The organism is Paenibacillus sp. IHBB 3054 (genome assembly GCF_051594305.1).
Lineage (GTDB): Bacteria > Bacillota > Bacilli > Paenibacillales > Paenibacillaceae > Paenibacillus_AQ.
Window position 1 is genome coordinate 1 of the sequence record NZ_JBOFBG010000044.1, and the last position, 56562, is coordinate 56562.

Consider the following 56562-nt stretch of genomic DNA (forward strand, 5'->3'; position numbering starts at 1 on the left):
TAGGTACTTTTCGTAAATTTCATTGTTTTTAATTTCTTCTACAGTCATTTGTTTTTTTGGAATAGTGACACCAGTGCAAGGATTATCCTTACGAATTTCTTCTTTGATTTGGGGACGTTCTGGATGGAACGAAAACCGGTTGATCCATTCTTCCAGCGGCGGCATTATTTCACCGTTTGGGATAACGGTGGCCGTCTTGCAGGTGGATGGAGATCAGAACGATAGCTTAGGGTCAAGTTCTCAAATAGTAGGGCATACAGGAATTGTAAATTCAAACTTCAAGGTTGTTCATGTGACATTACCTGTTAATGGTGGAACAGTAGATAATATGACGGGTTACATGAATAGGCATGGTGCGGGGGAAACAATAAAAGTCTATCGGCCTACAAATGGAATGGGTGTAAGTGCTGCTAAATGGGCTACTTGGGATTTCCAATATGTTAAAGAATACTCTATAGTTCCTTTTTCAAAACTAGGAACCCTTTCCGCTAATTATTGCTCTAAATTTGTTTGGCAAGCATTTTATAATGGTGAAGGAATAGACTTGATGAACGTTAATAATACCCCCGATCTTAGGGGATTTGTTACTCCATCAATGGTTATAAACTCACCTTTCGTAATTTATATGACTTCATTTACTGCTGTTTAATAGGTTAAGTTTCTTTGAAGAAAATGTTATATTAGGTTTATTGTTGAGATGTATATGGAAAGCTTTTTTATTTGTTTTCTAGCTTTTACTACAGGAGGTGGTTTTAAAATTAGAAAATTTGTGATTATCGCAGCATCAATTATCATTTTGCTCGTAATTGGGATTTATGCAGCACTCCAGTTTAAATATAATTCACTTGAAAAAAGCCTAAAAGCATATTTAATTACTGTAGAGGGATACTCTGAATCTGATATAGTGAGTGTTAAAGCTGAGTTAAGTTCTATGCCGAAATTTCCTGTATATGTAATATTTGCTGATGACCCTAATACAAAATACATTTTCACAGACAGAGATGCATCAGACTGGACACAACTAGATCCTAAAGAACCGCAGCGATTAAAAAAGGATAACTAATTACAGCGGGTTTTATACGGAGTTTTCATTTGATTTTATTATAGTGCGGACTATTCGAGGACTACATACAAAGTCCTGGAGAACGATGCAGACTTCCTAACTGCTACCCTTGCGCAATCCAAGGTATCAGTCTGGTCCGGGAAGATCCGGACCCAATTGGCCACCTAATGGATTATGGCGGGTTGGTGGAGTCGTATTCCCAAGAGACAATCAAGATTGCCGGCAGTTTGTTCATACGTGAACGATTTGAATTTAGAGCATACATAAAATAACCCGCCGGGCTCGTGACGGACGGGTTTGTTTTTGTTTATTTTGTTGCAGTGTACTCACTTACTTCAAAGGTAAGGATCTTATCATGTACCACGTATTCAGTATGTTTGCTGAACGGGCCTTTGTTGTTATCGTGCTTATCAAGATCGAATTCTTTTTCAAGGCCAGTATTCATCGTTACAACCAAGATGGCACGATCGCCGGTTGGTTGCTCTGGAGTTGGTGTTACCGTAGGTGTTGGTGTTTCCGTTGGAGTAGGTATTACAGTATCAGGACTTAAAAGTTCTCCAAATATATCTATCGCATCAATAATAAAGTCAACACTGTATGTCCCTTTTGTCAACTTGCTTATCTCTACTGTGTGGATTTTATCCTCTAATCCTTCTTTTTCATAAACTAGAATTTGATGACTCGTTATCTGAGAGAATATTTCAACCTTTTCCTAAGATGCTGTCAAGTAGGGACTAAGAATTAATGCCATTCGTAGATAATCCAACTAATCATGCGGCTACATGGTTGCGGAGACAACACTACAGTTTGCTTATTTTCTTCATCAGCACATAGCCGCAACCTTTTGCTTACCTGCTTAATCTGTTTTGACTGGCTTGGAAGTCATTATCTGTGAAGGAGCGGTGTCAGGACGTTATCATATGTAGAAAAGCACCTAGCGCATTTGGGCAGGTGCTTTTTATTGATTATGACTTCCGCACTGGCCTGATATACTTCAAAAACCGCTCCGGATCGTGATAAACGTAAATGATTCTCCCAAGGGAAGTATCAAAGCAGTAACCAGTGCCTGCAAAATCAAAAGTTGCCATTGTCCTTTCCATCTTTTCCTCTACACTACGATTTTCCTGCTCATAATTGAATGGCCCATGTTCAAAAACAATATACTCGGCTTCGGGAACATCAATCATAAGCATTTGTGGTGGTACTTCACCTTTATAATCAAAAGGAAGACGTACACCAAAACACTCTGTACGTGGAATACCCCAATCGCAGAGTCTGCCGTCCGGGTCATTAATGTAAGCCATAATCTGACCGCTGCCGCCGTTAGATTCACTCCCACCATCGTCATCCAATTTGCCCTTGATACTATCGAGTAAGCCGCAAATTGTTTCGCAGTCCTGTCCCGGAATAAGACTTTGCTTTTGCCAAAAATCCCAATACCCATTACTCTCATAGTTTTTAATGTGCAAAAATTTGTGTGCGGGAATGGTTACAAAATAAATGTTAACATCATCTGTAGATTTGATCATACCAATCTCTCCAAATCCGAAAAAGTAGCGGTCGAAAGGGTTTATTTTTGTACGAAGGGCAACAGGCATAGGCTTTTTTCGGTATTCACTTGGAGTTACACCATATGTTCCCTTGAAAGCCCTGGTAAAAGCTTCATGTGATGAAAAACCATAATCAAAAGCAATATCCAAAATGCTTCTTTCACTATCCCGAACCTCTTTTAGTGCAAAGGCTAATTTTCTATGCCGCAGATAATCCCTAAATTGCATACCCGATATTTCCTTGAATTTTCTCGTAGTATGAAATTCGGAATAACCTAACTTGCGAGAAAGAAATTGTAGCGTTATTGCTTCACCGTTACGATTTTTAATACACTCGTCGATTTCATCAACGATTATTTGGATTTGCTTGTGCCACTCGTACATTCGACTGTTCACCTCGTTTCAACCACTCTATAGTCATCATAGAGTAATGGAAATTGCATTGCTTGATTTTACTTGCGGAAAAGAGAGGATATATTTTATTCCTTAACTCGCCTAATATAAATTTTCAGCGCTTACACAACATCAAACACTAAGCGCAGATAAGGAAACTACTCTGCCTTGGATAATATCAACGTTATCATTCAATGACAATTCAAACGTTTTGGTCCTAACCAAACACCAGCCCCACCTTATCGTATATTTAATGTATTGGTTGTTAGTATTTCCAAAACCTACAATATAGAGAAATAAAAGAATTTTCTAAACATTTATGTCTATATCTGCAATAAAGTGAGCGGAGATAATTAATTTCTTTTTTATCCCATTGGAAGAATATCTTACTTATTGTATAAAGAACGTATGTTTGGTTATAATACAAACAAATGTTCTTATTTTATCGGAGGCGATCAATCATGAAAATGAGCATCGGCCAAACCATCGAAATCATATACTTGGACAAATTGGGAGAGATCACTCAGAGGCGAATTGAAATATTGGACATACGGAATGGGTGCGTTCGGGCTACTTGCTTATCAGTCCATGCGCCACGAGTCTTTCTGCTCTCTAATATCCTCGCGTGGCATCCGGCACGGGAGCAGCGATATGCCTAAGGACCGAATCATTTTACTTTCAGATTGCCAAGCGTTTTACGCAAGCGTCGAAAAGGCTGCCCACCCTGAATACAAAGATAAGCCTGTCGCAGTCGGAGATCCAACTAGGATGAATGGCATTGTATTGGCAGCATGCCCCATCGCCAAAGCCTATGGTGTAACCACCGCGTCACGCGTTGGTGAAGCAATGACTAAATGCCGGGATCTAGTGGTCATCCGGCCACGGATGAGTACGTATATAAAGGTCTCTCTGCTGATCTCAGAAATATATCATAGTTATACCGACCTTGTTGAAGCCTTCAGTATCGACGAGCAATTTTTGGATGTGACAGGCTCATTGAGCTTTTTTGGAGGAGATTTGCAGGAGGTAATTCACTCCATTCAGCAGCATGTCATGTTATCAACTGGTGTTTGGACCAGAGTGGGGATCGGACCGACAAAAATACTTGCTAAGATGGCAAACAACTTTGCCAAGAAGAAGGACGGAGGAATTTTCAGGCTTGATTACGACAATTTAGATAAAGAGCTCTGGCCGTTGCCAGTGCATGAAATGTTTATGGTGGCTGGTCGAATGAGCAAAAATTTTTACCGCATGGGTATTACCACAATTGGAGATATTGCCCGTATGGAGTTAGGTGAGTTTAAGCGGAGAATGCGTACGACTATGGGCAAGCAAAGCGATATTCAGGCGGAGTATTACTGGCAGACTGCCCGTGGCATAGATCCCAGCCCAGTAGTTACCGGGATACGCCATCAAATCAAATCAGTAGGACACGGTAAGGCTCTACGCTGGAATTTGTATACCCGACTAACTGAAATCGAGGTTGTCTTGCTTGAATTGGTAATTGAGGTTTGCCAACGAGCGCGGAGATACCGGTATATGGGAGCAACGGTGTCTATAGCGGTATCAGAAACCGATGGTGATAAATCAAACTCATACAGCCGACAAATGACACTGCCGGAGCCATCGTCTTTAACTCATGAGGTGGCAGCAGCAGCATATCGCTTATTCGTTGATAATTGGACCGGTATGCCTTTAAGCCGTTTAGCGATATCTATATCGCATTTGACCGATGACAGTGTCATGCAACTTACGTTATTTGATGACCGTATCCGCACATACAACAGAGAACGGGCAATTGATCAAATCAAAACCCGGTACGGTAGCCGAGCGCTCATACGTGCTTCCTCGTTGCTCGAATCTGGAGTTGCCCTGGAACGGGCTGAACAGATTGGAGGACATTATAAATGAGTAAATTAAACGGGAATGAGAGATGGAAAACCAAAATGTTAATGACCGAACACGTGGAGCAGTATGAGCAGAAGCAAGATGATGAGGTAAGAAAAATGATAACCGTTGATGAACGGACAATGGTTCGTGACCTCATATTGCTCCCTTACATAGATACTATGGTTAGCAAGAGCCTGAAGGAGATCGAACATTCAGGCAACATCCTTAAACGCGCCTATTTAATGGCCGGGCAAGCCATACAGCGTAGGATTATTCAGGATACCTATCAGTTACAAAAAGAGCTGAAGCAGCGAAATATTAGGATGCTGGCGGATGAACAGGAGGAATTTTTAGTATATTATAAAATCTTTTGCCGGGGGTACCAGGAACGCTTTGGACTAACTCGTGATGTTATGCGTACAGAGATAAGCTTAAGGTTGACCAAGTATACCGCCGACCTTGGGACAGTATTAAAAGACCTGCAAAAATAAGACGAAACCCCGTCAGTTCATTTGAACTGGCGGGTATTTTTTATTCACATCATAATGGTATAATAGACTACTGGACGTATTTTGGAACAATGAAGGTTAAGGAGCGATACTTTTTGAAGACACTTATTATTGCGGAGAAACCGGATATGGGGCGGAATATCGCCGCCGCAATAGAACCAAAGGCCAAAAATTACCGTTCCTATCTGGAAGGGGAGCAGTACATCATCACATGGGCGATTGGACATCTTATCGGGTTGGCCGAGCCTGAAGCCTATGACGACAAATATAAAAAATGGAATATCAATGATTTGCCGATCATCCCCGAGCAGTTCAAGCTGGTACCCAATGCGCGTACCATTGACCAGCTGAAAGTTATTGGTGAACTGGCCAAACGCAGCGACCTATTGGTCAATTCCTGCGACGCCGGGCGGGAGGGACAGCATATCTTTTCGCTGATACAGCGGCATCTGAAGCTGAATCAGCCAGTGAAACGGCTGTGGATTTCCGATTTGACTCCGGAGACGATCCGTAAAGGGTTCCAGGAGCTGCGGGACGGATCAGAGTACGAAAACCTGACCAAAGCCGCCAGAGCACGCAGTGAAGCGGATTGGCTGATTGGCATGAACGGCTCACGGGCGTTTACGACCAAACATAATGTGCTGCTGTCCGTTGGGCGGGTGCAGACTCCAGTACTTGCGCTGATCTATGACCGCCAGAAGACGATAGAAGCTTTTTCATCGCTTAAGTTTTTTGAAGTGGAGGGACATTTCGCTCAGAACGAGATGACCTACAAAGGGATGTGGCAAGGGGAACGTCTGACGGATGGAGCCAAAGCTGAAGCGTTGGCCGCTAAGGTCAAGGGCAAGCCGGGGAGGATAGCTTCTTATGAGGTCAAAGAGACGAAAGAGTACCCGAATAAGTTATATGATTTGACGCTGCTGCAGCGCGAGGCGAACGGTAAGCATGCTTTTTCCGCCAAAAAAACGCTCGATATTGCTCAGGCATTATATGAAAAGCATAAGGTGATCTCCTATCCCCGGACCAATTCCAACTATGTGACCGAACAGAACATCCCGGAGATGCACAAGACGCTTTCCGCCCTGCAAGGTACATCGTATGACGAATGGGTTAAAGGCGCCAACCGGAATCTGGTCCATAAAGGCAATAAGTTTATCTGCAATCCCTCGAAGGTTGAAGATCACCATGCCATTCTGCCGACTAACCGCAAAGCATCGGGACTTAGCGCGGATGAGGCCAAGCTGTACGACTTGATTGTGCGCCGCTTCCTCTCGCAATTTTATCCGGCTGCTGAATATAAGGTTCATACCGTACTTACCGAGGTGGAGAACGAAAATTTCAAAACTACGGTCAAGGAGCTGCTGTCCCTGGGCTGGAAAGTGATTTACGGCGATCAGAAGAAGGACAAGGCCAAGCCGTCCAAGGGCAAAGGCAAGGAAGATGAAGAGGAAGAAGAAATTGAAGTGAATGAACCGTTCTCAGTGGTTCCTGCCGATGAGGTGCTGTGCAGTGATGCGATCGTCAAAGAGAAGGACACCCAGCCGCCCAAGCACTACACGGAGGGTACGCTGCTGAAAGCGATGGAAAGTGCGGGCAAGCAGATTGAGGATGAGGAGCTGCGCGACGCGATGAAGGACTCCGGCCTTGGCACACCAGCTACCCGCGCGGCGACGATTGAACGGCTTAAGAACGTGGGTTATGTGGAAATGCAGGGCAAAAAAATCGCCATCACGCAAAAGGGCAGGACTGCCATTGAGCTTATTCGTGGTGCAGGCGTCGAACTGCTGACGTCACCGGAAATGACCGGCCAGTGGGAGCGGCGGTTGAATGAAATCGCCAGAGGCACGGCGGCGGACGGGCAGTTTATGGAGAACGTCAAGCGATTCGCCTCGATGATTGTGGACAAAGTCCGGGTACAGTCCCGGGCAGCCAAAACCTCCTTTGAAGGGGAGACGCCATCCTTGAAAGGCGGAGCCAAAGGACGAAGCGGAGCCGGCGCGGCACGCAAGCCGGCAGGTAAACCGGCTGAGGCGAAGCCCCGCAAAGCGGCTGGCGAGTCAGGAGCGGAAGCTGCCGGAAAAGCGGCTGCGGCTAAAGGGGATGACGGACCAAAAATCATCGGGAAGTGTCCGCGGCCCGGCTGCGGTGGAACGATTTTTATGGGGCGCAAAGGGTATGGCTGTTCCCATTACAAGGAAGGCTGTAAATTTGTCATCTGGAAGGAAAATCACGGCCGCACCCTTAGTGATGCCCAGGTCAAGGCGCTGATTGAGAAAGGCAAAACAGGCAAGCTGAAGCTTGCCGGCGAGGACGGCTCACCGCAGGAGGGCAAGCTGGTACTCTCGGATGTAAGTACAGGTCAACTGACTGTAGAATAAAGGCAAAGTTTAAATCTTACGAGCAATCAAAGAGGATGCACCCTGGCCTAATGATTTCCGGCCGGAGCACATCCTCTTTTTAAATGCATTACATTCTTATTTGACCAGTTCGGCTTCGATTGCAGCGGCCAGTGTTTCATATGAGGAGTTCGGCAGGAGAACGCCGTTCACCATGAATTTAGGTGTGCCATTCACTCCATAAGAGCCGGCAATCTTAAAGTCTTCCTTCACATCATACATGTAGGTGTGATTCTGGACATCCTGCTCAAATTGAGCGTAGTCCAGGCCATCAATATTGTTCTTCACGAAGTCTAGGATGAACTTTTGGGTAATCCAGATCTTGCTTTCGTCACCCTGATTCTCATATAGCTTGTGAAGATACTCCCAGAATTTCTCGTTACTCTGCTTATAGATGGCTTCGCCGGCACTTGCGCCAAGATAAGAATCCCGGTCAATAAATGCAAAGTTCATGAAATAAAATTGCACTTTGCCACTGTCTACATAATCTTTAATGAACGTATCCAGATAAGTTGCCGTCCATTTCTTGCAGGCAGGGCATTTGAAATCGGCGAATTCAATGACCTTTACCTTGGCATCTTTGCTTCCGAGATGCGGCTGCTTCTCATACTTCAGCCCGTCAACCACGATGGTGCCTTTTACATCCGTATAGTTGGGCAGATTGTCGAATACTATGGCCTCATCGTCTTTGTTGCTCGTCGTGATGTAGACAAGCACACCAAGGAGGATAACCACAACTACAGCCAGCAGCATGGGGAGTAAGCGTCTGCTGTCCGGAGCGTTCTTAGGGTTCGTCTTCTTGTTCATTCCTACCTCCTGCAATGAGATGAAAATCTTCTCAAACAGTATAATCACACTGCCAGGAGGTTGCCTATGTCATTTGTAACAAGGACTTGTCTTTTCGTCACCCGTGATTTTGTCGCAGAGACGCTGTCCGGATAACCGGGGTTACTTCGTGAATAGAAGAAATGGTTACTACAGATTGCTGTATTTCACGTTGAAGCTCGATCAGGTTATAGAGCCATTCGTTCTGCTGCTTCAGGTAAATGCTGTTGATGCCTGCGGTGACGGCAGGGAGTACATCGGTGCGCAGAGAGTTGCCGATCATCCAGGTGCGCTGGCGCTCGAACGGGTAAGTGCTCAGAATATTTTCCAGTGATTCTACATTTTTGTGCTGGCGGATAAAGATCCGGTCGTTGAAATATACATCCAGCTTCATCTGTTCAATCTTGCGCTGTTGAATCGTATCGTCGCCGCCAGTGTACAGATATAAATCATGACCGTCCTGTTTCAATGAATCAAGCGTCTCGACCATGCCCGGATAAGCTTCGATTTCCTGATCGTAGACACTGAGTCCAAGCTTCATCAGCTGCTGCTCCTGATAGGGATCGGTTGACCGGTTGAATTTGGCGCAAAAATAGTGGTAGGTTGCAATGAGGGACTTGGGGAAATTTTCACTGGCCAGTCCGCTGGTGCTTACCGTCTCTACATCAATCTCGGCCTGTTTGGTGCGGACTTCACTCGTAGTAGGACCAATGCCGCTGAACCAGTCGGACATGAGTTCGAAATACTGCCCCAGAATGAGGTCAAAATATTTGTTGCAGTGCACCAGGGTGTCGTCCAAATCGAAAATTACTTGCTGTGTTGAATATTTCATAACGCTCACTCCTAAAAGTTTTGTTAGCAGATACTTATCGGCAGGGCTTCGTACAAAACTCGCTTCGTAAGCATTCGCTTAACTCTGTCTCTGTTTGGTACTGTTATTATAAACGAATATAGGATTCCAGGAACATCTGAAGATCCGAGGCGCCGTCCGCGCGGATGCTGAAACGTTCATTGCCTTCTCCTTCACTGCCCAGATGGACGCGCAGGAGACCGGCGACCCGTAGGATAAGCAAATGATGCATAAGCATTTCACTGGACTGGCTCAAATCGGACTGCATGTCCCATATGGTCTTGGGCTCATTAGCCACATAGCGCAGCAGTCTTAGACGCGTCGGGTCCGACAGCGCCTTGGTCAGGCGTAGCAGTACGGTAGGCGGCTCGTCTTCGTCTTCAGAAGGCACATCTACAGGGTACTGAATGATCATTAAGGTATTATAGAAGCAATACGTATTAATCGGCCGGTTGTGCACCGTAGGCAGCAGCACAATAGTCTGCAAATCCGGGATGTCACCGACTACCACTCCGCCTGAGGCGTATTCAATCAGCGCTCCAGGGTCCATTTTGCTCTCCAGCAGCTTCTTCTCCGAGGCGTCCTCAATCAGCAGCGGCAGAATCTTCTGCTCCACATGGCGGAAGTACTGATCATACCAAAGGCGAAGAAGCGGAGCATAGCTGTCTTTGATCCGTTTACATTCTTCAATCGTAAAATCGGGAAACAGGGGAGACAAGCGCTCGAATCGCTCCTCCAGTGAGGAAGACTCCAGTTCGTCCAGGAACTGCAGCACTTTGGAGCCTGGCCCGCGGTTGTAAGCCCAGGCATACAGCACATCATAGTCAGTAAAGGGCCATTCGGCAGCCTGCTTCAGAGCGGATACCTGCTGCGGCGGTATGCGGCCGTCGAGATCACGGACCCAGTCGGGACCTATATCCAGATTGGAGATCCATTTACCGGTAACATATATCATGAAACTGTCCAGCAGTTCATATACAGGCGAGACATCAATTTTCAGTTCATAGCTCATGAAGCATACACCCCCAGGGAAATCCGTCACTTCTATATATTATCTCTTGTTTTGAAGAGGGTTGTCCACTATAATGTTCGGTGTTTGCCGTTTCACGTCCGTTTGCTTAACTATTGTATTACATAGCCCTGAGCTTTCGAAGCCAGTTTTGTTCGAAGCGACTCAGGAAGCAAATGCTCACAAAACGTTTAGGAGGATTCATCCGTGTCAGACCGTCTCACCGCAACAAGCAAACTGAACAACAAATGGAATTATATGATTCTGATTACCGTTATTATCGCTGCCGGGCTCAGCCAAGGGCTGCTGCTTCCGGTGCTCTCCATTCTGCTGGAGCAAAAAGGGGTCTCTTCCTCGCTCAACGGCCTTAATGCCGCTGCTTTATATGTAGGCTCTTTTGCGATGACGCTGGTAGCCGAGCGGGTTCTTGGCGCCATCGGCTTCAAGAAGCTGATCGCTGCCGGGCTCAGCCTTGTGCTGGTGGCGCTGCTCCTGTTCCCGCTGCTGCCGGGCATTAAGGTCTGGTTTGTCTTGCGCCTGTTTGTAGGCATAGGAGACTCAGCCATTAACTATGCTGCGCAGCTATGGGTGCTGCTAATGACACCTGCGGAGCACCGGGGGCGCAATCTCTCGCTGTATGGGATGTCCTACGGACTCGGATTTAGTCTCGGCCCGATTGGGATCAGCCTGCTGCGATATGGCCAGGCTGCACCGTTTTTGATTATTGCTGCGCTTTTTGTGCTGGTGCTGCTGCTGGTACTCATCAAGCTGCCGGATTCCCTTCCGGATAAAGTTGAGCATGGGGAGGGACAAGCGCGGCGTTTCGGGCGAAGCTACAGCCTCGCTTGGTATGCCCTGATACCTGCACTTCTTTACGGCTATATGGAAGCTAGTCTGAACAGTAATTTCCCTGTGTACGGACTGCGCATTGGCTACAGCACGGATCAGATTGCTGCGCTGCTGCCATTCGCCGGTATTGGCGGTCTGCTGCTTCAACTGCCGCTGGGGATATGGAGCGACCGCTACGGCCGAAAGAAGATTCTGATCTTTTCCGGTGTGAGTGGCGGTCTGGCCTTTACCTTGCTGCCGCTGACCGGTAATCATTTCCTGCTGACGCTGGTTGTGCTGATGGTGGCAGGCGGTCTGGTAGGTTCTTTCTTCTCGCTGGGTCTAAGTTACGCTGCAGATATTCTTCCGCGTAATTTGCTGCCTGCGGCAAATGTGGTTTCCTCCTTTCATTTTAGTATAGGCAGCATTGTGGGACCGGGCATCGGCGGACTTCTGCTAGAATTTGGCTGGGGAGGCGGTGTTTTTGTCCTGCTGGGCGCTTTTTATATATTGTTCGGTTTGGCAGGGTTATTATTCTCGCCACGCCAGCTGAATTGAGGTAAGATAAGAACGGATGCTCGCATGGAAATCGATCACGCTTTCAGAGTACACTATAGAGTAGAGTCAAAGACAGGGAGAGGCTGAACTATGATCACAGTTGAACATTTAGCCAAAGCAGTCGGGGAAGAAAAAATGCCTGTTCTGCAGGACATTGGCTTTCAATTAGAACCAGGTGAGCTTGTTGTACTGCTGGGAGCCAGCGGGAGCGGTAAGTCAACGCTGCTGCGCTGCCTTGCGCTGAAAGAGAAATGGGACAGAGGGAACTTCAGGGTGGATGGAGTCAATATTCTCGGAAATGTCTTTACCGGCAAACGGAAGATCCGCCGGGAGTGGGCTTATCTGGAACAAAATGCAGAGCTCAATCCGAACCGGACTGCGCTGAAGAACGTGCTGATAGGCCAGTCCTCGCAAACACCGCTCTGGCGGATGGTGACAGGAATGGTCCGTTCAGACGACTACATGGGCGCGATGGACGAGCTGGATTTATTGGGTCTGCTGGATAAGGCCAAGATGAAGACAAACCAGCTAAGCGGCGGAGAACGTCAGCGGGTGGCGATTGCCCGGGCACTGGTTCACGGAGCCAAGGTGATTCTGGCGGATGAACCGGTTACCGGTCTTGATCCGCGTACAGCGGAGGGAGTGCTGGAAACCCTGCGCAAGCTCTGCAAAGAGACAGGGCTGACGGTAGTGACGGTGTTGCCCCTAGAACTGGCGGAACGTTATGCTACACGGCTGTGGGTGCTTGAAGACGGCCGGATCAAACATGATGTAAAGGGCCGCCGTCTGACATCACAAGAACGCCTGCATCTGTAATCATTACACCACGAAACAAGGAAAGAGTGATGAAGTTGAATAATCGAGTTCTGAGACGTCTGGCGGCGGTATCTCTTTCTCTGTCCATACTGTCGGGCTGCACCTTCATCAGCGATCCTGTTTTGCGGATGAAGGCGCCGGAGCTGTCTGCCGACAAGGCTTCGCTGATGACGGCGATCACGTCCCACATGCCAGCCGGAGCTTCGCTGATCCGTCCGGTAAGTGACGATGACAGCTCTATTTTCACTGAGGATCTGGACAAGGACGGAACGATGGAGACGCTCGTCTTCTATTCGACGAAGAATGAGGCCGTACTGATTCACGGCATGATCCTGGAGAAGCGGGACGATGTCTGGGAGAAGAAGCTGGTATTTGACGGTGGCGGAACGGAATTGGATTCCGTTGATTTAAGGGATGTGACCGGTGAGGGGAAGCTGAATATCATTGCCGGTTATTCACGAGGTGTAGAGAAAGGGATGGTGGTCTACTCCTATTCCGGCGGAGAACTGGAGGAAGTGCTCTCCCAGCCCTACACGAAATATATGGTCGATGATCTCAATGAGGATGGGATTGAAGACATCACGGTTGTGTATTTTAAACGCAATGAGTTTGCGACAATTACTACCTATCAGTACAACGACGGCTTTAAGGTTTTGGATGAGCTTGACGATCTGGATCCTTATTTCAGTAATTATTACAATATTGTCTCAGGAAAAGTGGCAGAGAATAAAGAAGGTATAGTTCTGGATTCGGCAGTGGATTCACGCTCAGCATACACGACGGTGGTAGTGATGGAGAATAATAAGCTGCGTGTGGTGATCCCCGGAGATGCCCGGACCTTTAAGGACAGAAAGATTGTCAGCGAGGATATCGACGGCGACGGCGTTATCGAAATCGGATTGCTGGAGCCGCCGAAGGGCTGGGAATATTTTGATCCTGAGACGATCCCCTATTTCAATTCTTATTACAAATGGGACGGCAAAAACGGCTTAACCTTTTCCGCGCTGCAATACCGTGATCCGTCGGACCGCTTCAGGATTGATCTTTTACCGGAATGGCATGAGAATGTTACAGTGGATACCAAGTCGGTCCAGGACAAATCACTTAAGTTTATTTTATCGAATACCGGTGAGACGGTAGCAGAAATCTCATTCTTTTCTCCGGCAGAATGGGAGCGCGTAAAGAGTAGCGGATGGAAAATATTAGGATTTGATCTTGATAAGTTTATCGGCTATCGGGGAGAAGTTGAGCAGAACACAAGCGGGGGCGACAACAATAAAATTACCTCGCCTATAGAAAGGAAGGGAATCGATGAGTAAGGTATTAATTCTGGAGGATGAAGAATCCATCCGCAGTTTTATAGTTATTAATCTCAAGCGCAACGGATTTGAGGTGCTGGAAGCCGCTGACGGCAATGAAGCACTGCACAAGCTGACTACGGTTCCTGATATTGATATTGCACTCCTGGACGTAATGGTTCCCGGCATCGACGGATTTGAGGTATGCAGACGCATCCGGGAAACGAATGAACGGCTCGGGATTATCTTTCTTACGGCAAAAGTCCAGGAGCAGGATAAGGTATATGCCCTTTCAGTCGGTGCGGATGACCATGTCAGCAAACCATTCAGTCCTACGGAGCTGATCGCCCGTATACAATCGCTGCTGCGCCGTGTCAATGTTCACCGGGAGCAGTCTGCAAAGGTCTCATTTCATTCGGGGCCGTTTACGCTCGATCTGATTTCCAAACAGTTTAAGCGCAGTGGGGAAGGCATCGAACTGACGCCAACCGAGTTTTCATTGGTACAATTTTTCCTGGAAAAAGAAAACACACCGCTCAGCCGCGACTCGCTCTTGGATCATGTCTGGGGCAAAGAGTACATGGGCGACCCGAAAATTGTTGATGTGAATATCCGCCGGCTGCGCCAAAAGATTGAGAATAATCCCTCAGAACCCGAATACCTACAGACCGTATGGGGACACGGCTATAAATGGAAGGGTCAAGGACAATGATCAAGAAGGGGATGCGCAGACAGATTGTACTGCACTATATTCTTGTAGTCTTCGTGGCGCTCCTCCTCGTTGAGGTTATTTTTCTGCTGGCCATCCGGACGTATTATTACGATAGTGTTTATAATAAAATTACGACCCAGATCGGAATATCGGAAAACTTCTATAAATTTACATTTTCCAACGAGGGTTCGCCCGTTCATTTTCAGAAGCTGCTTGAATACTTCGATATGGATAATACAGAATTGGAAATACTGACCCTTAACGGTGATATCCTTACCGGATCTACGCCATTTCAGCCTGACCGTACGATTACTACCAGCGATGTTTCAGAAGCGGTTGGCGGAAGTATCGGACGCTGGGTAGGCAGACAAGCAGGGACGAATGAGAGCGTTATGGCCGTATCCAAAATGCTGCACATTAACGGCCGCGATTCTTTTATTGTAAGATACCTTACGTCCATGGAGAGAATCAACTCAGATTTGCTGAACCTTACCTTGGTATCCATCGGTATCGGTGCAGCAGTAATGGCTATTGTTATGCTCTTCAGCTTCGGTCTCGCCAATTCCATTGTAAAGCCGCTCAATAATATTACGGCAGTGTCCGCGCAGATGGCCAAAGGCAGATTTACGACCCGGATCAAAGGTGACTACAAATATGAGATTGGTGATTTGGCAACCACACTCAACTATATGGCAGATGAAATTATCCGCAGCAATCAGATTAAGGATGATTTCATTTCCTCGATTTCCCATGAGTTGCGGACGCCGCTGACCAGCATCAAGGGCTGGAGCGAAACACTGATTTCAGGTGGCTACGATCCGGAGGAAACCAAGCTGGGTATGGGGATTATATCCAAGGAAAGCGACCGGCTGATCGGGTTGGTGGAGGAAATCCTCGACTTCTCCAAGCTGCAGCAGAATGAGATGAAGCTATCCATTGCTCTTATCGATATCAAAGTGGTGCTTCAGGAGACGATACTGAATGTATGGGCCAAAGCGGAGAAGAAACGTATACATCTGCTGCTGGAATGTGAAGGGACGATCTATATCAAGGGAGACGCCAACCGGCTGAAACAGGTATTCCTGAATTTGGTGGACAACGCCGTGAAGTTCTCCCCTGAAGATTCCAGCATTGTCTTGTCCACCCACCGTCTCTCCAAGGAGGAGATGGCTGTCATTGTCAGGGACAGCGGAATTGGCATCAGCGAAGCCCACCTCTCCAGAGTCCGCGATCGTTTCTTCCAGGTCGACGCGCTGAACGGAGGAACCGGACTGGGGCTTGCCATTTCCCAGCAAATTGTGGAGCTTCATCACGGAAAGCTGGAATTGGATAGTGAGCTGGGCAAAGGAACGCAGGTTACTGTTATTTTGCCGCTGACCGAGGAACAGCCTCCAGTTGCAGCGGAGGGTGGAAACGGACCTGAATTACTGTAACAGGCTCTTTATGAGTGTAAAGCGACAGAAAGTAAATATACAAGAAAAAAGCAGCAGCTCCGGTTATCAGAGACTGCTGCTTTTTTTTGTATAGATTGGAGACTGACGGGAAGCTGATATCTTAAGAAGGAAGTCCTTCGGCCCGCAGACGTCCGGTTTTTTCGTACACTTCCTGCAGTAGGCGGGAAGGCTGAGTACGAATGACAGGTTTGGCGGCCACAATTTCATTAGGACCGACAACGACAATGTTGTCCACACTGCCCTTAATTACAGCACCGTCTTTGATAACAGCTCCTTCACCGATAATTGCATTTTCAATTACTACGCCCCGGCCGATACGTGCACCCGGCATAATAACGCTTTGCTTAATCATGGTCATTTTGCCGATTTCCACGCCACCGAACACTACAGAGCGCTGCAGGCTGCCTTCGAGCAGGCAAGTTTCATTTACGAGGCAATCTGCTGTTTTGATCTGCAACTGCATACGTGGTTTAACTGCAGCGGGTTTGGTCCGGCGGGCCCGGCTATACATTGGCCACTTCGAGTTGTCGAGCTTGAAGCCGTTATCGGCTTGCAGAAGATCCATATGCGCTTCCCAGAGGCTGCCTACTGTACCTACATCTCTCCAGTAGCCTTCAAAACGGAAGGCAAACAATTCATCATTAGCCTCCAGCATCGTCGGGATCACATCTTTGCCGAAGTCATGGCTGGAAGCCTGATTTGCGGCATCACGGAGAAGATGTTCTTTCAGGTATTTCCACTCGAATAGATAAATCCCCATCGAAGCGAGGTTGCTTTTAGGTACTTTTGGTTTTTCGGCAAATTCAGAAATTTGGAGTTCCTCATTTACGTTCATCACACCGAAGCGGCTTGCTTCATCCCAAGGCACTTCCATTACCGAGATGGTGGCTTTGGCGGATTTGCCGATATGGTAATCCAGCATTTTTCGATAGTCCATATGGTAAATATGATCTGCCGAGAGGATCAGTACATGCTCAGGATTTTGACTGTCAATAAACTCAATGTTCTTATAAATGGCATCGGCTGTTCCAGAATAACTCTCACGGCCTTCAACTCCCGAAGGAAGCAGTCTGACACCCTGATCAGTTGTGCTGTGAAGCCCCCAGGGTTCCCCTTCACCAATATGTTGATGCAAGGAATTAGCTTCGTACTGCGTCAGTACGCCTACAGTGTCGATATTGGAATTCACACAGTTGCTGAGGGGAAAGTCAATGATTCTATACTGTCCTCCGAAAGGGACTGCAGGCTTTGCCATTGTGCTGGTCAGGGGGGCCAATCTGCGGCCTTCACCACCCGCCAGGAGCATGGCGATACATTCTTTTTTACTCATTTGTTATCCCTCCCATTTTTTTGTCAATGCTTGTAATATAAACTCCCCACAAGCGCTTGAAACGACATAGGTGAAATATATTGCGTTACCGCAAGAAAAATTACATGAATATTTTCTTTATTCTGTGAAAGCTTATTTTGCTTGTAAAACCATTTTCAAACGCCCAACATTCGGGTAATGTTATAGGTGCATCCTATATAATAAGGTGGTGATGATTTGCCTGACATACAAGAAGCAGAAAACCTCCCGTCATTTGAAGATATTTACCTGTTCCATGAGGGCACGAATTATCGCAGCTATACGATGCTGGGCGCGCACATTGCCGCTGAAGAAGGAATGACCGGCGTACGCTTTACCGTGTGGGCTCCTCATGCGACATATGTAGGACTGGCTGGTAATCATAACGGCTGGGATGGAACGCAGGACGTGGACTCGTTATATAAGATACCCGATTCAGGATTTTGGAGTCGTTTTTTTCCGGGCATAGAGCCGGGAACTTTTTACAAATACAGGATTGTCGCAGCGAATGGCGACAGCTTCCTTAAAGCTGATCCCTATGCTTTCAAGGCTGAAGTGCGTCCGGCGACGGCATCAGTGGTGGCGGATCTTAGCGGCTACAGCTGGGGAGACGCTGCCTGGAGGCGGCGAAATAAAGCGCCTTACAACGCGCCGATGAACATTTATGAAATGCATTTCGGCACCTGGCGTCAGAAGGAAGACGGAGAATTCTACACGTACCGGGAAATAAGCGATCTGCTGATCCCTTATCTGCTGGAGATGAGTTATACCCATATCGAGTTTATGCCGCTGGCTGAACATCCTTATGATTTATCCTGGGGTTATCAGGGAACCGGATATTTTGCAGCAACGAGCCGTTACGGAGAGCCGCATGAGCTGATGTATTTAATTGATCAGCTGCATCAGGCAGGCATTGGGGTCATTCTTGACTGGGTTCCGGCCCATTTTGCCAAAGATGCGCATGGTCTGAGAATGTTTGACGGTTCACCGCTCTATGAGTATGCGGATCCCATGCTGGCCGAGAAGCCGGGCTGGGGCACGCTTTCCTTTGATTTCAGCAAGCCGGAAATTTCCTCCTTTCTGATTTCAAATGCCTTGTTCTGGTTCGAGCAGTATCATATAGATGGCATGAGAGTTGATGCGGTTACAAGCATGCTGCGGCTCGATTTTGAGAAGCAAGGCCATCAGTTCAGACGCAATCAGAACGGCGGTCTTGAGAATCTTGAAGCCATCCGTTTCATACAGCAGCTGAATAAAGCAATCTTTCAGTATTATCCGAAAGCACTGATGATGGCGGAGGAATCCAGCGCCTGGCCTGGCGTTACGTCACCAGCTCATCAAGGGGGACTCGGTTTCAACTACAAATGGAATATGGGCTGGATGAATGACACACTGGGCTACATAGAACATGATTTCGGGGCACGGCCCTATCATCATAATTTGTTGACCTTCCCAATTTGTTATGCCTATGCCGAGAACTACACGCTGCCGCTCTCTCATGATGAAGTGGTGCACGGCAAGAAATCACTGCTGGACAAGATGCCAGGCTCTTATGAACAGAAATTTGCCGGTCTCCGATTGCTGCTGGGCTACCAGATTACCCATCCCGGCAAAAAGCTGCTGTTCATGGGTGGAGAATTCGGACAATTTATCGAGTGGAAGGATCAGGGGCAGCTCGATTGGCTGCTGCTGGATTATGAAAGCCACCGCGGAATGCTGGCCTATACCGCTGCGCTGAACAAGCTGTATTTGGCGGAAAAAGCATTGTGGGAGCTTGATCATGATATGGAAGGCTATCAGTGGATTGATGCCGACGATAATGACCAAAGTATTGTGTCCTATATCCGCAGAGGCAAGAGGCCCGTAGATACCTTGCTTGTAATTATCAATTTTCAGCCGGTGGAACGGCGTCAGTATCGGATTGGCGTACCCCGCCCGGGAACTTATGAAGAGATATTCAGCTCTGAGGACATTCGGTTTGGCGGCTCGGGTGCCAGCAATGAGCCTATGAAGAGCAGCAAGAAAGAATGGCATAACCAGCTGAACAGCATAGAGCTGACCATTCCGGCACTTGGATTTCTGGTGCTCAAGAAATCCGGCCGCAAGGTGGTCAAACAAGCTTGAAATAGTGGAATTCGTACATTTAAGGGGGAATCTGAATGAAAGTTTTATTTGCTGCAGCCGAAGCCCATCCTTTTGTTAAGACAGGTGGTTTGGCTGATGTCATTGGAGCTCTGCCCAAGGCGCTAAAGGGCGCAGGAGTGGATGTACGGGTGATTTTGCCCAAATACCGGGGAATTCCGGAGAAGTTCACTTCGCAAATGGAGCATGTAGCCGTAGTGGATGTTCCTGTCGGCTGGCGCAATCAGTATTGCGGCATCGAACAGATTATTTACGATGGTATTCCGGTCTATTTTATCGACAATGAATATTATTTTGGCCGTGACGGCATTTATGGATATCTGGATGATGGTGAACGGTTTGCGTTCTATAACCGGGCGGTTCTGGAATGCCTGCCGGCCATTAATTTTCAGCCGGATGTGCTGCATTGCCATGATTGGCATGCTGCGGTCATTCCGATGCTGCTTCAGGGCCATTACCGGCATGATCCGTTCTACAGCGAGATGCGCACTGTCTTTACCATTCACAATCTGCTATATCAAGGCGTGTTTCCTTATTCCGTGCTGGGTGAGTTGCTTGGCCTGGATGACAGCTACTTCAGCGGTGTAGAGTATTACGGCAACGTGAACTATATGAAGGGCGGGATCGTCCATAGTGATCATGTGACTACGGTCAGTCCGACTTATGCGGAAGAAATTCGTACGGCCTATTATGGAAATGGTCTGGATGGCTTGCTCTCTTCCCGCGCAGACAGTCTCAGCGGGATTGTTAACGGCATTGATACCAAGAGCTACAATCCCAACAGCGATCCGCAAATCTTTACACGTTACCGTTCTAATCTGGCGAAGAAGGCTGAGAATAAGCTGGGCCTGCAGCAGGAGTTAGGGTTGCCCGTAGCCCCGTATATTCCGATGGTCGCAATGGTTACGCGACTGGTTGATTCCAAGGGTCTTGATCTCCTGACACGCGTGCTGGATGAGCTGCTGTATTACGATGATATTCAATTTGTACTGCTTGGCACAGGGGACGAATCCTATGAACGCTGGTTCCGTGAAGCGGCATGGCGGTACCCGACCAAGCTGTCTTCGCAGATTCTGTTCAATGACGCTTTGTCGCGCAAAATTTATGCGGCCAGCGATCTGTTCCTGATGCCATCAAAGTTCGAGCCTTGCGGAATCAGCCAACTGCTGGCGCTGCGTTATGGAAGTATTCCTGTAGTCCGTGAGACAGGCGGGCTTAATGATACCGTTCATGCCTATAACGAGGAAACTGGTGAGGGCAACGGCTTCACATTTAAGGATTACAACGCGCATGACATGATGCATACACTGCGCCGGGCTTTATCGTTCTACCGCAAGCCGGAACACTGGAAAAAAGTTACGAAAAACGCTTTTGCCGGTGACTACAGCTGGAACGTTTCCGCACAGCAGTATATCGACATCTACAATAAAATTACACAATAAATAAAGCACAAAGAGGCATTCCTACAGGTCATTAAGACTTTAGGAGTGCCTTTTTTTGATATAAAGATATTCGAGAGGATAAATCTGAGGACAACAGCGATTGGAACAACGGTCCGTTCGCGGAGCGTCCACTCATGTGCTCACGTTGATCCTGCTCAAAAAACGAGGGGTGGCCCAAGCAGCCATTTCATGGCTTATGGGACACCTCCTTTAAATAGGTACATTAACTTGTTGCTTCAGCTTAAATTACGGCATAGAATCCGGTAACCATACGGATCAAGCGAAATATGCATGATCCCCTCTTTCGGGGCAACCGGTTCGCCGGTAAGCGCATCCTGCCAGTCATCGGTTTCCATCGGATGTCTAAGCGTGCGAGGCTCCGGGGAATTGTTCATCCAGACCGTGAAATGAATGATTTCATCCGCACGTTCGTACACGATGCAGGGGTCATTTTCACAGGCCACCAGAATGCGGAATCTGCCTTCTCGAAGGGCTTTGTGCTCTTTGCGGAGGAAGATCATCATCCGGTAAAAATCATACAGCTCGCGGTCCTGCTTCTTTTCATCCCACTCCATGCATTTACGGCAGTCGGGATCCTCTGAGCCTGTCAGGCCGATCTCATCCCCGTAATAAATACAGGGTGTCCCCATAAAAGTGAAGAGGAAAACAACCGCCAGCTTGAGGCGCCGTTTATCTTCGCCGACCACCGTCAGCAAACGGGGAGTGTCATGGCTGCCGAGCAAATTGAAGACCACCTCGTTTGTCTGCTGCGGATATCTCATTAACAGAGCGCCAATCCGCTGTCCGAAGGTGATGCCATCCATACCGCCATTAAAGAATTCCAGCACCGTACCTGAGAACGGGTAGTTCATCACCGAGTCGAACTGATCGCCCAGCAGCCATGTAAGGGAGTCACTCCACACCTCACCAACGATATAGGCCTCCGGATTGGCGGATTTCACCACTTTGCGGAAGTCGCGCCAGAAATGATGATCCACCTCATTGGCAACGTCCAGCCGCCACCCGTCTACTTTGATCTCCTTGATCCAATATTCGGCGACTTCCAGCAGGTAGGCTCTGACCTCGTAGTTTGCTGTGTTGAATTTGGGCATATTGCCAAAAAAGCCGAAAGTGTCATACGTAGGAATACCGTCGGTCACCTCAGCCGGGAAGGAGTTGATATGGAACCAATCTTTATAAACCGAATATTCACCCTTCTCCAGCACGTCCTGAAAAGGCGGGAACTTGTCGCTGCAATGATTGAAGACGGCGTCCAGCATCACCCGTATTCCTCTTCGGTGGCATTCCTCGACTACATGTTTCAGCAGCTCATTATCTCCAAAATGGGGGTCGACTTTTTTATAGTCCACGATGTCATATTTATGGTTGGAAGGGGAGAGGAACAGCGGAGTGAAATATACAGCATTGATACCCAGTTCATGCAGATCATCAAGATGATCCAGCACTCCCTGCAAGTCTCCGCCAAAAAAATTATCCAGCTTCGGAGTTCCGCCCCAGGCTTCGGTTCCTTCCGGATCATTGGTGGGGTCGCCATTGGCGAAACGTTCGGTCATAATTTGATAAAACACCGCATCCTTGGCCCAGTTGGGAACCTTGAACAGATCGATTTGGTGTATATAGGGAAACTCGTAGAAGTGGTTAGGCGGCTGAGGGCATTCCGAACGGATGCCGTTATCAAGCAAATATACATTTTCCTGTCCTTTGCTGACGCGAAAAGTATAGCTGAGCCGTTTATATTTAGGCCGGACCGCAGCCTCCCAATAATCGAATCTGTCGTCGGAGGCGGCTTTTTCCATCATGATTTCATAAAAGGTATGATCCCAATCATATTTATCACCTGTAAGGGCTGCAACACAGTCCACATCGTCACGTTTGGTGCGAACACGCAGATGTATAGTTTTTGTATCGTAGGCATAAGCCCACTTGTCACGGGGAACATGGTACATCGCTTCCAACAGCATGGCCTGCACCTCCTAAAATGTTTGTGAGCACTCTCATCATTGAAAATTACTTCGAACAAACTGACATCGAAAGCATAGCCTATGTTTGTGAGCATTCTCATCATTGAAATCACTTCGAACAAACTGACATCGAGAGCATCCTTTTCACACAGTTTGCATGTTATTACCACTCCAGAGGTCGTTGTGAACCAATTCCGTTTATTCCAGGAAGCAGCTGGAGATAGTAAATAGTATATACTTCATGTCAGGGCGTGTGCAAAATGAGGGAACGTAATGCAAGCTTACACCATATTTTTCTAACGTTGATTTAACGGGCTTTGTCACAAATTTGTCTTTGCATATTCATGCGGAGTGATTTATAATAAATCGGTCAAAGGCACAACTTAGAGTACTAAAACAGGATAGGGGAGATATACAGATGAAAAAATGGGGTAAACTTTCTTTAGGCATGCTGATAGCGGTAGGACTTATGACCGGCTGTGGTACCAATAACAATGATGATAATAAAAATGCAGCATCGAATGGCAACGCGGGCAGCGAAACTGCAGCCAAAACACTGACGCTGGGAACCAGCGCAGAATTTCCGCCCTACGAATTCCATAAAATGATAGATGGCAAGGATACGATCGTAGGTTTTGACATCGAGATTGCGAAGGATATTGCGGCTGATATGGGTGCAGAGCTGGTCATCAGGGATCTTCCTTTTGATTCGCTGCTGAATGAACTGTCGAGCGGAAGAGTGGATATCGTTATCTCCGGACTGAGCTACACACCGAAACGTGCAGAAGCAGTCGGCCTCTCCGATGTTTACTTTAAAGCAGAGCAAGCGGTTGTCGTTCGTGAAGCTGATAAAGATAAATTTGCTACTATGGATGCCCTGAAGAATACCAAGATCGGCATTCAGACAGGTTCGATTCAGGAAGAAATCGCCAAAGAAATTGAAGGGGCGAAACTGACCTCGCTGACCAAAATGACTGAGATTGTTATGCAGCTGCAATCTAACCGTGTAGATGCTTCTATTATGGAAGGGCCTGTTGCCGAATCGTTCGTGAAGAATGTGAAGGGCCTCGTCATTACTGACGCCAAACCTGTGGTAGAGGATGACGGATATGTTATCGGAGTGAAGAAAGGCAATACAGAATTGCTGGATCAAGTGAATGCAACCTTGAAACGTTTGACGGCAGACGGCAAAATTGAAGAGTACGTATCGGCTGCAAGCGACCTTTCCATAAGCAAATAAAGGAAGCTCAGATTCCGGAACTTTCAGAAATAAGGACAGTTATGCAGAGTACAGTTACACTATTCAGAAAATGGCGGTGATCCGCTGTTTTCTATTTTTTTGAAATCCTACAAGAAGACAGGAGGTTAGGCCTGCAATGAATCTATTCGATATGGCATATGAATACCGCAATCTTTTTTTCTCCGGCTTAAAATACACCTTGCTGCTGGCATTGATTGGGGTACTCTGCGGCTTTGTCCTGGGAATTATAGTTTCTCTGCTGCGCATGTCCAAGTGGAGCGTACTGCGGTTTATCGCTACCGCGTGGGTTGAATTTCTGCGCGGTACGCCAATGCTGGTACAGCTCTTTCTCATCCATTACGGCTTAGTAGAATTAGGTCTGGAATTTTCGGCGATTCAGTCTGGTGCGATTACACTCACGATTAACAGTTCGGCTTATCTGGCCGAGATCTTCCGTGCCGGTATTCAAGGCGTGGACCGCGGCCAAATGGAAGCAGCCCGTTCTCTCGGGATGAAACAAGGGATGACCATGCGCTACATCGTGCTTCCCCAGGCGCTGAAGAATGTGCTTCCGGCCATCGGCAATGAGTTCATTACGATCATTAAGGAGTCGTCCATTGTGTCGATGATCGGGGTGGCGGATCTTCTTTTCCAGGCCAGAAATATTACAGCCATTACTTATGAGGGGCTTACACCGCTGATCATCATTTCCATTATGTATTTCATCCTTACATTCACTTTATCTAAGCTGCTTGGCATTCTCGAAAGGAGGCTGAATACGGATGATCGCCGTTAACAACCTGCAAAAACATTTTGGCAAGCTGGAAATCCTGAAGGGCATTGACCTCGAAATTCAAAAAGGCGAAGTTGTGGTGGTCATCGGACCCAGCGGCTCCGGCAAAAGCACCTTTTTGCGCTGTCTGAATCTGCTGGAGCAGCCTACTGGGGGAGAAATCACCTTTGAAGGCGAGTCCATCACAGCGAAGAAACATGATATTAATGTGACCCGTGAAAAAATGGGCATGGTGTTCCAGCAGTTTAACCTGTTCCCGCACAAATCGGTGCTGCAGAATATCATGCTGGCTCCGCTCAAAGTAAAAAAGCAACAGCCGGCGGAAACTGAAAAAATTGCTATGGAGCTGCTGCGGACGGTAGGGCTAGAAGATAAACGCGATGTTTACCCGGCTCAACTTTCGGGCGGGCAGAAACAACGGATCGCCATCGCCCGTGCACTGGCCATGCAGCCGCATGTGATGCTCTTCGATGAGCCGACATCTGCGCTTGACCCTGAGATGGTCGGCGAGGTGCTGGAGGTGATGAAGAAGCTGGCCGAAGATGGGATGACGATGGTTATTGTCACTCATGAAATGGGCTTTGCCCGTGAAGTGGGCGACCGGATTCTTTTTATGGACGGCGGTTATATCGTAGAACAGGGGACACCCGCGGAAGTCTTCGGCCATCCGAAACATGACCGGACCCGCGATTTCCTCAGCAAAGTCTTATAGAAACGCACTAAACGGCCCTTGGAAATAACTCCGGCGGCCGTTTTGCTTTTGGTTAAGACCTAAATGGGTGATATAGTATATAAATATGCTCGATCAACTTGAAGGGGGTACATACAGATGAGCGATGATCTCTGCCGGATAGGCATCATTGATATTGGTTCCAACTCCATTCGTCTTGTGATTTATGATACAACGCGGCAAGGAGGTTACAAAATCATCAAGGAGTGCAAATACTCTGCCCGGCTAAGTGAGAAGATTACAAAAGAGGGCAGGCTCGAGCGGAAAGATATGGACACCATTATTCCTGTCTTGAGCCAGTTCAAGGAGATTTGCAGCGCCTTTGAGGTGGAGAGGATCCGTGCAGGAGCGACAGCAGCCATCCGCAACGCCGCAAATTCTTCCGAGATCATTACATATCTTTCGGAGGCTTCCTCGATTCCACTTGAGGTGATCAGCGGCTATCAGGAAGCTTACTTTGGTTTTCTTGGCGTCATTAATGCCTTTGATGTGCAGGACGGATTCGTGATTGACATCGGCGGCGGCAGTACGGAGGTTACCCTGTTCCTCGGACGGCGCTATCAGCACAGCATCTCCTTTCCATTCGGTGCGGTCAACACCAACCTCATGTTCAGCCACCACGGCAACTGGAACGGCGAACAAGTGAAGAAGCTCCAGGCTTATGTGACCGGCAGGCTGGTCGAGCATGAGTGGCTGGGCACTGGTGCTGGTCTGCCGTTATACGGCCTCGGGGGAACGCTCCGTTCATTAGGCAAGCTGGACCAGAAGATGCGAGAGTATTCCTTGCCGAATTCTCATGGTTATGTACTCTCCAGTGAAACGATAGACCGGTTTATGGAGATACTGCCTGATACGCCTTATGAGAAACGGAAAGATATGGAAGGGTTGTCCAAGAGCCGGGCGGACATCATTGTGTCGGGGCTGGTCATTTTCCATACAGTTTACAACTATATCCGAGCCAGTCAGGCACTCATCAGCGGGGAAGGTCTGCGGGAAGGCATGCTGCATGACCTCTTAAATCCTGAGCAGCCTGTGTGTGACAGCGCGCTGGAGTTCAGTCTGGATACGATTATCCGTTTCGATATCCGCACTTCCAAAAGGCATCTGGAACATATCTGCAAGCTTGCGATGAGTCTGTTTGGTGCATTGGGTCATGAAGGTGACCGCGAAGAGCAGAAGATGCTGATCTATGTCTCCATCATGCTGCACCGTACAGGGTCGAATATTAACTACTACCAGTCGAAACGGCATACACGCTACTGGCTGATGAATTCACCGATCCGCGGTCTTACTCACCGGCAATTGATTCTCAGTGCGCTTATTGCTTCCTACAGCACAAAAAGCCGGAAGCAGAAATTGTCCCAAACACATAAGGACATTTTACTGGCTTCCGACGAGGAGTGGATTCATAAGCTGGGTACGCTCGTACAGCTGAGCATTGCTCTGGACAGCACCGAGATCGGTGTAATCCGCGGATTGAATGCTGAGCTGCACGGCAATACTCTTCATCTGGAGCTTGAGGGTGTAGGTGAGGTGCATATCGGACAGGAAGACATTGAGAACGCCCTAAAAGCATTTAAGAATGCTTGGTCGGTGAAGGTAAAGCTCGGCTCCCTTTCCAATGACTGACCTCCAAAGCGGCTAATTGGCTCCGGAATGGAGCCTTTTTGTCGTCCGGCTGTTCGTAATATCCATTCGGCTGAAGGAAGCTGGCTTTCACGTTATCCTTCAGCGACAGATCAAGGATCTTGACGATCTGCTTGCGGATGCCGCTGTCCAACACCGGACACATCAGTTCTATCCGCCGGGTCAGATTGCGTGTCATCCAGTCGGCGCTGGATAAATACACTTCCGGTTTACCGCCATTCTCGAAATAATAGATGCGTGAGTGCTCAAGAAAACGGTCAACGATGCTGCGGACCGTGATCCGCTCACTCAGGCCTTCAATGCCCGGGCGCAGGCAGCAGACGCCGCGTACAATCAAATCGATGGATACACCGGCCTGTGCTGCACTGTACAGGCTGTCGATGACTTCCTGATTGGATAAAGAGTTCATCTTGGCTATAATCCGTGCCGGTCTTCCGGCTGCTGCGTGCTCGGCTTCGCGGAGAATCAGCTTTTGCAGTGACAGGCTCATGTTGGTCGGAGCGACGATGAAGGCATTCCAGTCATAATTGGCGGAATAACCGGTCATTTGGTTAAATAATTCTGAGGCATCCAGCCCAATTTCATTATTGGCAGTGAACAGGCTGAGGTCGGTGTAGGCCTTAGCTGTGCTGTCATTGTAGTTCCCGGTACCGACATGTACATAGCGGTGCAGCTCGTTCCCTTCCTGGCGGACAATCAGCGTCACTTTGGCATGCGTTTTGAGCCCGATCAGGCCATAGACGACATGGCAGCCGGATTGTTCCAGCTTGCGTGCCCAGGCAATGTTCCGCTCTTCGTCAAACCGGGCTTTCAGCTCTACCACCACGGTAACCTGTTTGCCCGATTCTGCGGCATTGGCCAGGGCGGTGATCAGCGGCGAGTTGCCGCTGACCCGGTACAGGGTCATCTTGATGGCCATGACATGCTCATCCTCGGAAGCCTGAATAATAAAGTCGCCCATCGCATCAAAAGATTCGTATGGATGGTACACAAGCACATCGCGCTCGCGCAGTACTTCGAAGAAATCCTCATTCTCCTCAAATTCCACCGGATATTGCGGTACTATCGGAGCATCAAACAGGTAACTGAAGCCCTTCAGGCTGCCTGCGAATCCCCGCAGGAACCCTAGGTCAAGGGGCCCGTCAATTTCAAAGACAAAATCCTCAAGCTCGAATTCGGCCTGCAGCTGTTCAAGGGCATAAGGATGAATCCCTTTTTGCACCTCAAGCCTGGCGGGAACACCCCGGCGGCGTTTGCGCAGCTCTTTTTCAATCTCCTCTAGCAAATCCTCTGCGCCTTCCTCATCAATCGTCAGATCAGAGTTGCGGGTTAGGCGGAACTCGCTGACTGCTACGGGTTCATAGCCGCTGAATAACGTTTGAATATGATGGCGGATAACATCCTCAATAAAGACGAACTGCCGTTTTTTGCTGTTGGAACGGTGAGGGAGCGGAATGCACCGCGGCAGGTTGGAAGGGATCTGCAGGATGGCGAAATATGGATCCTCTTCCTGGCTGTTCTTACGGGTCAGCACCACGGCCAGATAGATGAACTGGCTATGCACAAGCGGAAACGGACGGCTCTGGTCAACGGCCATCGGAGTCAGAACAGGGAAAATAATGTCGCGGTAATACTGCTCAATCGACAACTCCTGAGCCTGGGTCAGATCCTCATAGTTAACGAAGACAATGCCTTCTTTATGCAAATGCCGGGAGATATCGCGGAAGGTGCGGTATTGGTCGGCAACAATTTTGGTGACCCGCTTGATCAGACGTTTGTACAATCCGGAGGGGGTATAGCCGGTGAAATCCTTTTTCGTATAGCCGGCTCTAATCTGATCCTGAATTCCGGCTACACGCACACTGATGAACTCATCCAGATTGCTGGATACGATCGCAAGGAATTTGGCCCGTTCCATCAGCGGATTGTCCAGATCCTGCGCTTCAAGCAGTACGCGGCGGTTAAATTCGATCCAGCTTAAGTCCCGGTTGAGGTAAGCAGTAGCTGGACTGCTATGGTTGTTTTTTTTCTCTTCTGCGTTCATAGACCCTCCAAGTGTGCTTCAATGTCTTAATAACTTTATCGTATTCTATCATTCTACTATTTGCCGAAGGGAGAATTGTTAAATCTGTGTAAAATTTTCGCGGACAATATCCGAATATCTTAAAAAATCTCTTAATATATTGGAAATATATAATTACTATGTAATAGTATCCCTGTTGTGGAGTGGAGAAGAAGTGAATTCTATCAGAATGGTAACAATTTCTTAGGCATTGGTTACAAAATTGTGATATATTCAATACTGTTAGTTTACAAACTACTGCACTGGATATACCGGCAAAGAAGAAGGTACATACGTCCAGAATTATCTTGGCGCGAGATATTCCCTCACGGGAATCCTCTTGCACCCACTAATGAAGGAGGCAAATATGAAGATCAGATTCAGAGCCATTACAGCCCTTGCTGCTGCCGTTGGCATCAGTACACTGCTGCATGCAATCCCCGCCAAGGCGGACAGCGTACATATTGCAGGAGAAACTACAACCTATTATACACTATCGAACTACTACGGTATTGGTGTAGACGAACTCATGAATGCCAACAAGTCGGTTGCGAGCGTGAATATTTATCCGGGACTTAAGCTCACCATTCCACGTGAGAATCAACTTATTGCCACTGCAGACACCTCGTCCCCAGTTTCCGTCATTTCTACCAGCCTGAACGTGGAGAAGGAATCCAATACAATTCAAGCCTGGGGTAAAGAATTCAACTATGCCAAAATTATTCAGGCCAAAGCTACAGCCTACTCCTCGGCTGCCAGTGAGAACGGCAAATGGGGGGCGGTCGATTATTTCGGCGATGCGCTTAAGCTGGGTACGATTGCTGTAGATCCGAATGTGATTCCGCTCGGCACGAAGGTGCTGGTGACCGGACATTCGCATCCCGGGCTGCCGAAGCAGGCATTTCTGGCCACGGCCACGGATATGGGAAGCGCGATCAAAGGCAACCGTATAGATATCTTTATTCCCGGAAGCCAAAGCTTCGTATCGGATTTTGGATTTCAGAACGTAAATTTATACATTATTGAATAGATTGCTTTAACGGCTCCATGCCGCTATTAAGCCACACTCAAAAGGAAACGAAGAATGCTACAGCTCGTGGCAACTCGTTTCCTTTTTAAATTTTAATTTCAAACGGACACCGTTCCTAAATGGACGGCGAAGCTTTTGCTGGTTATTTATTTTTATCAACCTGAAGCATTTGGGGGACAGTTACAAAAGTGTAGCCCCGCTTGCGCAAGATATTGATAACTTCCGGGAGCGCCTGGATCGTCCCCCGAAGATCGCTTCCCTGGCCGCCGCCGCCGTGCTGCAGCACAATCGCCCCCTTGCCCGCATGGGACAGAATGTTGTTTCTCACCTGTGATTTGGACAATCCCCGCCAGTCTAAAGAATCAACATTCCAATTGATCAGCTTGTAGCCGTGACTTTTTGCCCATTTGATCTGTTGCTCACTTACATCCCCATACGGCGGGCGAATTAATCGTGGCTTGTACCCGGCAAGGGCAGCGATAATATTTTCTGTGCGCACTATTTGTGTCCGGAATTCATTTACACTAAGCTTCCCGAATTCCGGATGATTATAGGAGTGGTTGCCGACAACATGGCCTTCCCTGATCATCCGCTGCACCAGCGCAGGATGTTTCTCCGCCCGGCTTCCGACGACAAAAAAGGTCGCTTTCACATGGTATTTGCGGAGAACATCCAGCAGCTGCGGTGTGAAACGCGGATCAGGAACATCATCAAACGTCAGGGCGATCATCCTGTTCCGGGGCCCCTGGGTCATGATCGTCTCCGGATATTTGCGCATCAGCTGGCTTAGAGACAAAGTTCTGCTGCGTTTTTGCCGCCGGGCAGCCGCTGCGGAAGATGGTGAACCGGGTGCGATAGCCTCAACTTCGTCTTCGGCAGCATTCTGTGGCTGATGTGTTCCGTTCTCTTCCGGCTGCTGCAGAAGGGGAGGAGAGGCTGAAACAAGCTCTGCAGAGGTCACGGGGCTAAACAGAACCATTGTAATTGCTAAGAGAATGAGCAGTTTCCGCCCTTTTAGCAGCTTATCCATTCATCCACACCTCCTATATAACTTCGCTCACTGCGGTTTCTCCCTTGTTATCCCCAAGCGAAGGCTGATTTATGCTGAACTTCCATCCTACAGGTTGAGATTTATTGCCGTGAAAATTACGTGTATACTAATGAAATGGGAGATTCGCTTCCACTATAAATCGGATAACCGGAAAGGTTGGAATCGGAAATGACTGATTTATTCAAACCTTATGAATTGAAGGCCTTAGTTTTAAAGAATCGGATTGTTATGCCCCCGATGTGCCAGTATGCGGTGAACAAGCAGGACGGAATACCAAATGATTGGCATTTCGTGCATTATGTCAGCCGCGCCGTTGGCGGAACCGGCTTTATTATTGTAGAGATGAGCGGTGTGCATCCGGACGGGCGCATCACTAACCACGACACCGGGATCTGGAGCGATGACCAGATAGCGGCCTATCGCAAAATTACGGATGGGGTCCATGCGTACGGCGCCAAAATTGCTATTCAGTTAGGTCATGCAGGCCGCAAGGCGCTGGATGCGGAGCCGCCGGTTGCACCGTCGGCAATTCCGTTCGATGAGAAGTCCAAAATACCTCAGGCACTCTCCAAAGAAGAGATCGCAGAGCTTGTCTTGGCTTACCGTGAGGGCGCGCGCAGAGCAGTGGAAGCCGGTTTTGACACGGTAGAGATTCACGGTGCCCATGGATACCTGATCCATCAGTTCCATTCGCCGCTCACCAACGTCAGAGAGGATGAGTACGGAGCTGATTTGGCACTGTTCGGTGAACAAGTAGTCCAAGCGGTCAGAGAAGTATTGCCCGCAGAGATGCCGCTGCTGATGAGAGTATCGGCCAAAGAATATGTCGAAGGCGGCTATGATGAAGCCTATGCTCTGGACATTTGCCGCCGGTATAAAGACGCTGGCGTAGATATGTTCCATGTATCTTCTGGCGGAGAAGGACCGATCGGCTCTAATGGCGGACCTAACGCAGGTCCGGCGTATCAGGTGGATCTCGCTGAATATATCAGAAGCGGCCTGCAGGTTCCGGTTATAGCGGTAGGACGTCTCGAGAACTACGCAGAAGCCCAGTCCGTAGTTGCCGAAGAGAAGGCGGAACTCGTGGCTATTGGCCGGGCAATGCTCAGTGACCCTTACTGGGCGCTGCATGCTGAGGAAGCACTTGGCGGGGTAGACAAAGCGAATGTGCCGAAACCCTATGAGCGCGGGGTATGGAACAGAAAATAGCATTCTACAAATGTGAAATATGTCACAGATTTTAAACTCCTTCTAGGGCATGGTTAATAAGATTAAATTTGAAGGAGCTTGATAACGTGGCGACAGTTATAACTAACGAGCGGCTGGCTGATGGAGTGTACCACCTTCGGGTTGAAGGGAATTACGGCGGTGAAATGGGTCAATTCTACATGTTGCGGGCATGGGGAGCCTATCCGCTGTTGTCCAGACCGCTTAGCATACATCAAGTAAACGATGACGGTGTCGAATTTCTCTATCATGTGGTCGGGGAAGGAACTGAAATCTTTGCCGGTCTGACACCCGGAGATAACATTGATCTTGAAGGGCCGTTTGGCAATGGCTTTCCCGAAGTTAAGGGGAAGGTTGCTCTGGTAGGCGGGGGGATTGGCATTGCTCCGCTTTATTACTGTGCCCAGAAGCTTCCGGGCAGTGACATTTATTTGGGATTCAGCCGGGAAGCCTTCCGTACGGAAGCATTTCGTCCATTGGCGGCGGAGCTGACGGTCAATGTCGGCGGCCTGATTCTCGACAGTGTTGATTTTACCAGCTATGATCATATTTTTGTCTGTGGACCGCATCCCATGCTGAAAGCAGCGCAATTAAAAGGCTTCGCAGCCGACACAGCCGGCAAAAAAACGGGCGTGTATCTTTCACTGGAGAACCGGATGGCCTGCGGGATAGGCGCATGTCTCGTATGCAGTGTGTCCTGCCGTGACGGGCAGCGCAAGGCATGTGCGGACGGGCCGGTCTTTTTGGCGGAGGAGGTGCTCTTCCATGATTAATTTAACTGAAAATATAGCAGGCGTACATTTCAAGAATCCAATCGTCATGGCCTCCGGCACCTTTGGCTTCGGCCGTGAGTATGGCAAGCTTTATGATGTGTCCATGCTGGGAGGAATCTCCGGTAAAGGTCTTACTCTTAACGCCAAGGCCGGAAACCCCGGTGTTCGCGTCTATGAGACGGCTTCCGGCATGCTGAACAGTGTCGGTCTGGAGAACCCTGGAGTGGAAGGGTTTCTGGCCAAGGAACTTCCATATTGGGAGACACTGGACACTGCACGGATCGTGAATCTTGGCGGCAATACATTGCATGATTATGTGCTCGGCGCCGAGCTGATCCAGCGGGATGCCGAAGCCCGGAGTCTAGCCGGCACAACTGCGGTGGACATGATAGAGCTTAATATTTCCTGCCCCAATGTAAAAGAAGGAGGCATCGCTTTCGGTGTCAAGACTCCTGCTGCACAGGAGGTCGTGCGTGCGGTCAGAGCAGCAACGAAACTTCCGCTCGCCGTGAAGCTGTCACCGAACGCCGAGGATATCGCCGAAATGGCTGAGATGTGCCAGGAAGAGGGAGCAGATGCGGTTTCGCTGATTAACACGATCTCAGGGATGAAGATCGATGTCCGCCGCCGCCGCAGCGTGTTCAATAATCTGTATGCCGGACTATCCGGTCCGGCGATCAAGCCGGTGGCGCTGCGTATGGTGCATCAGGTAGCCAAACGGGTGTCTATTCCGGTAATCGGTATGGGCGGGATTACCTCGGCAACGGATATTATAGAATTTATTATGGCCGGAGCAACGGTTATCCAGGTTGGAACCTATAATTTCATGAACCTGCGGGCAGGCAGTACGCTTGTGGAGGAACTGCAGCAGTTCATGCTAGCAGAGAACATCTCTTCCTTGGACGAGATCCGCGGTATTGTGTGAGCTCTCCCAAGTTTTGCACGTACTGTTTTTCGCTGACCTGAGATATCTTCATGCTTCAAGGTTAATATAATGGGAAGGGGAGATCGGGTTGGTTGCTTATGAGTTCCATCCAGAGGATATTGAACTGTCTGCAATAGCTGTAGGCCGTGATTTACTGCTGCTCATTACCGGAGGGGTCCGCCATATCGGTGCGGCAAGCACCGCATATGTTGATGGTGATAACATCAGCGTATCCACCTCTGCCGTCCCCCATCACAAAGAGCATACAATCAGTGAAGCCATCGCGCTCAAGGTATCAGCTGCACTGGGCAAGACGGTCACGGTGGTTATGGGCATTCATTATGATGATTTGAGCAAAGAGGGCATCACTAAAGTTGTAGAAATCGTAAACAGCAAGGTGGATCAATATTTAACGCAATAAATTTGAAACGATTCTCGACACTCTGCGTAAAAGATACCAAATGAGCAATTAACTTTTATTTTGGAGGAATGAACCGATGTCTATATTTAAAAGATTGCGTGATTTGACCATGTCCAATGTGAATGCGATTATTGACAAGGCGGAAGACCCGGTCAAAATGACGGACCAATATATCCGTGACATGACCGAGGATTTGGAGGATGCCGAGAAAGCGGTAGCTGCCCAGATCGCCATCGAGAAGAAATTCAAACAGCTGTATGAAGAGCAGGAAGCACTTGTAGCCAAGCGCAACCAGCAGGCGCATACGGCAGCCCAAGCCGGCAATGCCGATCTGGCCCGCCGCGCGCTGGAAGAGAAGAAATCTGCTGAAGTCAAGCTGGTGGAGTACAAAACAAGCTTCGATCAGAATAAAGCTTCGGCCGACAACCTGCGTGCCAAACTGGAGGAAATGCGCAAACAGCTCACCGAGATGAAGAACAAACGTGAGACTTTGGTAGCCCGCTTCAATGCCGCCAAGGCGCAAACTGAAATTAATAAGGCAATGAGCGGTTTCAGCTCTGACTCGGCTTCCGCCGGACTGAAGCGCATGGAAGAAAAGATGCTGCAAGCTGAAGCTCAGGCAGAAGCCAGCAATGAGATGAGCTCGGGCAATAAATCGCTTGACGATGAATTCGAGAAGCTGGGCAAGGACCAAGCTGTAGAAGATGAGCTGGCTGCGCTGATGAAGCAATACGACAAACAATAGGATATGGACTAACCGGTCCTAAAGCCGGTGTTCACAGGCGAAGGGGAGACGGAACTAGCAGTTTCTCCTTCGCCTTCTCTATGTGGTCGGATAGAGCAGGCAATCTGAATAAGCGGGGGCTAAAGCAATGGATTTCCAAACTCTGGTGTCCATGGTTGTATGGACGGTGAGCGGCGCAGTGCTTCTATGTGTACTGATGTTCGTGGATTCGCTGTTTACCCGTTATAATGATTTGGAGGAACTGAAGGCAGGCAATATGGCGGTCACAACGCGTTTCGTACTGAAACTGCTGGCACAAGCCTACATATTATCGGCTTCCATTTCCACTTCAAAGGGTCTGGGAGATGCACTTATTGTCTCCGTAGTTTCCTTTGTTCTTTTGTTTTTCCTTGAAAAGACAGTCCGCCTGCTGTTGAGCCGCTGGGGTAAGCTTAATCTTGATTATGGCACCCAACTGGGCAAAATCGGTTATGGATTATTGGCTGGCTCGCTGCATGTAACAGGGGCATTAATTATTGCGGCTTATATACAAGGTTAAATATAACAGGAGGAATGATGGAGTTTGAGTATATGGAAACGTATTGGTAATCTTTTTTCCAAAACAGAAGCACCGGCTGCCCCAAAAAGTATGCTGAATCTCTCCCCGGGGGATATTTGCGAAGTGTCACTGGTTACTTATGAAGTAACGGGACGGACGAAAACCAGCGGCCGCAATGCGGTTGTCTTGACACTCCGCGACGGAAGCAAGATCTCCTATCTGTATATCGAGGAGCGTGAACAGCTGCAGTACAGTCTGTATCAACCGATTGACGGGCGGCTGGATGATCCTGCCGAGGTACCTTCTACGCTGGAGCTGGATGGTTACACGTTCCACCTGGAGGAAGAATACGAAGGGTTCGCAGCGGTAACAGGACAGACGCCGTATACCAATGGCGGAGAGCAGCATGTCTGGCAGTACCAGTCCGATGATTACCGGCTGCTGCGGGTGGAATGGCAGAACGGGCGGTTTATGCTCTATGAGGGCGAAAAAGTCATTCCGGGAGATGTCAAAGTGATCCGGGCTTCGTAATTCAACACCTGTTTTCTGCATCCCAAATGGGGATTAGAGGATACCTTCGCTTCTATAGCGGGTATCCTTTTTGCTTTGTCTCACAAAGCTATGCGGAACGTACCGTGAGCAGACACTCATATCCAAATATCACTTTCCCGGGTCTCATGTTAAAATAGTTCTGTGCCGGAGCAGCAAACAGTAGGCACATGATGCCACACGAGACAATGGACGGAGGGTTCTTATGAATAGCAGACAGGATACGCCGGATCATAAATTTCATCGAAAAGCACTCCAGGTTAAAGAAGCGCAAGCCCGGGTGATTGAATATGCAAAATTGCTGGATGGTGAGGAAGTACTGCTGAATCAGAGCTGCGGGCGTTTTTTGGCCGAGCCGGTGATTGCGCCGCATCCTTTTCCGGCATTTAACCGGTCAGGGATGGACGGGTATGCGCTGATCGCCGGGGATACCAAGGATTGCGGGCAGGACCGCGTGGTCTGGCTGGAAGTCGTGGATGATATTCCTTGCGGAGCTGTACCTGCTGTAAGTATAACGTCCGGAACCGCCGCACGAATTATGACAGGGGCGCAGGTGCCTGAAGGTGCGGATACAGTTGTGATGCTGGAGATCACGGAAACCAGGGAAGCCGATGGCAAAAGTTTTGTCGGACTCCGCAAGCCGCAGCAGGCTGGCCGCAATATCACCCCGCAGGGTTTTGAACTGAAGGAAGGAGAGCTTGTACTTTCTGCAGGAGGGAAGATTGCTGCGGGTGAGATCGCTGCGCTGGCAGCGCTTGGAGTTCATACCGTCAAAGTACTTAGACGGCCTAAGATCGGGATTTTCGCTACGGGTACTGAGCTTTTGGAGGTGGATGAGCCACTTCAACCCGGCAAAATCCGCAATAGCAACTCACCGATGCTGGAAGCGCTGGTGCGGGAGACCGGGGGTGAGCCTGTCATGCTGGGTGCGATCATAGATGACTTGGAGCTGGCCCGGAGCAAAGTGCAAATGGCTCTGGATAGCTATGACATGGTGATCACTACGGGCGGGGTATCGGTGGGGGATTACGATATTATGGGTGATCTGGTCCGGGAGAACAGCGGCGACATGCTATTTAATAAAGTTACGATGCGCCCGGGCAGCGTCACAACAGCCGCTGTTCGCGGAGGCAAGCTGCTGCTGGCACTATCCGGCAATCCCGGAGCCTGCTTCGTAGGTTTTCATCTGTTTGCGCGGCCGGTCATTTCTCTGATGCAGGGGGCTACGCTGCCTTTTTTGCCGGAATGGACGGCTGTGCTTGGCGCAGATTATTCGAAGGTGAACAATTATACACGTTATGTGCGCGCAAGGCTGGAATTCCGTGACGGCTGCTTGTATGCCTATCCGGCAGCAATCGACGAATCTTCGGTCATGGTAACGATCAAGGACAGCGACTGTCTGATTGTCGTTCCGCCGGAAGAGCGCGGCTTAAGCACCGGCGCCAAGGTAAGAGTGCTAAAGCTGCCGGGAGAACTTCAGGGCTGAATGGACTCTGACAGCAATGCGGGAGCGTGCGGGAATTAGAGATCAGGGGTGAAGCAGAAACGTGATGAAGCGGGGCAAGAAAAGAAGTCAAACGGATCATGACTTTGCACGGCTGAATATTGGCAACTCATGGCTAGAACGAGGCAGGAATGGAAAGGGCAAGAACAGCCATACCTGCAGCAGAAATTCAGGCAGGACAAGCCGTTATCGCGCGGGAAGTCCTCGAACAGAAGAGGAATCGACTGGTGGAGGCAGCAAGAGTCCACCTGCCGTATGCCAGATTGTCGGCTATAAAAACAGCGGCAAAACTACGCTGATCTGTGACTTGATTCCGCTGCTGCAGCGGCACGGCTGCACTGTGGCGGTGATTAAACATGATGCCCATGACTATGATATGGATCATCCGGGGACAGATACCTGGCAGCAACGGCAGGCCGGAGCATCCGCAATTGCCATCACCAGCGGCAGAAAGACATCGGTGATCGAGGAACGCAGCAGCAGTTTGGCTGAGCTGATTTCAGCTTTTTCCAGCTATGATTATGTGCTCGTTGAGGGCTTCAAACATGAAGCTTATCCTAAAATAGTACTGGTTCATAACGAAGAAGACCTGAGCCTGCTGAAAAATGCGCAGAATAAGGTCGCTGCCGCATTTTGGGAGGAAATGAAGGACAACGTGCGGATTGAGCCGGGAATCCGGCAATTCAGCATCAACGACAGTGCGGCAATTGCTGATTTTTTGTGGCAGCAACGAATTTATTTTCAAAATTTCAACATATGAAAAATTCACAATAGAAAATCCAAAAAATTCTGTCCACGTTTCATTGAACCGTCTCTTCAAAATCAGGTCGCAAGGAGCAGCAGCCCCAGTCCTCCATGGTAACGGAATACTGGGGCTGCTATTGTTGAAGGTCCTACGTCCAGTGACCAGGACGGGCAAGCGCTGGAGGCAGCTTGGTTAAGGTATTGCCCTTGGCTGCATTAAGCTGTGCCTGTGTAAGAAACAGGCTGCCGGTCAGATCCGCTCCGCTTAGGTTAGTATCCCGGAAATCTGCGCCAATGAGGTCAGCAGCCTGCAGATTTGCTCCGCTGAGATCAGCAGCAATGAGATAGGCCCCCCGCAGGCTTACGCACCGCAGATCCGCACCCTTCAGTTTGGCTCCTATCAGATCCGCGCCGCGGCCATATTTTGCTTGTCGTTTGGGAACCGACTTCAGCTCCCGGCGGGCCGCATCACGCACAATTTCACTGGTACGCAGGAGCAGCTCGTTGACTTCCCCACGGTGTGCAGCAACATCCAGCTCCAGCAGCGCCTCGGCCTTCAGGTTCGTGAGCTGTTCGGTCTTCTCCAGAGCGGTTGACAGTGCACTATGAAGCGGGGCGGCCGACTGGAAATGGAGTGCTTCGGTGAGATACCACAGCAGTTCATGTAGCTGACGCATTACCGGGAATACCTCGAATATCTGTGATGATGTTTTGGGTGCCTGCCGCCAGTCCTTGCCGCCGTAGGTGATTTGGGATACCTTTTGGCCTGCCCCGAAGCAATCATACACCGTGCAGCCCCGAAAGCCCTTGTCTCTGAGAGCGGTATGAATACCGCAACGGAAGTCCGCTCGCAGATTGGGACAGGGCTGACCGGCATCCTTGTTCATCGCGAAGTCTACCGAAGCCGCGAAGGGCAGCGCCGCACAGCATAAGCCAAAACAGTTCTCGCAGTCTGATTGCAAATAGAGGGAAGCTCCGGCCGGGCCGGATGGTGAATAACTGTAATTGTGATTCTCTGACATGGGTATGCTCCTTACAATAATAAAAATTAAATACTCTTCAGCGTTAGAACAAAACTCCGCTCGAATGCAGCTTCACATGTTTCCTTCAGAGCAGCAGCGATGCCATCAGCTTTCCACACGCCGCTCAATCGCTTCGGACATCGTTTTGTCCGTAAGATGAGCATAGACTTCGGTAGTTTCGGTCGAAGCGTGTCCGAGCTGCTCCTTAGTTTTGTAGATATCATTTTGCAGATAATAGTCAGTGGCGAAAGAGTGCCTCAGCTTGTGCACAGTCAAATACGGCTTCCCGAAACGCTTGGCGTATTTGATAATCATCTCTTGGATCGCCCGTTTTGTCATCCGTTTCCCTTCCTGGCTGCCATTGGGCAATGCGATGAACAACGCCTTTTCCCTCTTTGGCGTCTTGTAGCGGGCCTGGCGGAGACTTAGATACAGCGAGAGATCATCCTTGGCCTGTTCGCGGAAATACACAGGTGTCTTGAAGGTCTCGTCATTGTTGCCCTTACGGTATACATAAAGCAGCTTGTTGTTCACATCCAGATCATCCACGTTGAGATTAACCACCTCGGATACACGCAAGCCGGAATTCAAGATCAGACTGGCGATGCAGGCATCCCGTTCCCGGTTCAACTGAAAGGAGTAATATGCCTGCTTATTAGCCTCAACGTCCCGGCCATAACCTTCATAGATGTAGCCCACAAATTCCAGTAGTTCCTCGTCTTCGAGAATTTTCCCCTTTAGCTTGGCTGCGGTATCCTTCGGTTTATGAATGCGTTTGATTTCCACCTTGGCCATAATATTGCGCTTCAGCAGCGGGTAGAAATTCTCATCTTCGGCAATCTGGCTCAGGTAATGGAAGAGGGAGCGCAGAGCGGACAGCTTGCGGGATACCGTCACCCTGGTGTTCGTTCCTTCGGCGCGGGTAGTTAAATGCAGCCGGTAGCCGACAATACTATCCATATGGAGTGTTTCCAGATCAAGCAGTGTAATTTCAGCATTGCTGGAAGCTGCCGACAGACCTTCACCGCGCAGCCAGCCGAAAAAGGACTCGTAATCACGGATATACTCCAGTAGCGTAGAAGGGGACAGGTCCGGACGCTTATAGTCAATGAATTGCTGTACAAACCATGGCATAAGATGCAGCCTCTGGTCGAGATTTTTCCGGTCGCTGTTCTTTTGGATGCTGATAACAATCACCTTTTTTCATAGTTTGCTTAGGTTTGGAGTGTTGCAGTCTAATCTATCTTATCATGTTTTGTGCTGTACCGGGAATGAGAGGCAGGCGGCTTGCTCCAGAAGTGACAAAGTTATATGATGTGAAGTAAACGTGAATGGCAGAGGTGAACCTAATGGAGCTTGGAATCGAACTGGTTCCCAAGGAGCAAAAGCAGACGATCAGCAGACTCATGCAATTCTATCTGTATGACTTTACCCGTTACCTGGATCTTGAGGTAGACCGTGATGGCGACTTTCCGGCGTATCCCGGGCTTGAAGCCTACTGGAACAGCGGCAACAATAAATTCGCTTATTTGTTTACGGTGGATGGGCATATTGCCGGATTCGCACTGGTGGACCGTCTGCTTCGCAACCCGGAAGGGCAGTACTACATGACTGAATTTTTGTGATGCAGAAATACCGCCACAGCGGTGTAGGCACATGGGCAGCCCACCGGTTGTTTGATATGTCCCGGGCGATTGGAAGGTCTCGCAGATCCGTGCGAATACACCTGCGCGTAACTTCTGGCACCGGGTGATCGGGTCCTATACAGGAGGCGAGTTCCAGAGCTGATGATTAGACGTTTCGAATGAGCAAAATGTTTCCAAATTTTATTCAATAATTATGTTAACTTAATTCGGCAACTGAATGATAAATCTAAAGCTTGGGATGCCCGCCGGGGCTATCTCAGGCTTTATTTCTGTTAGGAAATTATACAGTTTGGAAATGAGATTCCTTAAGAATGTCAAAATAATCACATCCCGCAGCAGTATAGTGCCATATAATGTATATTGAACACTGTTTAAAAACATTGCAGTGTTAAATTCACTGATCTAAACGCAAATGGAGGAATTTTGAAATCATGAGCAAAGAACAAAGGCAAGAGCAGGAACGCGAAGCGATGCGTCATTTGATTCTGACAACAGCCGGTGAGCTGGTGGCCGAGAAGGGGATCAAGCAGTTATCTATCCGCAAGATTGCTAAACGGATGGACTATTCCGCCGGAATCATTTATCACTATTTTCAGGGAAAGGAGGCTATTGTGGAGCAGCTTCTACAGCAGGGGTACAGGGAGTTGATTGATGGACTAACAGCCCGATTACACACTTCGCAGAATGAAGAATCGGCTGAGGAGAAGCTAAGCCAGTCGCTGTCGCAGTTCATTCGGGTGACAACAGCGGAGGAATCCCAGTACCGGAATGTGATGCTGAATGATTCACCAGCTGTGCTTAACCACACGGCAGTGCTGCATAAAGGGGCTGCACTGGAGCGCAATGCGATCAGCATGCTCTGCAGTATTCTTCGCCAATTCAAAGGGATCGATGCCCGTAAAGAGGAGGAAATGGAGCTTACCGCCCAGGTGATCTGGAGCGCGGCATTTGGACTGATCATGAGGCTGACCGTGCCGGAGGAGCAGAAGGAGGCCCTGATCGCGCGGCATGTTGAGGCCATGCTTCTAATGCGGGGGGGGCTGGAACGGTTCCGTCCTTTAAAAGGACGGCAAAGCCGTTTCTGCTTGACTATTCGACCAGGGGGAGACGCCGATGGAATATAGACGATCAGTTGGCATTTTAACGGGTTTAATTATTCTCCTTGCGATAATTGCGTCGGGGTACGGATTGCTGTCAGGTCACGGCCCGGAGGCGGCAAGAAGGTCTGAATCTTTTACCTCTATCTGGGGTGACAAGGTCGAATTATATGGTAGTGGGATATATAAACACGATTCAGTTTCCGCTGCTGCGCAGGCTATAGCCCAGGATGGAGTTACGCTGGTATTGGGGGTTCCTTTGCTGGTTGTGTCACTGGTTATGAGCTTCAAAGGGAGGGTCAGAGGACGTTTGCTGTTAGCTGGAGCTTTGGGATATTTTACATATACTTATGCGTCTTACAGCTTCCTGTCTATGTACAATCACCTGTTTCTAATCTATGTCATGTTGTTCTCAGCCAGCTTATTTGCTTTTATTCTGACACTGTTGTCCCTAGAGCGGGAGAAGGTAGAACGTTATTTTAAACACAGTTTACCGGCCACAAGCATCGGCGTTTTCCTGCTGTTTACCGCGTTTATGATTATGATGTTATGGCTGGGCAGGCTTGCTAGTTCTTTACGGCAAGGGACAGCCCCTGTAGGGTTGGAGCATTACAGCACATTAGTGATTCAGGCACTCGATTTAGCTATTGTTGTTCCGCTCACGGCAATTACCGGGGTACTGCTCATTCGCAGGCGGCCTTATGGTTATCTGCTTGCTTCTGTAGTCATAGTGAAAGCCGCTGCTCTCCTAACCTCCATCACAGCCATGATCATTGGGATGCTGAGGGCGGGAGTAAGTGTATCTACAGTAGAGTTGGTAGCGTTCCCTGCGTTTCATTTGGGTGTTATTGTTTGTTTGTACCTTGTATTGAGCAATGTACAGGAACCGGGATAGTCTTCAAACTCATTACCCATAGAATAGGGGCGGATATTATGAGGAATAGAACATTGATTATGTATGCCAGTAAATATGGATGTACAGAGAAGGCCGCAATGCTTTTGAAATCCAGGCTTGGAGAGGCTGAGGTTATGAATCTAAAATATGCCGAAGTGCCGGCTCTGGCTTCATATGACACGGTAATTCTGGGCAGCTCCATCTACTTTGGCAAAATCCGCAAGGAAATGGCGTTGTTTACGTCCAAATATCAGCAGGAGCTGTTAAACAAGCGGCTGGGGTTGTTCGTCTGTGCAGGAATGACAGGGGAGAAGGCGGAGGAGGAACTGAAGCAAGCTTATTCTGAGGTTTTGTACAACAAGGCACTCGCCAAGGAGATCCTGGGTGATGAGATTGATCCGGAGAAAATATCAAAATTGGACAGATGGATTCTGCGCATGGTCAAGGGGAAGGGGCACGAAGCTGGAACTGGATTATCGGTGGATAAGCTAGACAAATTCGTGCTTACAATGTCCCGGAGTTGAGGGGAAGCAAGCCAATGGCAAGGAGTATCATACGGATGCGATGAAAGAGCAAAAGAGCGGCAGCAAGAACAGATGATTCTGTTCAAATATAAGGATGTATAGGTTTCTGCTTGAAGTGCTGACGCTGTATTGATTTTGGGAAGGTAACGAATTCCATTCCTCTAAATAGCCCTCATAAGTCAACATAATAATAATTATGGTAACAACCTTCCGGTTTTGTCTAAAAGAAATAAATCACGAGCCGTCGGCATCAACGAATAAGTCCTCTTTCTCCACCTAACTATAAAAATTCATTATATGAAAAATTCACAATAGAAAAATCAAAACCTAATGCTCCATCTAGCCCATTCGCCCACCTACAACACATATCTTTACCTAATCACAATCACCAGGAAAAAGGATGAAATCACATAACGGGCGGCAAAAGTCAACGGATTCAATCGCGATGTACTTCCATTCAAGTATGCATGAGAGCTGTAAGCTGATCCGTCAGCATGGACGCCATCTCCAAGGATTTCAGCGCATGTTGTAAGGAAAGAGTTGAATCTGTTCCATTCTGCAGACACTGGAGAGCATGACGCAAGCTTTTTTCATAGGGATTGTTCGGGATTAGCGGAATATCCACTTGGCCCTCGGAAGTATAGCTGGTTAGGCTGGCCTCGATATTACCATCCGCAGTACTGCTCTCGTGGAATACCAGCTTCGCCTGCTCGAAATAAGCTTCGTAACCGACTGTAAAAGGATAAGCCCTAGGCATCTGCGAAGAAACAATCAGCTGTGTGCTCACCTCAGGTTGAAGGAAGGAGCATGCACCAGTGCCTGACCCTCATTACCTCCTGTGGTACCCCAGACCGCAGAGGGTGCAGGCGAATCCAGCAGCCAGGCTATGAAATCCAGATCATGAATCATCAGATTAGCTGCGATCATAGAGAGGCCCAAATCCCCCCATAGCGGAGCGGTTTCCCGACGCAAGGTGACATGTAGCAGCTTGCCGTAGCTAGCCTCCTGAACCGCTTTATACAAGTACTCATAGGCGTAATCTAATTTGATGAATTGATTGACGAGAATTCTGCGGCCGTATTGCTGCTCAGCATGGAGCATAGCCTGTACATCTTCCGACTCAAGGGCAACCGGCGTTTCGCAAAATACATGTTTGCCGCATCTCATCGCCTCCACAGCGTAAGTCTTATGCAGCGCATAGGGCAGGCAGATATCTATTACATCCATTCCGGGATCAGACATAATGTCTTCTATCGACATCGTAATCTCAACCCCCAGCTCTTCCCTCAGCTTCAGCAGCTTGGCTTCATTGCGTCCAAAGACCACCACTCGGTCTACGAACTCCAGCAGCTCCTCATCCTCCAGAATCTTGCCTTTCAGCTTGGCAGCCGTATCCTTCGGTTTATGAATCCGTTTGATCTCCACCTTGGCCATAATATTACGCTTAAGCAGCGGATAAAAGTCCTCATCCTCCGCAATCTGGCTCAGATAATGGAAGAGGGAGCGCAGAGCAGACAGCTTGCGGGATACTGTGACCCGGGTGTTCGTTCCTTCAGCGCGGGTAGTTAAATGCAGCCGGTAGCCGACAATACTGTCCATATGGAGTGTTTCCAGATCAAGCAGAGTGATTTCAGCATTGCTGCCTGCCGTTGACAGTCCTTCCACACGCAGCCACCCAAAAAAAGATTCATAATCGCGGATATACTCCAGTAAGGTGGAAGGCGACAGATCCGGCCGTTTATAGTCAATGAATTGCTGTACAAACCATGGCATAAGATGCAGCCGCTGGTCGAGATTTTTCCGGTCGCTATTTTTTTGGATGCTGATAACAATCACCTTTTTCATAGTTTGCTTAGGTTTGGAGTGTTGCGGTCTAATCTATCTTATCATGTTGTGTGCAGCACCGGGAATGACAGGCAGGCGGCTTGCTCCAGAAGTGACAAAGTTATATGATGTGAAGTAAACGTGAATGGCAGAGGTGAACCTAATGGAGCTTGGAATCGAACTGGTTCCCAAGGAGCAAAAGCAGACGATCAGCAGACTCATGCAATTCTATCTGTATGACTTTACCCGTTACCTGGATCTTGAGGTAGACCGTGATGGCGGCTTTCCGGAGTATCCCGGACTTGAAGCCTACTGGAACAGCGGCAACAATAAGTTCGCTTATTTGTTTACGGTGGATGGCCATATTGCCGGATTCGCACTGGTGGACCGTTTGCTTCGCAACCCGGAAGGGCAGTACTACATGACTGAATTTTTTGTGATGCAGAAATACCGCCGCAGCGGTGTAGGCACATGGGCAGCCCACCGGTTGTTTGATATGTTTCCGGGTGACTGGAAGGTGTCGCAGATCCGCGCCAATACGCCTGCCCGCAACTTTTGGCACCGTGTGATCGGCAGTTATACGCATGGAGAATTTAAAGAGCGCTTTAATCCAAAGCAAGGTAACCCAAGTCAGTACTTCAGTACATTAAGTATTAATAGGATTAAAAAATAAATTGCGCTTCACTCTAAGTGTTTTCATCCACAACGGTATATCTCATACTGTTTGAAACCGCAACTTTCGCTGTTTTCCAGCGTCTGGTAATCGAGGTGGTGTTAGATGGCCATGACGAAACAAAAATTGTGGATCGCCTGTATTGAGCTATCGTCCGCGTTATTTACGGGTTGTACCAATGATGATGACAAGCTTGCGAATGTGCCTCCTGATGCAGCGCAAGGTGCGGTTCAGCCCGGAGTATCCTCACCTTCTCAACCCTTGCCAACGGCAACTGCAAAGGGCAAGAGGGCTATTGTACAAGCCACAGATCAGCCTGCTGACAGGTCCATCGCACTAATGCAGGCTGACGTTCCGGAATATAGTGGCGGTGGGGGTCTTACATCATTGAAGGGGAAGAAGTTTCTGCTGATTTTTCCGCCCATCGGACCTTGCCGCTTGGAGTGTTGATGCCGGAAACGATGAAACGTTTTGAAGCCGGTGGGGTAACGGCCTGGGGGACTTCGGATGAGCAGAACTTTATTTCTCTCTTTGCCGAAGAAGCCGAGCTGAGTCTAACAAACAGTGATGCGGGGTTGCTTAGGTACAAGGAATATATGGGCAATTACAGGACTGGGAATGCGACGGTTGATGACTTTGATGGGGATTCCCTTTAAAGACGAGAAATGGGCCGGCTTTCAAGTGGATTATTACCTGATGGATGATGAAGGAAATATTGCCGACCGGGGATTCACGATTGTTTTGCTGCCTAACAAGCAGGGAGAATGGAAGATCGAAGACATCGACTAGCACAGGAAGCAAAAGGGGCAAACCTATCTGACTCATGCCAGCATAAGATGACGGCTCCATGATAGAGTATATGTAGACGTGCCGTCAGAATCCGGTGCGTCTTTTTTCTCGGAATATAATGTGGATTTGATAGAATCCAGCTACATGGAATGGACTATTTCCGAACTTCCTATACTTTAGTCTTCAACTGTTAGTTGACATATATAATATTATGTTAACCTAACATCCATTCAAGGAGGTTCCAAAATGGGGAACGTGAAATTTATTGATACCGACAAGGGGAGAACGATTGGTGAACTTCAAAGTGTATTTGAGCACAAAACACTCGTCTTATGGGCTGTTGATTGCGCTGAGCGGGTACTCCCGTTTTTTGAAGAGAGGCACCCGGATGATAAACGTCTTCGGGAAGCTATTGAGGCCGGGCGTGCCTGGGTGCGCGGTGAGTTAACGATGAGTGAAGCACGTAAAGCCGCTTTTGCCGCCCATGCAGCGGCCCGTGAGGCCGAAGGGGATGCTGCATGCGCCGCAGCCCGTTCTGCAGGCCAGGCCGCAGCCTCCGCTCATGTAGCCGGACATGCCGTTCACGCAGCTACCTATGCTGCCAAAGCTATAACCTACGGCTCTTACCCCGCAGATAGAAATAGCAACACGGCCATAGAACGTGAGTGGCAACTCCAGCACCTGCTTGATCTGAAGAGTGGAGGGGAGAAATGAGAACACGCAGATATTTTGGCATATGGATCGGCTTTATGCTTCTGATTCTTATGGGCTGCAGTAAAGAACTTGCAAGGGATGAACAAACTGCACATGACTATGTTAAGGCGCAAGGCTATAAGATCATCTCTACAGAAGATGAGGCTTTTGAATACACGTTGACCAAAAAGCTGCTGTATGGAAGCCCGGAATCGACCCCTTACCAGCAGATGTGGGGGGTTCAAGCCGTTTCCCCCGATGATTATATAGGCAAAAAAATAACCATTTATAAGTTCACCGTATCTAATCATCCGCTCGAAAAAATATATCTGACGGATACCACCAATGTTAACATCCTGATGGCCGATGGAGAAGTGATTGGCGGGACTTCGTTCCCGCTTAAAGAAGGCGAGTTGCTGATGGGCAGCGCCTATTCGTTGGACGGAAGGACGCTTGAAGAAGTGACAGGTCTAGCCTTTAAGGAATGGTCTGAGGATTGGAAAAAGAGATACGGTAATTAAACATCTATTTCATAAGGAGATTAGTCTGAAGCATCATTATCCACTATAGCTTGAGCAAGAGGTGTGATCTATACTTTATAGATCATGCCAGTGCTTGTGTAATCGTAATCGGCGTAAATTTGCTGATAACGGGGTTGATGCAGTGTATTGGAGCGGATTAACTCATAGAGCAGTACTTGGGCTAGCTTTGCATCGGTTGTTTTGTAGACGGTGTAAAGATAGCTATTTTATTATATGCACCGCTGCTGATCCATTCAAACGCTTCATGTATGTTGACAACACGAGTTGTACAGATATATATTTGAGTTGCGTATTAAACGTTGTTCAATAACATTACCTTGTTTAACAAATCGAATTATTGTAGTAGTTTGAAGGGAGTCACCATGAGCAAAGAAGGCCGGCAAGAGCGTGAACGGGAAGCCATGCGGACACTGATTCTGGAAACGGCAGGCCAACTAGTGGCCGAGAATGGAATACAGAAGCTGTCGATCCGCAAAATAGCCGAACGTATGGAGTATTCACCGGGGATCATTTATCACTATTTTGAGGGGAAAGAGGATATCATCGGGCAATTGCTGGAGCAAGGGTACCGCAATCTGCTTCAGAACCTGAACGCTGCCACGGCACATAACAGTGAAGAATTATTACCGGAGGAGGCGTTGAGCCGCTCGTTGTCGCAATTTATTCGCATGGCTATAAAGGAGGAGACACAATACCGCAATGTAATGCTTAATGATTCTGCGGCAGTCCTCAGGCATACTGCGGTGCTGCACATGGGGGCTTCACAGGAACGGAAAGCAATCGGCATGCTGTGTGCAACACTCCGCAGGTTCAAAGGCTTGGAGTCACAAAGTGAGCGCGAACTGGAGCTGACTGCCCAAGTCATTTGGAGTGCAGCCTTCGGGTTGATTATCAGACTGACTGTAGAGAATCCCCCGGAGGAACAGAAGGCAGCCCTCATTTCACGTCATTTGCAGGCGATGCTAGCGATAGCATCAGGATAATTCCCATTCTGAAAGCTGACAAGGAGCGGGTATAATGAAGACATTGATTTTGTATGCCACTAAATACGGGTGTACGGAGAAGGCAGCCTATCTCTTGAAATCCCAGCTGCGGGGCGAAGTGGAAGCGATCAATCTTAAGTACGTCAAAGTTCCACCGCTTACTGCGTATGACAATATTATTTTAGGCGGCTCCGTCTATTACGGGAAAATCCGCAAGGAAATGGCGCAATTCTCCCAAGATAATAAGGAGATGTTAAAGAGCAAACGTCTCGGGCTGTTCATTTGCGCAGGTTTGAAGGGAGAGCAGGCGGAGCAAGAGCTCAGAGTTGCTTTTCCTGAAGAATTGTACAGCAAGGCCCTTGTGAAGGAAGTATTCGGAGATGAGATTTATACCGATAAAATGTCTGCAACGGACAAATTAATCCTCCGGATCGCCAAAGGAAAAGAAAAAGGCAATACAGGGTTAGCATTGGACAGGATAACGAGCTTTGCTCATGCGATGAATTAACTCTTAAAAGAAGAAGAAGACGACTAGTTAACATAATTATTACTATGTTAACTAGTCGTCTTTGTTTAATGATCACTTATTCAATAGAGAATATGAATTAGATAAAGATAATTGGGCAGAAGGTAAAGGCAGCCACCTAATAGGTTGATTCCATTTATTGGTTAAAGAGGTTGCTTAAGACTAAAATAATGAGCAATGTGACAATTGTGTCATACTAAATTGAATATTGTTATGTTAAGCGATGGGAATTTGGATATGCCCCCCCTTATACTGGAAATTGTTATATGAGCTTATTTTCGAAAGGGGGCTATCCACTGATGAGTGATGTAATTAAAGCAATTATACTCGGCATAATTGAGGGCTTAACTGAATTTTTACCGGTATCGTCTACTGGACATCTTATTTTAGCAGGCAATTTGCTTAGCTTTGACGGAGACGCGGCAATCACATTTAAAATTGTTATACAGTTGGGTGCAGTGATGGCAGTTCTAATTCTTTATTGGAGAAGGTATTTGAAGATTGGGGCTAATATGATTAGAATGGATTTTTCCAAAAGTAAAGGATTAAATGTAATTCATATGATTTTGGCTATGTTACCAGCATTAATCCTATATCTTCTCTTCAAGGACACAATAAAAAGCAAATTATTCGGCCCAACCCCTGTCTTGATCGGTCTAGTTGTGGGTGGTGTGTTAATGATTATTGCAGCGAGGAGTAGGAGAACTGAAACCGCTGATACGATTGATGGGATTAATTATAAACAGGCTTTCGGGATTGGCCTGTTCCAGTGTTTGGCTTTGTGGCCGGGATTTTCGAGATCGGGTTCGACGATTTCGGGTGGTCTTTTGCTTGGCACTAGCCAAAAAGCCGCTGCAGATTTCACATTCCTTATTTCCGTGCCTGTAATGTTTGGTGCAAGCTTGTTGGATTTGTACGATAGCCGCGATTTGCTGAATTCTGACGATTTCTTACTAATGTTAATTGGCTTTACGACATCCTTTATTGTGGCAATGATTGCAGTAGTGACGTTCATCAAACTGATTAAACGACTTCGCTTGGAATGGTTTGCGCTATACCGTTTTGTCTTAGCTGCACTATTCTATTTAATCGTCATACTGTAACCAGTGTTGATTGGATTAACGGGCAGGATAACATAACCAAATACAACTGTATAACTCCATTATATTTGGTATAATCTTCGGTTGTTGAGGACCCGCCTTTCTTCATATCTGGAAGTTGTGTTGACACAAAAGTAATTAGGGACCATACTACATATATGAACAACAATAATAAAATAATAAATGACATTGACGCTATTCCCTCGCTTGTACAATCCAAGCGTCAGATTGATCGCTATAACCTAGACATAGACGCACAGGCTATACTCGTCGCGTCTAGGCTAATGGCAGCGGGAGCCAAGCTTGGGCATGCCTCGGAGATTCATTTCTCTAGATTCGGTTTATCAACAGGGCGATATCGTTTATTGGCAGATCTTGAAGACAACGAAGGAGAAGAGTTGCCTTCGCAATTAGCGGAGCATCTAGGCGTTACACGTGCTACAGTGACTGGTCTTATCGACATTCTTGAACGGGATGGCCTAGTATCTCGGCGATTAAGCTCAGACGATGGCCGTCAGAGATCGGTCATTTTGACGGAAGAAGGAGCGAAGAAGCTCCGTGAAATGGCTCCTGAGCATTTCGCTTGGCTGGAAGCAATGGTGGGCTTACTCAATATCGATGAGCGCAGCGTATTTCTCGACTTGCTAGGCCGAGTTACACAAGGGATCTCAGCACTTACGGGCGAACTAGGCTCGAAACCAAAAGGAAACATCAGTAATGAGTAGAATGGGCTAGTGATGCTAGCCTTTTTTTACTCTTATATAGTTAGGCGCCTAATTATATCTCACTGAAAGCAAACGTTGAACTATTTCAAAGAAGAAAGGAGCAACTAAATGAACCAGATGAAATACCCGAATCAGACAGATGATGTTTACGGCATCAAGGCTGTTGGTTCCAAGAAAAAGACTTTTGTACTATGGCGTGAAGTTGTAATGGCCTATGCTGCTCCTGCCATCATGGCAGGTATCGGGGGATTGGCTACTGCCGATAGGGGACTTCAAATTGGGGCATTGACCACAATCGGCGGTGCATCGGCCTTGATGGCCTTGATGATTGGCCTTTTGTTGAGCAGCCGGGTGGGCCAAATGCGATGGGTTATCGCTGCACCTCACTTGGTTGTGGTAGGAGTGTTCGCATTGGTCGGGTCCTCGTTTGGCTTATACGCCGCATGGGTGACATCTGTTTCACTAGAAATTATGATTCCGAGCAATCACTTGGCCTGGGCCGATCGTGTCTGGATCGATTTCCCGTTGTCTGGATTCATAGCAAGCACGATAGTGACATGGCGGTGGCGTCTTGCTGTCACAACTAATTTTTCATCCAAAAGGAGAAGAAAACAATGATAGTTATTATGGGAGCAACAGGTACAATTGGCAGTGCGCTTTTGGAACGTTTGGTTGATCTTGGCGTACCTGTCAGGGCGCTGAGCAGAGAGCCAGAGAAGTTGCGTGATCAGATCGGAGAAAAAGGCCGATCGACTATCGAGGTCGCATTGGTGGATGCTTCTGACCCCGAATCGCTGCGCCGCGCGTTTACAGGTGCTAGCCAGCTCTTCCTTGCCATGTCCAACAGTCCAAAACAAATCGAATTGGAAACTTCAATCATTCAGATTGCCGCTGAATCTGGAATCAAACACATCGTAAAAATATCCAGCCCTGCCTTTGAGCAGAGCTCTCCAGTGGCAGTGGCGGGCTGGCATCAAGAAATCGAGAAAACGCTGAGGGAATCGGGTCTTACACACACCGTGTTGCGCCCTTATGCGTTCATGCAAAACTTATTGCGCCTTGCACCAACGATCACAACCCAAAATGTATTTTTCGGCTCCATGGGCGATTCACCGTGTAACTTCATTGACTGTCGCGATATCGCAGATGTTGCCGCAGAAGTTCTAACCAACCGCGAGGTAACAGGCCGAATATATACGCTTACTGGTTCGGAGGTTTTCAGTTATTCCCAGATCGCGAGTCAACTATCCGCCTTGCTTAATCGGCCGATAAGTTACATCAACATGGAACCCCAAGTATTACTCCGTAATCTTATCGAGCACGGGCATATGCCTCCTTGGCTCGCGAACCACGTTGTGGAAATTCAAACTATGTCTACGGTGGTGCCAGAAAGTCCAAATGACACTGTGAAGTGCTTGCTCGGCAGAGAACCACGCACGCTTGACGCCTTTCTGCATGAGCGTGTAGAAAATTTCCGGTAGAGGCGGAGTCCACCTATTTTGAAATTTGTGTCGTTGGCAGCATTTTATTCCGATCTCAGACAGGTCATTAAGCTAAAGGAATCCGTTAGCGCAAAAAAATAGCGGCAGACTAGGACTTTATTTCGTCCATGGCTGCCGCCGTTTCTTTTATTTAGCCCAGTCTGATACTTGATTTATAGATAATATTTCAACATATGAATAATTCACAATAGAAAATCCTTTACTACACCGTTCCCTTGATACTCTAGAGCATACCCTACACACACCGAACTTGCATACTAAACCCAGGAAAAAGACCGGGGCACAACCCCGATCATTAAACATTAATTCACTGATTTCGTGCTTAGTCTGTAGAGCCGGTTAACCGCTGCTTCAAATCAAGCGCTATTTCCATGGACTGGAGTGCTAGATTCAGCGAAAGGACGGATTCCGAGCCGTCTTGTAAACAGTGAATCGCATGCTGGAGACTTTGCTTGTATGGATCTTGTTTCTCCAGAACGATCTCTTGCTTGCCGGCCTTGCTGTATTCATACAACGCAGTATCGATGTTTCCCTGCATGTCATCACTTTCATGAAAGACCAGCTTCGCCTGTTCAAAGTAAGCCTCATATCCAACTGTAAAGGGGTAAGAATCAGGCATAAGCGAAGAAACGGTAACTTCCGCCGAGACCCCGGATTCCTCAAAGGATACACGAACCAGCGCTTGTTCCTCCTTGCCGCCATTTGTTCCCCATACGGAGGAGGGAGCAGTTGAACCCAGCAGCCAGGTGATGAAATCCAGCTCATGGATCATCAGATTTGTAGGGAGGGTGTCAAGCCCCAGATTCCCCCAAAGTGGTGGGGTTTCTCTTTTGACAGACACATGCAGCAGCTTGCCATACTTCTCCTGTCGTGCGGATTCATACAGATATTGATAGGCCGGATCAAATTTGATGAACTGATTGACGAGAATTCGTTTCCCATATTGAAGCTCAGCCTCTCCCATTGCCGTCGCATCTTCTAAGCTTAGCACAACCGGAGTTTCACAAAATACATGTTTGCCGGCTTTCATTGCCTCTAGAGTGTATTTCTTATGTAGTGGGGAAGGTAGACAGTTATCAATAATATCCAGTCTGGAATCTTGCATAATGTCCTCTATAGACGATGTGATCTCAACCCCAAGCTCTTCCTTCAGCTTTTGCAGCTTGTCTTCGTTCCTCCCGAAGATGACAACCCGGTCAACGCTATCCAGTTTCTTTAATATGGCGGCATGATATGCTCCGAAACCTGTTCCTAATATGCCAATATTCATTTACAGCAGCTCCTTCTCTCTGATATATTTCATAGTACACTGCTATTGTTGACAACAGAGTGGCAAGAATTCGAGAAGCTTTATAACCCTTGAAATTTCGTGGGTAGGATAGGAGGGAATATATGCGCTTGCATCGCTTGATTGGGATATTGTTACTGGTAGAATCCAGGGGGAAAATGAAAGCAAGTGACTTGGCGGCCGCACTAGAAACCTCGGTACGATCCATTTATAGAGACATAGACGTTCTGGCGGAGGCTGGAATTCCCATGATATCTGCACCTGGACCGAATGGCGGGATTTCGCTAATGGAGGGCTACACGGTCAACCTGCGGCAGCTGCACGGGGACGAGATGATTCAGCTCTATTTAACGGGAATGGGCTTTCAATCAGGAAGGAACAGCGAGTCGGGCCTCAAGTTGAGGAACGCGTTATTAAAGCTGGAAAAGTCCTTGCCAGCCGCTTATCAGGAGGATATCCGCAAAGCCCAAAATGTCTTTTATTTCGATGATACCCCTTGGTGGACGGAACAGAATGCGGTGCCGTGTCTGGAGACTCTGCGTGCTGCACTGTGGAAATCACAAAAGATTAGCGTTCAATACCGAAAGGTCAATAACGAAATTTCTTCCCGGTTACTGCTGCCCTACGGCCTCGTAGTCAAACAAGGGGCTTGGTATCTGGTCGCTTATTGCGAGGAGGCAGAGGGGATGCGCACCTTTAAATGCGAGCGGTTCGAAGCGGTACAATTACTGGAAGAAGTATATGGAATCCCGGCGGAGTTTTCTTTGGAGAAGTATTGGAGCAGCGGGGAGGAGAGCTTTAAACAAAGCCGGAGGGCTGAAGAACACTATCCGGTAGTCCTTCGCATAGAAAAGAGTAAGCAGGAAATTGTGAACAGGCTTGAGGTTATGCATAAGGGTGAAGAGGATGGATTTCTTGTGCTGACCGTAAATATGTACAGCTATGAAAATGCCTGTCTGAAGGCGCTGGCGCTGCTCACCGATATCGAGATTCTTGAGCCGCCCTTACTTAGAGAGTACATTAAGGAGAAAATAACTGCTTTGCAGCATAAGTATCTATGATGAAGCTTAGCAAATAGTTACTGGAATATAAATGATTTGCAACTATAATTATACATTATACTCAAAAGCTTATGCGATAATTTAAGCATTGACATTTTATCAATCCTATTGGGGTCAATGCGAGGAGGAGTGATGTGAACAAAATTGCTATCGCTATAGCAGCAGGAGGTATTTTACTTAGCGGATGTACAACGGACAAGTCCCAGAATGCGGAGCAGAATAATAGTACGGTTGATCATAAGATTCTTTTGACAGAAGTTAAAGCTCAGAAAATCGCTGTGTACGGGGTCAGCAAGCCAGAGAGCGGTTACTCCCCGTTGACAGTTCAACTCGATAATGGATTATCCTTTTAAGTTCAATGAAAGTGATGCAGGTATATGGTTTGATCAACTGGTTGTCGGGAACATTGTCAGATACTTCATTCAGGATCATGTACTTATGGCTGAACTGTCTATCCAGATTGCCCCCGGGATGTTCATTGGAAATGTGTTGATGAGATATGCTTACGTGAACGGAACTCTTGAACCGGCTGACATTGGATACCAGAAAAAAGTTTATAAGATTAAGGTTACATAAATAATATTATGTTGACAACAACTAAATGGGGTGGGATTTTGTTTAGAGATAT

Annotated in this window: 60 protein-coding genes (1 of these 60 only partly in view); 46 read left to right on the top strand and 14 right to left on the bottom strand. The window is 48.1% G+C overall.

Annotated features, from left to right (window positions below):
* The first annotated feature begins 202 nt into the window (after positions 1-202).
* A complete protein-coding gene (locus tag ACQ76X_RS30365; protein WP_438497476.1) occupies positions 203-649 on the top strand; it encodes a hypothetical protein in 447 nt (148 codons plus the stop codon).
* Between the two features lie 48 nt (positions 650-697).
* Positions 698-1063, top strand: coding sequence for a DUF3139 domain-containing protein (locus ACQ76X_RS30370; protein WP_438497477.1), 366 nt, complete (start codon positions 698-700; stop codon positions 1061-1063).
* Between the two features lie 307 nt (positions 1064-1370).
* Here ACQ76X_RS30370 and ACQ76X_RS30375 read toward each other — a convergent pair whose 3' ends face one another.
* The gene (locus tag ACQ76X_RS30375) at positions 1371-1676 is read right to left on the bottom strand and encodes a hypothetical protein (protein WP_438497479.1); all 306 of its coding nucleotides are present in this window, start codon (positions 1674-1676) and stop codon (positions 1371-1373) included.
* Between the two features lie 352 nt (positions 1677-2028).
* Complete coding sequence (locus ACQ76X_RS30380) at positions 2029-2997, bottom strand: helix-turn-helix transcriptional regulator (protein WP_438497480.1); 969 nt, start codon at positions 2995-2997, stop codon at positions 2029-2031.
* Positions 2998-3657: 660 nt separating this feature from the next.
* Between ACQ76X_RS30380 and ACQ76X_RS30385 the strand changes: the two genes are divergently transcribed.
* The 3 genes from ACQ76X_RS30385 to ACQ76X_RS30395 all read left to right on the top strand — a co-directional run bounded on the left by ACQ76X_RS30385 (position 3658) and on the right by ACQ76X_RS30395 (position 7783).
* Complete coding sequence (locus ACQ76X_RS30385) at positions 3658-4917, top strand: DNA polymerase IV (protein WP_438497481.1); 1260 nt, start codon at positions 3658-3660, stop codon at positions 4915-4917.
* The gene (locus ACQ76X_RS30390) at positions 4914-5387 is read left to right on the top strand and encodes a hypothetical protein (protein ID WP_438497483.1); all 474 of its coding nucleotides are present in this window, start codon (positions 4914-4916) and stop codon (positions 5385-5387) included. Before ACQ76X_RS30385 ends, ACQ76X_RS30390 begins: the two co-directional genes overlap by 4 nt.
* Positions 5388-5500: 113 nt before the next feature.
* Entirely contained in the window at positions 5501-7783 is a 2283-nt protein-coding gene (locus ACQ76X_RS30395; protein WP_438497484.1) for a DNA topoisomerase 3, read from the top strand.
* Positions 7784-7879: 96 nt separating this feature from the next.
* Here the strand turns inward: ACQ76X_RS30395 and ACQ76X_RS30400 are convergent, their stop codons facing one another.
* The 3 genes from ACQ76X_RS30400 to ACQ76X_RS30410 form a co-directional block, all read right to left on the bottom strand.
* A complete protein-coding gene (locus tag ACQ76X_RS30400) occupies positions 7880-8608 on the bottom strand; it encodes a DsbA family protein (protein ID WP_438497485.1) in 729 nt (242 codons plus the stop codon).
* 97 nt (positions 8609-8705) lie between these two features.
* Positions 8706-9458 carry an HAD family hydrolase gene (locus ACQ76X_RS30405; protein ID WP_438497486.1) on the bottom strand — a complete coding sequence of 251 codons (753 nt, stop codon included), beginning with the start codon at positions 9456-9458 and terminating at the stop codon, positions 8706-8708.
* 106 nt (positions 9459-9564) lie between these two features.
* A complete protein-coding gene (locus ACQ76X_RS30410) occupies positions 9565-10488 on the bottom strand; it encodes an ArsR/SmtB family transcription factor (protein ID WP_076109554.1) in 924 nt (307 codons plus the stop codon).
* Positions 10489-10692: 204 nt separating this feature from the next.
* Here ACQ76X_RS30410 and ACQ76X_RS30415 point away from each other — a divergent pair, with 204 nt between their 5' ends.
* The 5 genes from ACQ76X_RS30415 (at position 10693) to ACQ76X_RS30435 (ending at position 16130) form a co-directional block, all read left to right on the top strand.
* Complete coding sequence (locus tag ACQ76X_RS30415; protein ID WP_438497487.1) at positions 10693-11871, top strand: MFS transporter; 1179 nt, start codon at positions 10693-10695, stop codon at positions 11869-11871.
* A gap of 90 nt (positions 11872-11961) precedes the next feature.
* On the top strand, positions 11962-12687 hold the full coding sequence (locus ACQ76X_RS30420; protein ID WP_076109556.1) for a phosphonate ABC transporter ATP-binding protein: 726 nt from the start codon (positions 11962-11964) through the stop codon (positions 12685-12687).
* A gap of 35 nt (positions 12688-12722) precedes the next feature.
* Positions 12723-14006, top strand: a complete 1284-nt coding sequence (locus ACQ76X_RS30425) for a hypothetical protein (RefSeq protein WP_156130893.1) — start codon at positions 12723-12725, stop codon at positions 14004-14006.
* Positions 13999-14697 carry a response regulator transcription factor gene (locus ACQ76X_RS30430; RefSeq protein ID WP_038592865.1) on the top strand — a complete coding sequence of 233 codons (699 nt, stop codon included), beginning with the start codon at positions 13999-14001 and terminating at the stop codon, positions 14695-14697. Before ACQ76X_RS30425 ends, ACQ76X_RS30430 begins: the two co-directional genes overlap by 8 nt.
* On the top strand, positions 14694-16130 hold the full coding sequence (locus ACQ76X_RS30435; RefSeq protein WP_076109558.1) for a sensor histidine kinase: 1437 nt from the start codon (positions 14694-14696) through the stop codon (positions 16128-16130). The genes ACQ76X_RS30430 and ACQ76X_RS30435 overlap by 4 nt, the downstream gene beginning before the upstream one ends.
* Before the next feature lie 121 nt (positions 16131-16251).
* Here ACQ76X_RS30435 and ACQ76X_RS30440 read toward each other — a convergent pair whose 3' ends face one another.
* Positions 16252-17481, bottom strand: a complete 1230-nt coding sequence (locus ACQ76X_RS30440) for a glucose-1-phosphate adenylyltransferase (protein WP_076109559.1) — start codon at positions 17479-17481, stop codon at positions 16252-16254.
* Positions 17482-17784: 303 nt separating this feature from the next.
* On the opposite strand from ACQ76X_RS30440, the gene glgB reads away from it, so the two are divergent.
* Positions 17785-19623: a 1,4-alpha-glucan branching protein GlgB gene (glgB, locus tag ACQ76X_RS30445; protein ID WP_438497533.1), complete on the top strand. Its 1839-nt coding sequence runs from the start codon at positions 17785-17787 to the stop codon at positions 19621-19623.
* A 35-nt stretch (positions 19624-19658) separates the two neighbouring features.
* The gene (glgA, locus tag ACQ76X_RS30450) at positions 19659-21083 is read left to right on the top strand and encodes a glycogen synthase GlgA (protein WP_438497489.1); all 1425 of its coding nucleotides are present in this window, start codon (positions 19659-19661) and stop codon (positions 21081-21083) included.
* A 236-nt stretch (positions 21084-21319) separates the two neighbouring features.
* Here the strand turns inward: glgA and ACQ76X_RS30455 are convergent, their stop codons facing one another.
* Positions 21320-23065, bottom strand: a complete 1746-nt coding sequence (locus ACQ76X_RS30455) for an alpha-glycosidase (protein WP_438497491.1) — start codon at positions 23063-23065, stop codon at positions 21320-21322.
* 418 nt (positions 23066-23483) lie between these two features.
* Here ACQ76X_RS30455 and ACQ76X_RS30460 point away from each other — a divergent pair, with 418 nt between their 5' ends.
* The 4 genes from ACQ76X_RS30460 to ACQ76X_RS30475 all read left to right on the top strand — a co-directional run bounded on the left by ACQ76X_RS30460 (position 23484) and on the right by ACQ76X_RS30475 (position 27457).
* Positions 23484-24305, top strand: a complete 822-nt coding sequence (locus ACQ76X_RS30460) for a transporter substrate-binding domain-containing protein (RefSeq protein ID WP_438497493.1) — start codon at positions 23484-23486, stop codon at positions 24303-24305.
* 136 nt (positions 24306-24441) lie between these two features.
* A complete protein-coding gene (locus tag ACQ76X_RS30465; RefSeq protein ID WP_038592845.1) occupies positions 24442-25101 on the top strand; it encodes an amino acid ABC transporter permease in 660 nt (219 codons plus the stop codon).
* On the top strand, positions 25088-25810 hold the full coding sequence (locus ACQ76X_RS30470; RefSeq protein ID WP_438497495.1) for an amino acid ABC transporter ATP-binding protein: 723 nt from the start codon (positions 25088-25090) through the stop codon (positions 25808-25810). The genes ACQ76X_RS30465 and ACQ76X_RS30470 overlap by 14 nt, the downstream gene beginning before the upstream one ends.
* 117 nt (positions 25811-25927) lie before the next feature.
* Positions 25928-27457, top strand: a complete 1530-nt coding sequence (locus tag ACQ76X_RS30475; protein ID WP_438497497.1) for a Ppx/GppA phosphatase family protein — start codon at positions 25928-25930, stop codon at positions 27455-27457.
* Here the strand turns inward: ACQ76X_RS30475 and ppk1 are convergent.
* Entirely contained in the window at positions 27405-29519 is a 2115-nt protein-coding gene (gene ppk1 / locus ACQ76X_RS30480) for a polyphosphate kinase 1 (protein ID WP_438497498.1), read from the bottom strand. The two genes, ACQ76X_RS30475 and ppk1, sit on opposite strands and share 53 nt — an antisense overlap.
* 385 nt (positions 29520-29904) lie before the next feature.
* Here ppk1 and ACQ76X_RS30485 point away from each other — a divergent pair, with 385 nt between their 5' ends.
* Entirely contained in the window at positions 29905-30567 is a 663-nt protein-coding gene (locus tag ACQ76X_RS30485) for a 3D domain-containing protein (protein WP_438497499.1), read from the top strand.
* 142 nt (positions 30568-30709) lie between these two features.
* Here the strand turns inward: ACQ76X_RS30485 and ACQ76X_RS30490 are convergent, their stop codons facing one another.
* Complete coding sequence (locus tag ACQ76X_RS30490) at positions 30710-31597, bottom strand: polysaccharide deacetylase family protein (protein ID WP_438497501.1); 888 nt, start codon at positions 31595-31597, stop codon at positions 30710-30712.
* Positions 31598-31786: 189 nt separating this feature from the next.
* Between ACQ76X_RS30490 and ACQ76X_RS30495 the strand changes: the two genes are divergently transcribed.
* From ACQ76X_RS30495 to mobB, 9 genes are all read left to right on the top strand, one after another.
* A complete protein-coding gene (locus ACQ76X_RS30495) occupies positions 31787-32827 on the top strand; it encodes an NADH:flavin oxidoreductase/NADH oxidase (RefSeq protein WP_438497502.1) in 1041 nt (346 codons plus the stop codon).
* Between the two features lie 86 nt (positions 32828-32913).
* Entirely contained in the window at positions 32914-33618 is a 705-nt protein-coding gene (locus ACQ76X_RS30500; protein WP_076109567.1) for a dihydroorotate dehydrogenase electron transfer subunit, read from the top strand.
* Entirely contained in the window at positions 33611-34543 is a 933-nt protein-coding gene (locus ACQ76X_RS30505; protein ID WP_438497503.1) for a dihydroorotate dehydrogenase, read from the top strand. Before ACQ76X_RS30500 ends, ACQ76X_RS30505 begins: the two co-directional genes overlap by 8 nt.
* An 88-nt stretch (positions 34544-34631) precedes the next feature.
* Positions 34632-34964, top strand: a complete 333-nt coding sequence (locus ACQ76X_RS30510) for a hypothetical protein (protein ID WP_340897972.1) — start codon at positions 34632-34634, stop codon at positions 34962-34964.
* A gap of 76 nt (positions 34965-35040) precedes the next feature.
* Positions 35041-35709, top strand: coding sequence for a PspA/IM30 family protein (locus ACQ76X_RS30515; RefSeq protein ID WP_038592818.1), 669 nt, complete (start codon positions 35041-35043; stop codon positions 35707-35709).
* A 127-nt stretch (positions 35710-35836) separates the two neighbouring features.
* Positions 35837-36247 (top strand): DUF350 domain-containing protein, encoded by a 411-nt coding sequence (locus ACQ76X_RS30520; protein WP_438497504.1) that lies wholly within the window; start codon positions 35837-35839, stop codon positions 36245-36247.
* A 24-nt stretch (positions 36248-36271) separates the two neighbouring features.
* On the top strand, positions 36272-36778 hold the full coding sequence (locus ACQ76X_RS30525; RefSeq protein ID WP_076109570.1) for a DUF4178 domain-containing protein: 507 nt from the start codon (positions 36272-36274) through the stop codon (positions 36776-36778).
* A 223-nt stretch (positions 36779-37001) separates the two neighbouring features.
* A complete protein-coding gene (locus tag ACQ76X_RS30530; protein WP_438497505.1) occupies positions 37002-38282 on the top strand; it encodes a molybdopterin molybdotransferase MoeA in 1281 nt (426 codons plus the stop codon).
* Between the two features lie 64 nt (positions 38283-38346).
* Positions 38347-39060 (top strand): molybdopterin-guanine dinucleotide biosynthesis protein B, encoded by a 714-nt coding sequence (gene mobB, locus ACQ76X_RS30535; RefSeq protein ID WP_438497534.1) that lies wholly within the window; start codon positions 38347-38349, stop codon positions 39058-39060.
* A 133-nt stretch (positions 39061-39193) separates the two neighbouring features.
* On the opposite strand, the gene ACQ76X_RS30540 is transcribed toward mobB, so the two are convergent.
* A complete protein-coding gene (locus tag ACQ76X_RS30540; protein ID WP_438497506.1) occupies positions 39194-40066 on the bottom strand; it encodes a pentapeptide repeat-containing protein in 873 nt (290 codons plus the stop codon).
* A gap of 105 nt (positions 40067-40171) precedes the next feature.
* Positions 40172-41254: a tyrosine recombinase XerS gene (gene xerS / locus ACQ76X_RS30545; protein ID WP_438497535.1), complete on the bottom strand. Its 1083-nt coding sequence runs from the start codon at positions 41252-41254 to the stop codon at positions 40172-40174.
* Between the two features lie 143 nt (positions 41255-41397).
* On the opposite strand from xerS, the gene ACQ76X_RS30550 reads away from it, so the two are divergent.
* The 4 genes from ACQ76X_RS30550 (at position 41398) to ACQ76X_RS30565 (ending at position 44228) form a co-directional block, all read left to right on the top strand.
* Complete coding sequence (locus ACQ76X_RS30550) at positions 41398-41691, top strand: hypothetical protein (protein ID WP_438497507.1); 294 nt, start codon at positions 41398-41400, stop codon at positions 41689-41691.
* A gap of 452 nt (positions 41692-42143) precedes the next feature.
* A complete protein-coding gene (locus ACQ76X_RS30555; RefSeq protein ID WP_438497508.1) occupies positions 42144-42836 on the top strand; it encodes a TetR/AcrR family transcriptional regulator in 693 nt (230 codons plus the stop codon).
* Complete coding sequence (locus tag ACQ76X_RS30560) at positions 42826-43704, top strand: hypothetical protein (protein ID WP_083675979.1); 879 nt, start codon at positions 42826-42828, stop codon at positions 43702-43704. Before ACQ76X_RS30555 ends, ACQ76X_RS30560 begins: the two co-directional genes overlap by 11 nt.
* A 38-nt stretch (positions 43705-43742) precedes the next feature.
* Entirely contained in the window at positions 43743-44228 is a 486-nt protein-coding gene (locus tag ACQ76X_RS30565; RefSeq protein WP_438497509.1) for a flavodoxin domain-containing protein, read from the top strand.
* Positions 44229-44685: 457 nt separating this feature from the next.
* Here the strand turns inward: ACQ76X_RS30565 and ACQ76X_RS30570 are convergent, their stop codons facing one another.
* Positions 44686-44985: a hypothetical protein gene (locus ACQ76X_RS30570; RefSeq protein WP_438497510.1), complete on the bottom strand. Its 300-nt coding sequence runs from the start codon at positions 44983-44985 to the stop codon at positions 44686-44688.
* Positions 44986-45011: 26 nt separating this feature from the next.
* On the bottom strand, positions 45012-46055 hold the full coding sequence (locus ACQ76X_RS30575) for a Gfo/Idh/MocA family oxidoreductase (RefSeq protein WP_438497536.1): 1044 nt from the start codon (positions 46053-46055) through the stop codon (positions 45012-45014).
* A gap of 142 nt (positions 46056-46197) precedes the next feature.
* On the opposite strand from ACQ76X_RS30575, the gene ACQ76X_RS30580 reads away from it, so the two are divergent.
* From ACQ76X_RS30580 to ACQ76X_RS30635, 12 genes are all read left to right on the top strand, one after another.
* Positions 46198-46725, top strand: coding sequence for a GNAT family N-acetyltransferase (locus ACQ76X_RS30580; protein ID WP_438497511.1), 528 nt, complete (start codon positions 46198-46200; stop codon positions 46723-46725).
* 111 nt (positions 46726-46836) lie between these two features.
* Entirely contained in the window at positions 46837-47175 is a 339-nt protein-coding gene (locus ACQ76X_RS30585; protein WP_438497512.1) for a hypothetical protein, read from the top strand.
* The gene (locus tag ACQ76X_RS30590; RefSeq protein WP_438497514.1) at positions 47175-47381 is read left to right on the top strand and encodes a hypothetical protein; all 207 of its coding nucleotides are present in this window, start codon (positions 47175-47177) and stop codon (positions 47379-47381) included. Before ACQ76X_RS30585 ends, ACQ76X_RS30590 begins: the two co-directional genes overlap by 1 nt.
* A complete protein-coding gene (locus ACQ76X_RS30595; protein ID WP_438497515.1) occupies positions 47353-47514 on the top strand; it encodes a hypothetical protein in 162 nt (53 codons plus the stop codon). The genes ACQ76X_RS30590 and ACQ76X_RS30595 overlap by 29 nt, the downstream gene beginning before the upstream one ends.
* 246 nt (positions 47515-47760) lie before the next feature.
* A complete protein-coding gene (locus tag ACQ76X_RS30600; RefSeq protein WP_438497516.1) occupies positions 47761-48228 on the top strand; it encodes a putative immunity protein in 468 nt (155 codons plus the stop codon).
* On the top strand, positions 48225-48728 hold the full coding sequence (locus ACQ76X_RS30605; RefSeq protein WP_438497517.1) for a hypothetical protein: 504 nt from the start codon (positions 48225-48227) through the stop codon (positions 48726-48728). Before ACQ76X_RS30600 ends, ACQ76X_RS30605 begins: the two co-directional genes overlap by 4 nt.
* Positions 48729-49111: 383 nt before the next feature.
* Positions 49112-49732, top strand: coding sequence for a TetR/AcrR family transcriptional regulator (locus ACQ76X_RS30610; protein ID WP_438497518.1), 621 nt, complete (start codon positions 49112-49114; stop codon positions 49730-49732).
* Between the two features lie 34 nt (positions 49733-49766).
* On the top strand, positions 49767-50240 hold the full coding sequence (locus tag ACQ76X_RS30615) for a flavodoxin domain-containing protein (protein ID WP_438497519.1): 474 nt from the start codon (positions 49767-49769) through the stop codon (positions 50238-50240).
* Between the two features lie 317 nt (positions 50241-50557).
* A complete protein-coding gene (locus ACQ76X_RS30620; RefSeq protein WP_438497521.1) occupies positions 50558-51361 on the top strand; it encodes an undecaprenyl-diphosphate phosphatase in 804 nt (267 codons plus the stop codon).
* 155 nt (positions 51362-51516) lie between these two features.
* Entirely contained in the window at positions 51517-52083 is a 567-nt protein-coding gene (locus ACQ76X_RS30625; protein WP_438497522.1) for a MarR family winged helix-turn-helix transcriptional regulator, read from the top strand.
* A gap of 108 nt (positions 52084-52191) precedes the next feature.
* Positions 52192-52701, top strand: coding sequence for a hypothetical protein (locus ACQ76X_RS30630; protein WP_438497523.1), 510 nt, complete (start codon positions 52192-52194; stop codon positions 52699-52701).
* Positions 52698-53564 carry an SDR family oxidoreductase gene (locus tag ACQ76X_RS30635; protein WP_438497524.1) on the top strand — a complete coding sequence of 289 codons (867 nt, stop codon included), beginning with the start codon at positions 52698-52700 and terminating at the stop codon, positions 53562-53564. Before ACQ76X_RS30630 ends, ACQ76X_RS30635 begins: the two co-directional genes overlap by 4 nt.
* Positions 53565-53907: 343 nt before the next feature.
* Here the strand turns inward: ACQ76X_RS30635 and ACQ76X_RS30640 are convergent, their stop codons facing one another.
* Positions 53908-54855: a Gfo/Idh/MocA family protein gene (locus ACQ76X_RS30640; protein WP_438497525.1), complete on the bottom strand. Its 948-nt coding sequence runs from the start codon at positions 54853-54855 to the stop codon at positions 53908-53910.
* Positions 54856-54977: 122 nt separating this feature from the next.
* Between ACQ76X_RS30640 and ACQ76X_RS30645 the strand changes: the two genes are divergently transcribed.
* The 4 genes from ACQ76X_RS30645 to ACQ76X_RS30660 form a co-directional block, all read left to right on the top strand.
* The gene (locus ACQ76X_RS30645) at positions 54978-55934 is read left to right on the top strand and encodes a helix-turn-helix transcriptional regulator (RefSeq protein WP_438497526.1); all 957 of its coding nucleotides are present in this window, start codon (positions 54978-54980) and stop codon (positions 55932-55934) included.
* 134 nt (positions 55935-56068) lie between these two features.
* A complete protein-coding gene (locus ACQ76X_RS30650) occupies positions 56069-56287 on the top strand; it encodes a hypothetical protein (protein WP_438497527.1) in 219 nt (72 codons plus the stop codon).
* A gap of 85 nt (positions 56288-56372) precedes the next feature.
* On the top strand, positions 56373-56510 hold the full coding sequence (locus ACQ76X_RS30655) for a hypothetical protein (protein ID WP_438497528.1): 138 nt from the start codon (positions 56373-56375) through the stop codon (positions 56508-56510).
* Between the two features lie 38 nt (positions 56511-56548).
* Positions 56549-56562: the beginning of a hypothetical protein gene (locus tag ACQ76X_RS30660; RefSeq protein WP_438497529.1), read on the top strand. It continues 379 nt past the right edge of the window; the window shows 14 of its 393 coding nt (coding positions 1-14); its start codon is at positions 56549-56551; its stop codon lies off the right edge, out of view.

Excerpts from the sequence above, each read along its gene's own strand:
- ACQ76X_RS30370 (WP_438497477.1), top strand. The coding sequence starts at position 698 with ATGTATATGGAAAGCTTTTTTATTTGTTTTCTAGCTTTTACTACAGGA.
- ACQ76X_RS30380 (WP_438497480.1), bottom strand. The coding sequence starts at position 2,997 with ATGTACGAGTGGCACAAGCAAATCCAAATAATCGTTGATGAAATCGAC.
- ACQ76X_RS30385 (WP_438497481.1), top strand. The coding sequence starts at position 3,658 with ATGCCTAAGGACCGAATCATTTTACTTTCAGATTGCCAAGCGTTTTAC.
- ACQ76X_RS30390 (WP_438497483.1), top strand. The coding sequence starts at position 4,914 with ATGAGTAAATTAAACGGGAATGAGAGATGGAAAACCAAAATGTTAATG.
- ACQ76X_RS30400 (WP_438497485.1), bottom strand. The coding sequence starts at position 8,608 with ATGAACAAGAAGACGAACCCTAAGAACGCTCCGGACAGCAGACGCTTA.
- ACQ76X_RS30405 (WP_438497486.1), bottom strand. The coding sequence starts at position 9,458 with ATGAAATATTCAACACAGCAAGTAATTTTCGATTTGGACGACACCCTG.
- ACQ76X_RS30410 (WP_076109554.1), bottom strand. The coding sequence starts at position 10,488 with ATGAGCTATGAACTGAAAATTGATGTCTCGCCTGTATATGAACTGCTG.
- ACQ76X_RS30420 (WP_076109556.1), top strand. The coding sequence starts at position 11,962 with ATGATCACAGTTGAACATTTAGCCAAAGCAGTCGGGGAAGAAAAAATG.
- ACQ76X_RS30430 (WP_038592865.1), top strand. The coding sequence starts at position 13,999 with ATGAGTAAGGTATTAATTCTGGAGGATGAAGAATCCATCCGCAGTTTT.
- ACQ76X_RS30435 (WP_076109558.1), top strand. The coding sequence starts at position 14,694 with ATGATCAAGAAGGGGATGCGCAGACAGATTGTACTGCACTATATTCTT.
- ACQ76X_RS30440 (WP_076109559.1), bottom strand. The coding sequence starts at position 17,481 with ATGAGTAAAAAAGAATGTATCGCCATGCTCCTGGCGGGTGGTGAAGGC.
- glgB (WP_438497533.1), top strand. The coding sequence starts at position 17,785 with ATGCTGGGCGCGCACATTGCCGCTGAAGAAGGAATGACCGGCGTACGC.
- glgA (WP_438497489.1), top strand. The coding sequence starts at position 19,659 with ATGAAAGTTTTATTTGCTGCAGCCGAAGCCCATCCTTTTGTTAAGACA.
- ACQ76X_RS30455 (WP_438497491.1), bottom strand. The coding sequence starts at position 23,065 with ATGCTGTTGGAAGCGATGTACCATGTTCCCCGTGACAAGTGGGCTTAT.
- ACQ76X_RS30460 (WP_438497493.1), top strand. The coding sequence starts at position 23,484 with ATGAAAAAATGGGGTAAACTTTCTTTAGGCATGCTGATAGCGGTAGGA.
- ACQ76X_RS30465 (WP_038592845.1), top strand. The coding sequence starts at position 24,442 with ATGAATCTATTCGATATGGCATATGAATACCGCAATCTTTTTTTCTCC.
- ACQ76X_RS30470 (WP_438497495.1), top strand. The coding sequence starts at position 25,088 with ATGATCGCCGTTAACAACCTGCAAAAACATTTTGGCAAGCTGGAAATC.
- ACQ76X_RS30475 (WP_438497497.1), top strand. The coding sequence starts at position 25,928 with ATGAGCGATGATCTCTGCCGGATAGGCATCATTGATATTGGTTCCAAC.
- ppk1 (WP_438497498.1), bottom strand. The coding sequence starts at position 29,519 with ATGAACGCAGAAGAGAAAAAAAACAACCATAGCAGTCCAGCTACTGCT.
- ACQ76X_RS30485 (WP_438497499.1), top strand. The coding sequence starts at position 29,905 with ATGAAGATCAGATTCAGAGCCATTACAGCCCTTGCTGCTGCCGTTGGC.
- ACQ76X_RS30490 (WP_438497501.1), bottom strand. The coding sequence starts at position 31,597 with ATGGATAAGCTGCTAAAAGGGCGGAAACTGCTCATTCTCTTAGCAATT.
- ACQ76X_RS30495 (WP_438497502.1), top strand. The coding sequence starts at position 31,787 with ATGACTGATTTATTCAAACCTTATGAATTGAAGGCCTTAGTTTTAAAG.
- ACQ76X_RS30505 (WP_438497503.1), top strand. The coding sequence starts at position 33,611 with ATGATTAATTTAACTGAAAATATAGCAGGCGTACATTTCAAGAATCCA.
- ACQ76X_RS30515 (WP_038592818.1), top strand. The coding sequence starts at position 35,041 with ATGTCTATATTTAAAAGATTGCGTGATTTGACCATGTCCAATGTGAAT.
- ACQ76X_RS30520 (WP_438497504.1), top strand. The coding sequence starts at position 35,837 with ATGGATTTCCAAACTCTGGTGTCCATGGTTGTATGGACGGTGAGCGGC.
- ACQ76X_RS30530 (WP_438497505.1), top strand. The coding sequence starts at position 37,002 with ATGAATAGCAGACAGGATACGCCGGATCATAAATTTCATCGAAAAGCA.
- mobB (WP_438497534.1), top strand. The coding sequence starts at position 38,347 with ATGAAGCGGGGCAAGAAAAGAAGTCAAACGGATCATGACTTTGCACGG.
- ACQ76X_RS30540 (WP_438497506.1), bottom strand. The coding sequence starts at position 40,066 with ATGTCAGAGAATCACAATTACAGTTATTCACCATCCGGCCCGGCCGGA.
- ACQ76X_RS30550 (WP_438497507.1), top strand. The coding sequence starts at position 41,398 with ATGGCAGAGGTGAACCTAATGGAGCTTGGAATCGAACTGGTTCCCAAG.
- ACQ76X_RS30555 (WP_438497508.1), top strand. The coding sequence starts at position 42,144 with ATGAGCAAAGAACAAAGGCAAGAGCAGGAACGCGAAGCGATGCGTCAT.
- ACQ76X_RS30560 (WP_083675979.1), top strand. The coding sequence starts at position 42,826 with ATGGAATATAGACGATCAGTTGGCATTTTAACGGGTTTAATTATTCTC.
- ACQ76X_RS30565 (WP_438497509.1), top strand. The coding sequence starts at position 43,743 with ATGAGGAATAGAACATTGATTATGTATGCCAGTAAATATGGATGTACA.
- ACQ76X_RS30570 (WP_438497510.1), bottom strand. The coding sequence starts at position 44,985 with ATGCCTAGGGCTTATCCTTTTACAGTCGGTTACGAAGCTTATTTCGAG.
- ACQ76X_RS30580 (WP_438497511.1), top strand. The coding sequence starts at position 46,198 with ATGGCAGAGGTGAACCTAATGGAGCTTGGAATCGAACTGGTTCCCAAG.
- ACQ76X_RS30585 (WP_438497512.1), top strand. The coding sequence starts at position 46,837 with ATGACGAAACAAAAATTGTGGATCGCCTGTATTGAGCTATCGTCCGCG.
- ACQ76X_RS30590 (WP_438497514.1), top strand. The coding sequence starts at position 47,175 with ATGCCGGAAACGATGAAACGTTTTGAAGCCGGTGGGGTAACGGCCTGG.
- ACQ76X_RS30600 (WP_438497516.1), top strand. The coding sequence starts at position 47,761 with ATGGGGAACGTGAAATTTATTGATACCGACAAGGGGAGAACGATTGGT.
- ACQ76X_RS30605 (WP_438497517.1), top strand. The coding sequence starts at position 48,225 with ATGAGAACACGCAGATATTTTGGCATATGGATCGGCTTTATGCTTCTG.
- ACQ76X_RS30610 (WP_438497518.1), top strand. The coding sequence starts at position 49,112 with ATGAGCAAAGAAGGCCGGCAAGAGCGTGAACGGGAAGCCATGCGGACA.
- ACQ76X_RS30615 (WP_438497519.1), top strand. The coding sequence starts at position 49,767 with ATGAAGACATTGATTTTGTATGCCACTAAATACGGGTGTACGGAGAAG.
- ACQ76X_RS30620 (WP_438497521.1), top strand. The coding sequence starts at position 50,558 with ATGAGTGATGTAATTAAAGCAATTATACTCGGCATAATTGAGGGCTTA.
- ACQ76X_RS30625 (WP_438497522.1), top strand. The coding sequence starts at position 51,517 with ATGAACAACAATAATAAAATAATAAATGACATTGACGCTATTCCCTCG.
- ACQ76X_RS30630 (WP_438497523.1), top strand. The coding sequence starts at position 52,192 with ATGAACCAGATGAAATACCCGAATCAGACAGATGATGTTTACGGCATC.
- ACQ76X_RS30635 (WP_438497524.1), top strand. The coding sequence starts at position 52,698 with ATGATAGTTATTATGGGAGCAACAGGTACAATTGGCAGTGCGCTTTTG.
- ACQ76X_RS30640 (WP_438497525.1), bottom strand. The coding sequence starts at position 54,855 with ATGAATATTGGCATATTAGGAACAGGTTTCGGAGCATATCATGCCGCC.
- ACQ76X_RS30645 (WP_438497526.1), top strand. The coding sequence starts at position 54,978 with ATGCGCTTGCATCGCTTGATTGGGATATTGTTACTGGTAGAATCCAGG.
- ACQ76X_RS30655 (WP_438497528.1), top strand. The coding sequence starts at position 56,373 with ATGGCTGAACTGTCTATCCAGATTGCCCCCGGGATGTTCATTGGAAAT.